Raw genomic sequence first — 57671 nt, forward strand, 5'->3', positions numbered from 1 at the left:
AGCACGCTGGGGCAGTCGGCGGTCAGAATCCATGTGTCTGGGGCGCGGCTCATAGTGCGGTGACTCCTTTGAAAACGGGAGATGCCTCCTGTAGGAGCGAGCTTGCTCGCGAAGGACTTCAGGACGACGCGTTAAATCAGGAAGCACGCGTTATCGTTGACGTTTTTCGCGAGCAAGCTCGCTCCTACAGTTGATCGGTAGTCAAGCCTGGACGCTGAGGCCGTATTCAGCCGCTGCATCCTGCAGCCACAGCCACCAGTAATCCGAGAAGCTGCGACGAATCAGCAGTTCCCAGGTGTCTTCGGCGGTGTGACGGATCATCAGTTGCGACTTGGCGAACACCGTGCCGACGGCTTTGCCCACCGGGAAGTTGTTCGGGTGCACGTCGTAGCTGGTGGATTTCATCAGCACCTGGCGCACGTTCGGGCCGCTCAGTTCGAGGACTTGCTGGCCACCGCTGACGTTGACGATTGCAATGTGCAAATCGCCCAGCGCTTCGCGCAGTTTTTGCTCGGCGGCCAGTTCTTCACCGGTCGGCACGATCAGCAGCCACTCATCCGGCCCCATCCATTGCAGGCTGGTTTCGCCTTTGACGATGACGCTCAGCGCGCCAGGCAATTCGATGCCCAGGGCCTTGTGCACGCCTGCGGCGAATGCCGCGTCGTGGCCATCGCCCCGGATGGTCAGGTGGCCGAGGAGTTTTTTCTCACGCACGATCACGCCGGCGTTCTTGCGACCCTTGCCCACCAGGCTGGCGAGGTCGGCGTGATGCAGCGACGACTCGGCCTTGGCCCCGGAGGTTGGGCGTTGTTGGTAAACATTGGCTGCGGTCATAAAGCACCTTTCCTGAATTCTGTTGGTTCCGGCCCTTGTGGTGGCTGTACCGCCGCCTTCGCGAGCAAGGCGAATCGTCGCACCGCCGCTCCCACATTCGACCGCATTCCCCTGTGGGAGCGGGCTTGCTCGCGAATGGGCCGACTCGGTGTCATTGCCCATCCACAAGCCTTGAAGCCATCAAACGTTCTGGCGTTCGCCCTTCGGATCGAAGAACACCGAAGAAACAATCTCCGCCTCGATCACGCTGCCATCCGCCAGCGGTGCAAACACACGCTCGCCCATGCGGTTCAGGCCGCCCTTGACCACGCCCATGGCAAACGAATAGCCCAGGGAGTTGTGCAGGTAACTGGAAGTCACGTGACCAACCATGGTCATCGGGATGGCTTGCTTGGTGTTGAACACCAGTTGCGCACCTTCCGGCAGCCATTTGTTCGGATCGATCGGCTTCAGGCCAACCAGTTGCTTGCGCTGATCACGCACACAGTCTTCACGGTTCATGCCACGCCAGCCGATCCACGAGAATGGTTTGGTGCGACCGACACACCAGCCCATATTCAGGTCGTCCGGGGTCATCGAGCTGTCAGTGTCCTGACCGACGATGATGAAGCCCTTCTCGGCCCGCAGCACGTGCATGGTTTCAGTGCCGTACGGGGTCAGGTTGTACTTCTTGCCAGCATCGACGATTTTTTCCAGCACGCCCATGGCGTAGTCGGCTTGCACGTTGACTTCGTACGACAGTTCACCGGTAAACGAAATCCGGAATACCCGCGCCGGCACACCACCCACCAGACCTTCTTTCCAGGTCATGAACGGGAAGGCTTCGTTGCTCAGGTCGATGTCGGTGACTTCAGCGAGCAGCTTGCGGCTGTTCGGCCCGGACAAGGTCATGGTCGCCCAGTGGTCGGTGACGGAGGTGAAGTACACCTTCATGTCCGGCCATTCAGTCTGGTGGTACAGCTCCAGCCACTGAAGTACGCGAGCGGCGCCGCCAGTGGTGGTGGTCATGACGAAATGGTTGTCGGCCAGGCAAGCCGTCACACCGTCGTCGAAGACCATACCGTCTTCTTTGCACATCAGGCCGTAACGGGCCTTGCCCACATCGAGCTTGGTCCAGGCGTTGGTGTAGACGCGGTTGAGGAACTCACGCGCATCCGGGCCCTGGATGTCGACCTTGCCCAGGGTCGAAGCGTCCAGCAGGCCGACGCTGTCGCGCACAGCTTTGCATTCGCGCTTCACCGCGGCATGCAGGTCTTCACCGGACTTCGGGAAGTACCAAGGACGTTTCCACTGGCCGACGTCTTCGAACTCGGCGCCGTTTTTCAGGTGCCATTGATGCAGCGCGGTGTAACGCACCGGCTCGAAGATGTGCCCACAGTGACGACCGGCCACGGCGCCGAAAGTCACCGGCGTGTAGTTCGGACGGAACATGGTGGTGCCCATCTGCGGGATGGTCACGTTCAGCGAGCGGGCAGCGATGGCCAGGCCGTTGACGTTGCCAAGCTTGCCCTGATCGGTGCCGAAGCCCAGGGCGGTGTAGCGCTTGACGTGCTCGACCGACTCGAAGCCCTCGCGGGTCGCCAGTTCGATAGCGGCGGCGGTGACGTCGTTCTGCAGGTCGACGAATTGCTTCGGCGCCCGTGCGGTGTTCTTTTCGTGGGGCACCTGGAACAGCGCCAGGGTCGGCTCTTCGAGACGGCTCAGGGCTTTGGGCAGCACGCCTTCGACCGATTGGAAGCCGGCTTCGGCAGCAGCGCGAACGCCGCCTTCAAAACCGTCGGCCAGGGAATCGCCGAGACCGTAGACGCCGTTGATGCCACCGACGCACACGCGTTTCTGCGGTGCTTCACCCGGTACGAAACCGAGGATGTCTTCGCGCCAGATCGGCTTGCCACCCAGGTGCGAAGCCAGGTGAACCACCGGGCTGTAGCCACCGGAGCTGGCGACCACGTCGCAGTCGAGCCATTCGCCCGGGCTGGTCACGGTGTGGGCTTTGACATCGATGGCGGCCACACGGGCAGCGGTCACGTGCTTGCTGCCACGGGCCTCGATCACGGCGCTGCCGGTAAGGATGCGGATGCCTTTGGCGCGGGCTTCTTCCACCAGCGCACCACGCGGGTTGCTGCGAGCGTCGGCGATGGCCACCACTTGCAGGCTGGCATCGAGCCAATCCAGGGCAACGCGGTAGGCGTGGTCGTTGTTGGTCGACAGCACCAGCTTCTTGCCCGGAGCCACGCCGTAACGACGCACGTAGGTCGAGATGGCGCCGGCGAGCATGTTGCCCGGCACGTCGTTGTTGCCGTAGACCAGTGGACGCTCGTGAGCGCCGGTTGCCAGTACCACGCGAGTGGCGCGGACCCGGTGAATGCGCTGACGCACCTGGCCAATCGGTGCGCGGTCGCCGAGGTGATCGGTGAGGCGCTCGTGAATGGTCAGGAAGTTGTGGTCGTGGTAGCCGTTGACGGTTGCGCGCGGCAACAGCAGCACGTCCGGGGTGTTCTTCAGTTCGTCGATGACGCTGGCCACCCACTCCATCGCAGGCTTGCCGTCGAGGCTTTCGCGGGAGTCGAGCAGGCTGCCGCCGAACTCTTCCTGTTCGTCAGCCAGGATCACACGGGCACCGCTGCGCGCAGCGGCCAGTGCAGCGGCCAGACCTGCAGGGCCGGCACCGACGATCAGCACATCGCAGTGCTGGTTCATGTAGTCGTAGGTGTCCGGATCGTTCTCGGTCGGCGAGCGGCCCAGGCCGGCAGCCTTGCGGATGTACTTCTCGTAGGTCATCCAGAACGATTGCGGGTACATGAAGGTTTTGTAGTAGAAGCCCGGTGGCATCAGCTTGCCGCCGACCTTGCCGAGAATCCCCATCATGTCGTTGTTCACGCTCGGCCAGCCGTTGGTGCTGGTGGCGACCAGGCCTTGATACAGCGCCTGTTGCGTGGCACGCACGTTCGGGATCTGCGTGGCTTCGGTGGCGCCGATCTGCAGCACTGCGTTCGGCTCTTCAGCGCCCGCAGCGAAGATGCCGCGCGGACGGGAATACTTGAAGCTGCGACCGATGATGTCGACGCCGTTGGCCAGCAGTGCAGCGGCCAGGGAATCGCCTTCGAAGCCTTTGTAGTTCTGGCCGTTGAAGGTGAAGGTCAAGACTTTGTTGCGGTCGATCCGTCCGCCGTTGGACAGGCGATTGATCTGGCTCATACCTTCTCTCCCAGAGCCGTGCTGGCCGCTTTCGGGCTATCGGTCTTGTCGGTGAATTGTGGCTTGGTGCCGATCTTGTAGGTTTCGAGAATCTCGTAGGTCACGGTGTCGCGGGTGACGTTGAAGTACTGACGGCAACCGGCGACGTGATCCCACAGCTCGTGGTGCAGACCGCGCGGGTTATCGCGGAAGAACATGTAGTCGCCCCACTCCTCGTCGGTGCAGGTGTTCGGATCCAGTGGACGCGGGATGTGCGCCTGGCCGGATGCATGGAATTCCTCTTCGGAGCGCAGTTCGCCGCAGTGAGGACAGAAGATATGCAACATGGGGATTTCTCCTATCAAGCGCCGTGAAAACGTAGCGAGCGAAGGCAAGACAAGGCAAAAACAGGGGAGAAAGCGGAGCTTAGTTTACTAAGTGAGCATTTCGAGCCTGTTTTTAACGCCGTATTGCCGAGCGCAGTAGTTTTCATGGGGCCTTTGTTAGTGGGCGACCGCAGCAGCGCCATGTTCATCGATCAACGCACCGTTGTGGAAACGGTCGATGGAGAAAGGTGCGGCCAATGGGTGCATTTCACCCTTGGCCAGGCTCGCGGCAAACACGTTGCCCGAGCCAGGTGTGGCCTTGAAGCCGCCGGTGCCCCAACCGCAGTTGAAGAACATGTTCGGTACCGGGGTTTTCGAAATGATCGGGCAGGCATCCGGCGTGGTGTCGACGATGCCGCCCCACTGACGGTTCATGCGTACCCGCGACAGCACCGGGAACATCTCGACGATGGCCTGGATGGTGTGCTCGATCACCGGGTAAGAACCACGCTGGCCGTAGCCGTTGTAGCCGTCGATACCGGCGCCGATCACCAGGTCGCCCTTGTCGGACTGGCTGATGTAACCGTGTACGGCGTTGGACATGATCACGCTGTCGATAATCGGCTTGATCGGCTCGGACACCAGCGCTTGCAGCGGGTGGGATTCGATCGGCAGGCGGAAACCGGCGAGCTTGGCCATGTGCCCGGAGTTACCGGCGGTCACTACGCCGACGCGCTTGGCGCCGATGAAGCCCTTGTTGGTTTCAACGCCGATGCACACGCCGTTTTCCTTGCGGAAACCGATCACTTCGGTCTGCTGGATCAGGTCCACGCCGAGGGCGTCGGCGGCCCGGGCAAAGCCCCAGGCCACGGCATCGTGACGGGCCACGCCGCCGCGACGCTGGACGGTAGCGCCCATCACCGGGTAGCGAGTGTTCTTGGAGCAGTCGAGGTACGGAATCTCGTCGGCAACCTGTTTGGCATCGAGCAGCTCACCGTCGACGCCGTTGAGGCGGTTGGCGCTGACCCGACGCTCGGAATCACGGATGTCCTGCAGGGTGTGGCACAGGTTGTAGACGCCGCGCTGGGAGAACATCACGTTGTAGTTCAGGTCCTGGGACAGGCCTTCCCACAGTTTCATCGCGTGTTCGTACAGGTGCGCCGACTCGTCCCACAGGTAGTTGGAGCGAACGATGGTGGTGTTGCGCGCGGTGTTACCGCCGCCCAGCCAGCCTTTCTCGACCACGGCCACGTTGGTGATGCCGTGTTCCTTGGCCAGGTAGTAGGCCGTGGCGAGACCATGCCCGCCACCACCGACGATGACCACGTCGTAGACCTTTTTAGGAGTCGGCGTGCGCCACATTTTCTGCCAGTTTTCATGATGGCTGAGAGAGTGTTTGAAGAGGCCGAAGCCCGAGTAGCGTTGCATAGTCATTTACTCCAAAACCGCACTCAGCGATAAACCGGGAAGTCCGCGCACAGGGCTGCCACTTGCTCGGCGACATTGGCCTCGACATCGGCGTCGCCGAGGTTGTCGAGGATGTCGCAGATCCAGCCGGCCAGCGTGACGCACTGGGTCACCTTGAAGCCGCGAGTGGTGACCGCCGGGGTGCCGATGCGCAGGCCGGAGGTCACGAACGGCGACTGTGGATCGTTCGGGACAGCGTTCTTGTTCACAGTGATGTGGGCGCGACCGAGTGCTGCATCCGCCTCTTTGCCGGTCAGGCCCTGACGGATCAGGCTGACCAGGAACAGGTGGTTGTCGGTACCGCCGGACACTACATCGTAGCCGCGTTTGATAAACACGCCGGCCATGGCCTGGGCGTTGTCGATCACTTGCTGCTGGTAAACCTTGAAGCCAGGCTCCAGCGCTTCCTTGAAGCACACTGCCTTACCGGCGATCACGTGCATCAGCGGGCCGCCCTGGGCACCCGGGAAAACTGCCGCGTTGAGCTTCTTCTCGATTTCTTCGTTGGACTTGGCCAGGATCAGGCCGCCACGCGGACCGCGCAGGGTCTTGTGGGTAGTGGTGGTGACCACATCGGCGTAAGGCAGCGGGTTCGGATACAGGCCGGCAGCGACCAGACCGGCCACGTGGGCCATGTCGACGAACAGCAGCGCACCGACCTTGTCGGCGATCTGGCGGAAGCGCGGGAAGTCGAGGGTCTTGGAGTAGGCCGAGAAGCCGGCAACGATCATCTTCGGCTTGCACTCGACGGCCAGGCGCTCGACTTCGTCGTAATCGATCAGACCGGTCTTGGTGTCGATGCCGTACTGCACGGCGTTGTACAGCTTGCCCGAGGACGACACTTTGGCGCCGTGGGTCAGGTGACCGCCGTGGGCCAGGCTCATGCCGAGGATAGTGTCGCCGGCTTGCAACAGGGCCAGGTATACGGCGCTGTTGGCCGAAGAACCGGAGTGTGGCTGCACGTTGGCGTAATCGGCGCCGAACAGTTGCTTGGCGCGCTCGATGGCCAGGGCTTCGACCTTGTCGACGTGCTCGCAGCCACCGTAGTAGCGCTTGCCCGGATAGCCTTCGGCATATTTGTTGGTCAGGCCGCTGCCTTGCGCTTCCATCACGCGCTTGCTGGTGTAGTTCTCCGACGCGATCAGCTCGATGTGATCTTCCTGACGTTGCTCCTCGGCATTCATCGCCGCCAGCAGTGCATCGTCGTAACCCTGGATCTGGTCTTGCTTGCTGAACATCGCGTCTCTCCCAGCGGCGGTGGTGCGCCATTCGTCTCGGTGAGGCACTGGCGTTTCGGCAGTGCCCTTTGGTAGCGATGGTATGACTGGCTTGGAGTCGTCAAATGCCTACGGGCGCCACGCAAAGGTGCGTTTACGACATGGCGGGAAATGGCATGCCGAACACAAACCTCAAATCAGCATGGATCCCTTGTGGGAGCGGGCTTGCTCGCGAAGAACGATTACGCGGTCTGTCTGAAATACCGCAGTGCCTTCTTCGCGAGCAAGCCCGCTCCCACAGGGTCAGGCGATGACCTGTCGCACTGCGAGCAACACCAGGAAATGCAAGGGATACAGCGCATACGCCCAGCGCCGCATCGGTGGTGGTTTTACGCCCTTTGCATGTCGCAACAAGAACAGCCCGAGCCATGGCGCAATCAGGCACATGACGATGGCCGGAATCGCCGCGACATTGCCCAGGCGAGTGGCGTGATACAGCACCTGCCACTGATTGGCCGCCAGGCATACCAACCCCGCCAACAGTGCGAAGTACCAGGGGCGTTGCAGTACCAGCAGCATCGCCAGCGGCAACAGCACGCCAAAGAACCCGAACATCAATCGCTGGGAGAAATACCCTGCCAGCAACACCGCGCCAACGGCCAGCAGACGCGACGCCAGCACCGGCTGCTGCCAGCCACGAATCACCAACAAGCCCAGGGCAAGGGTGGGCAGCACGTTCAAGGTGTCGGGATTGGGAATGTACATCCGGTAAGGAATTTCACTCACCGCGCTAAACAGCAACAACCACCCCAGATAGCGCCATTGCCCAGCGCTCACCACAACAGGCTTGCGCGCCAGATTGGCCGCCATCGCCAGACAGAACCACGGAAACGCCAAACGCCCCGGCACATACAACAGATCGGCGGAATAACCGACATATCGCAGGTGATCGAGCACCATACTCAACAGCGCCAGCCACTTGAGTAGATCCAGTGCTCCGTCGCGCTGCTTTAAGTGCATCGTCACGTGCATAATTGCCCTTCGACCGTGTATTTTCCCGACAGCGACATCCTGTGCGCTCCACCTGACGATCTTGGGTACAGTGCGCACCCTCATTGACCACGGGACGCTTCACCATAGGCATCTCGACCACGGAAGCAGGCCATGACCGACAAGAGCCAACAATTCGCCAGCGACAACTATTCCGGCATCTGCCCTGAAGCCTGGGCTGCCATGGAACAGGCCAACCACGGCCACCAGCGCGCATACGGCGACGACGAGTGGACCGCCCGCGCCTCCGACGGATTCCGCAAACTGTTCGAAACCGACTGCGAAGTGTTTTTTGCCTTCAACGGCACCGCCGCCAACTCGCTGGCGCTGTCGTCGCTGTGCCAGAGTTACCACAGCGTGATCTGCTCGGAAACCGCCCACGTCGAAACCGACGAATGCGGCGCCCCGGAATTCTTCTCCAACGGCTCCAAACTGCTGATCGCCCGCACTGAAAACGGCAAGCTGACCCCGGAATCGATCCGCGAGGTCGCGCTCAAGCGCCAGGACATCCACTACCCGAAACCCCGCGTCGTGACCCTGACCCAGGCCACTGAAGTCGGCAGCGTCTACACCCCGGACGAAATCCGCGCCATCAGCGCCACCTGCAAAGAGCTGGGCCTGAACCTGCACATGGACGGCGCACGCTTCTCCAACGCCTGCGCATTCCTCGGCTGCACTCCGGCCGACCTGACCTGGAAGGCCGGCGTCGACGTGTTGTGCTTTGGCGGCACGAAAAACGGCATGGCGGTGGGCGAGGCGATTCTGTTCTTCAACCACAAACTGGCCGAAGACTTCGATTACCGCTGCAAACAGGCCGGGCAGCTGGCGTCGAAAATGCGCTTCCTGTCGGCGCCGTGGGTCGGGATCCTGGAAAACGACGCCTGGCTTAAATACGCCAACCACGCCAACCACTGTGCGCAATTGCTCGCAGAGCTGGTCAGCGACATTCCCGGCGTGGAGCTGATGTTCCCGGTACAGGCCAACGGCGTGTTCCTGCAATTGTCGGAGCCGGCCATCGCCGCACTGACCGCCAAGGGCTGGCGCTTCTACACCTTCATTGGCAACGGCGGCGCACGCTTCATGTGCTCGTGGGACACCGAGGAAGAGCGGGTGCGGGAACTGGCGCGGGATATCCGTGAAGTGATGTCCCACTAAAACTCTGGTTTACACCGCCCCCCCCTGTGGGAGCGAGCTTGCTCGCGATGAGGCCAGCACATCCAACATTGATGTCAACTGACACTCCGCTATCGCGAGCAAGCTCGCTCCCACAAAAGCCAACACCATATCCCCCAGTTGCTTGCCCCTCGTCTACATTGTTTGTCGAGCCTGTGCTCACATAACAACAATCAGGAGCGTCAGCATGTCATTGCAAGGCAAAACCCTGTTCATCACCGGCGCCAGCCGCGGCATCGGCCGCGAAATTGCGCTGCGGGCCGCACGCGATGGGGCCAACATCGTGATCGCCGCCAAAAGCGCCGAACCTCACGCCAAACTGCCGGGCACGATTTTCAGCGTGGCCCAGGAAGTGGAAGCCGCTGGCGGCAAGGCGCTGGCCTTGCAGGTGGATGTGCGTGAAGAGGATGCCGTACGTGCGGCGCTGGCCCAGGCCAACGAACATTTCGGTGGCATCGATGCACTGATCAACAACGCCGGGGCGATCAAGCTGACCGGGGTCCAGCACCTCGAACTCAAGCGCTTCGACCTGATGCACCAGATCAACACCCGCGCCGTTCTGCTGTGCAGCCAGGCTGCGTTGCCGTACCTGAAGAAGTCCGGCGGCCACATCCTCAACCTGTCCCCGCCGCTGAACCTGGCCACCAAGTGGTTCGCCCAATACAGCCCCTACACCGTGACCAAGTACGGCATGAGCATGCTGACTTTGGGCATGAGTGAGGAATTCAAGAACTACGGGATCAGCGTCAACTCGCTATGGCCACAGACGATGATTGCCACAGCGGCCATCGAGTTTCAGCTAGGGTCGAGGGAATCGTTCAAGCATGCGCGCTTGCCTGCGATCATGGCCGATGCCGCTCATGTGATTCTGAGCAGCAGCGGGCGCAGCCTGACCGGGCGTTTGCTGATTGATGAGGAGATACTGCGGGAAAGTGGTGTGACGGAGTTCGAACACTATCGGTTCGCGCCGGACAGCAACGACAAGCTGATGACGGATCTGTTTATTGACTGAAACACCATTCAATGTGGGAGCGGGCTTGCTCGCGAAAGCGTCGGATCAGTCAACATTGATGTTGAATGACACACCGCCTTCGCGAGCAAGCCCGCTCCCACAGGGTTCCGTGGTGTTTATCAAAATTCGATCCGCACATCCCCCTTCGGCACACTGCAGCACGACAGGATGAACCCTTCCGCTTCGTCTTCCTCGGTGATCCCGCCGTTGTGCTCCATCTCAACTTCGCCGCCCAGCTTCAACACCTTGCAAGTCCCGCAAATCCCCATGCCGCAGGCTTTCGGAATCATCAGGCCGACCTTGGCCGCCGCGGCATGCACGGTCTCGCCCGGAGCCACGCGGATGCTCTTGCCGGAGGCGGTGAATTCCACTTGATGCAAGTCCGCGGCGTCGACTTCCGGTGCCTCGGCCGCTTGTTCGGCGTGTTCCACTGCGTCAGCGCGCGCCTCTGGCGGGGTCGCACCGAAGGATTCTTCGTGATAACGCGACATGTCGAAGCCAGCGGCTTCCAGCAAGCGTTTGACCGCATTCATATACGGTGTCGGGCCGCAGCAGAATACCTCGCGCTCAAGGAAGTCAGGCGCCATCAATTCAAGCATTCTGTGGTTCAGGTAACCGCGATAACCGGCCCAGGGCTCACCCATACCGTGCTTCTCGCAGATCAGGTGCAGGCTGAAGTTGTCGATCCGCGACGCCATGTGTTCCAGCTCACGGTGGTAAATGATGTCTTTAGGCGAACGGGCGCTGTGGATAAACACCATGTCGACATTGCCGTTGGTGTCGTAGAACCAGCGCGCCATGGACATGACCGGCGTGATACCAACGCCGCCGCTGAGGTAGAGCACCTTCGGCGCGGTGAAGTCCATGGCATTGAACAGCCCGACCGGCCCGTGCACCGCCAGCTCCTGGCCTTCGTGCAGGGTGTCGTGCAACCAGTTGGACACCTTGCCGCCCGGCACGCGCTTGATGGTCACCGAAAAGCTGTACGGCACCGATGGCGAGCTGGAAATGGTGTACGAACGCATGATCGGCTGGCCTTCAATCTCCAGCTCCAGGGTGACAAACTGCCCCGGCTTGAAGAAGAACAGGATCGGCTGGTCGGCCATGAAGCAAAAGGTGCGCACATCCCAGGTTTCCTGGATGACTTTGACGCAACGGACGATGTGTCGACCATTGGCCCAGGTCTGGGTGGTTACCGGGTTCAGGAAGCTGTTGGACATGCTGATCTCCACGGCCGACTGCCGGCCTTCATGTTGGCGATTCTGCGTATAGCGCGAACCATCCATTTACCTATCTGCGACATTGACATGCTTATCGCGACCAGCCCCCAGCTACCGGGGCTTGCGCGTCGGGAACAGATTGCACCATGTCGCCCATGGATAAGGTTCTGGCCAGCGCCGGCCCCACACTCGCTTCAACAGATAACTGCTGTTTTTTGTCTTGCGTCGCACAACCGTAGCCACATTTCGCCGGCCACACAGAATGGCCTTGAGGATTAAACGATGGACGTCACTACTACCCTGAGCCTGGGCGATCCGCTGGAACCCGCACGCAAGGCCACCGCACAGATGCTGCAAGAGCGCGAGCGCACGTTCTCGCTGCCGCAGCCGTTTTACTCCGACGAACGCCTGTTTGATATCGACATGCAGGAAATCTTTCAGAAAGAGTGGTTGATCGCCGGCATGACCTGCGAGATCCCGACCAAGGGCAACTACCTGACCCTGCAGATCGGCAAGAACCCGATCATCGTGATCCGCGGCGCCGAAGGCGTGGTGCATGCGTTCCATAACGTCTGCCGCCACCGTGGCTCGCGCCTGTGCACCAGCGACAAGGGCAAGGTCGCCAAGCTGGTCTGCCACTACCACCAGTGGACCTACGAACTCGACGGTCGCCTGCTGTTCGCCGGCACCGAAATGGGCGCCGACTTCGACATGAACCAGTACGGCCTCAAGCCGGTTAACGTGAAGACCGCCGGCGGCTACATCTTCATCAGCCTGGCGGAAAACCCGCCGGCCATCGATGACTTCCTGTCGACACTGAACCATTACATGGAACCGTACGACATGGAAAACACCAAGGTGGCGATCCAGACCACCTTGTTCGAAAAAGCCAACTGGAAACTGGTGCTGGAAAACAACCGCGAGTGCTACCACTGCAACGCGTCGCACCCGGAACTGTTGAAAACCCTGCTGGAATGGGACGACGTCACCGACCCGCGCGCCGACCAGGCGTTCAAGGACCACGTAGCCGCCTCCGCCGCTGCGTGGGAAGCCGAGAAGATCCCTTACGCCCACGCCAGCTTCGGCCTGCGTAACCGCATCGTGCGCATGCCGCTGCTCAAGGGCACCGTGTCGATGACCATGGACGGCAAGCAGGGCTGCGCCAAGCTGATGGGCCGCATCCAGAACCCGGACCTGGGCTCGATGCGCATCCTGCACCTGCCGCACTCGTGGAACCACTGCATGGGCGACCACATCATCGTGTTCACCGTGTGGCCGATCAGCGCCCAGGAAACCATGGTCACCACCAAGTGGATCGTGCACAAGGACGCGGTCGAAGGCGTGGACTACGACGTGGAGCGCATGCGCCAGGTCTGGGACGCCACCAACGATCAGGACCGTCGCCTGGCCGAAGAGAACCAGCGCGGCATCAACTCCACCGCGTACCAGCCTGGGCCGTACTCCAAGACTTATGAGTTTGGTGTGGTGAACTTTGTGGACTGGTACAGCGAGCGCCTGCTGAGCAATCTTGGGGCCGAGCCTGCGCCGTACCTCAAAGGGGTTCCGGTTCAGGGTTAAATCAAAAGCAAAAGCTTCGCGAGCAAGCCCGCTCCCACAATGGATCGGTGGCGTATACAACTTTTGTAAACGACACGGACAAATGTGGGAGCGAGCTTGCTCGCGAAAGCGGCCTCACTTTCCCCGATCATTTAGAACTGTACGAAATATGATCTATCTCGTTCAGGCCTATGCCCGCCGCACCTCCCAGCCTTCCGCGAACAAGTTATCCACATCTCCACCCACAGCTATTGGGGACAACTGTGGAAAGGCTGCAAAATTTCTCCACAAAACCCAAAGAAAAACCGTGACTTATCCAGAAGCATGCTTCCATGATCGGACTGATCGTTTTTTGATCTATAGCCTGAAAGGCACGGAATGCAAGGCTTCCAGAGGATGGCAAACACCTTATCCACAGAAGCGCCAACAGACTTTGGGGTTAACTTCGAAGGCTCTGTGGAAAACCGCTACAACCCGTAAGAAACCGGTGTTTGCGTGGAATTCCATGGCTCAAATACACCAATTGATCACTTTTTGATCAAAGCCATGAAAGCCGCTGTTTATAAGGCCCACAGCCGATAGCAAACATCTTATCCACAGAAGCGCCAACAGAGATTGGGGGCAAGTCTGCATCGACGGCAGCACTTATCCCCTTGAAAAAGCTTGGGAAAACCACGAACCAGACTGGTTGTTTTTTGAACGACGCCTCGCAAGGCTTGATTTGTATGGGGTGTAGCGAGGGGCGAACATGTTATCCACAGAACCACCAACAGGGATTGTGGGTAAACACCGAAGTTGTTCAGATTTTATTGAGGCATGAGTGACCCGAATCCAGGTCCAGGTTCATTTCAAAGTCTTTGAAAGCGCGCCATCCGAGCAATATCGACGGGACGTATTGCCCTGCTATCAGCGACGGCGGGATGGTAAAGCCCGGGTAGTATTTGTAGGTGACCGCCATGGTATTGCCTTGCAGGGCCAATACGCCGTCGAAGCGTTGGAAACGCTTGTTGTCGTTGGTGGAAACGCTCGAGCTTCCGGGCGTCAGCGCCTGCACAACGCTGAGCTGCCTGCCGGGCGACGAGGCCGTCAGGTAGTCGACATTTCCGGTATCGATGATGGCCTGCGTTGCCCGACGATCCAGCTGTGCGGCCACCACCAACCGTTGATTGAGATCCAGGCGGCTAATGACAATCGACGCATCACAGCGTGTGGCAGGCGGCGGATTCAGCTCCAGTGTTCTGCTGGTTATCTTCAAGCGCCCCAGCTTGCTGATCAGATCCAGCCCCAACAGATTGTCCCGGTCGCTGACAAAGACCAGGACGTTCCTGAACTCGCGGGTGCCGACTTTCAGCGACCGGAGAATTCCCAGCCTCGCGGCCAGGCCCTTTTCGCCATAAAACGTGCTGTAGCGATAAAAAGCATCGGGCAACAACTTGATGCCCATCTGTTTCGCAGTATCGATGTTGACCCGGGTTTGCGGTGCGCCGGTGTCCAGTACAAAACGCGCCGAGACACCATTGGCCGCGCCGACCTCGATAAATGGCAGCACTTGTTCAGCGATGTAGACGTCGTCGGCATACGGATGGAGCGGCAGCACCTCATGCCGCACCGAACCGCTGACCGAGAAATCGCCGGTCGCCGCCAGGACAGCCAGCGATTTGCTGCCAAAGGTGGAGAACAGAGGCTTCAGATAGGCGTTGGCGGCAATCGCCTGGGCATGCTTGGCCTTGATCGCCAGATAGTATTCGGGGAGTTGGTTGGCGGCCTTGGCTTCGAGCAATCTGGCGAAGACCGTCACCGAACAGCTGAGGTGTCTATCGGCATCCAGCACCTTGTCGCACTGTTGCCGCAGTTGCTCCAGGGACGCGCTACGGCCCTGTTCGGAGTCTATCCAGCGATAAAAATCCTGATCATCCACGGACGCTTTTGTCTGAACGGCAGACATCAAGCCTGTGGATACCCAAAGGCTTGATGTAAAGAGCGCCAGAAGAGCAAAAGTCTTCATATTCAGGCCAGTCATAAAAACAGGGTTTTATGAGTCAGCGCTGAATGTCTGAAAGCTCCCGAAAGCGTGCCGTACCCTTGATCAGCGCATAGAAAACTGTAGCTCACCAGGCTGAATGGTGTGATGCAACACCCTGTGGGAGCGGGCTTGCTCGCGAAAGCGTCGTATCAGGCGGCATTGATGTCGACTGACACACCGTCTTCGCGAGCAAGCCCGCTCCCACATTGATTGTTAGCGGACCACACCTTCTTCAATCAGCAATTTGAGGATGGCCTCGGCCCCGGCTTGCGCCGACACGCCCTTGAGCACCTGCCCGCCTCCACCACTGGCCTTGGCCGTCGCAGCTTTCATGCGGTCGGCGCCGCTCTTGGCCTTGATCATCTTCAGGCGCTTGGGCCGTGGCTTGGCCGGTTGCAGGGTGGCGACCGCGAGCAGTTCATCGTCGATGACCTCGACGTCCTGCGCTTGCAGCACGCCGCGTCGGGCTGGGCCGTAAGCGCTCTGCCGAGGCTTGGGGGCGGCGTTATCCACCGTCGCCAGAAACGGCAGGCGTACCTTCAGCCGACGGCGTTGACCACGGGGCAAGGCTTGCAGCACCAGCGCCGAACCGCCATCGATGGACTCGACCTGCGCCAGCCCCACCACCAGCGGCCAGCCCAGGCTTTCGGCCAGCAGGAAGGGCAACATGCCCGAGCCTTCACCGGTTTCCGCCTGGCTGCCGGTCAACACCACCTGAGCACCTGCATCGCGCAGATACTCAGTCAGCGCCGGTAGCGCGTCGGCACCTTGCGGTTGCTCCAGCACATGCAGTTGCTCAAGCCCCATGCCCAGGTAGGCGCGCAAGGCAGGCTCGGCGATGTCGCCGGCATGCAGCACCTGCAAGTTATCCCCAGCCAATTGCAGGCCCAGTTCCACCGCCCGCGCATCCTGTTCCGCGCGACGTGGCCGACCGGAGGTCGGGTGGGCGCCGATGGACACCAGGCTGATGATTTTCGTGCTCATAACCCTTTCCTTCCCTTAAGCCGCATCGCGCTTGGCGTCGTTGCGGTAAGCCTCTACCGCCTCGATCAAGGCTTGAAGAATCTCCGCGCTCTCACCGATCACCGAGAGGTCCGCACGCTTGATCATGTCGCAGCCAGGGTCGAGGTTGATCGCCACCACCTTGTCGCAGGCACCGATGCCTTGCAGATGCTGGATCGCCCCGGAAATCCCCACCGCCACATACACCCGTGCTGTGACCCAGGTACCGGATGCGCCGACCTGGCGGTCGCGAGCCATGAAGCCATCGTCCACCGCCACCCGCGATGCGCCTTCGGTCGCGCCGAGGGCTTCGGCGCTCCTGTGGAAAAGTCCCCAGTCCTTGACCCCATTACCGCCGGAGAAAATGAACTCGGCTTCGGCCATGGGAATTGCCGCCGGATCCACCGCCACCGCGCCCAGATCTTCGATCCGCGACAGGCTGCGCGCCACGGTTGTGGATAACTCCACGGGCAGCGCTTCGTGACGGGTTTCGCTGACCGGTTCGGCGCACTCGGCAGCCGCCAGAATCAATCGCGCCAGCGGACGGGCAAGGTCTTGCAGACCCGCGCCAGCACGGCCGATGCACTCCTGATCCTTGACCTGCCAGACCCGCGTGGCCGGGCGCTCGCCCAGTGCCGCGGCAAAACGTCGACCGAGTTCGCCACCGCCACTGCGGCTGTCCGGCAGCAACCAGTGACGCGGGCTGAACTGGTTATCCACAGCCCGCAGGCCCTGGACCCGTTGTTCCGGTGCATAACCGTTGAATTCTTCGCCTTCCAGCACCAGCAGGCGGTCGACGCCCGCCGTGGCGAAAGCGTTTTCCTTGTGTTCGCCGAACACCACGGCCAGCACTGCGCCGTCCTTGCCGGCGAGTTGATGGGCCAGGCCCAGCAGGTCGCGGTCGTGACTGCTCAAGCGACCACCGACCATGTCCGGCACCACACTGATGTAGAACGCGGGTGCAGGCACTTGATGCAGCGGCAATTGCACTTCAACCGCGGCTGAACGTTTGGTCGCCCCGCCCTGCTGAGCGCCGCTGCGGTCGATTCGTTTGATGCCGCTGGGACCGATAAAACCGATCCCGTGAGGATTCTTGCGGATGAGACCGTTAGGCCCCATCCAGCTGTGTTGCGCCGGTTGCATGGCCGCGTGCAGCGGGTGCAAGCGGTTGCGGGCGATCCATTCGGCGCGTGGGTCGCGGCGGATAATGTCGCTCATTAATGCACCTCCGCAGGTTCACGTTTGGCCGGTGCCGAAGGCTTTCCCGGCGTTGCGTCTTCGAGCAACGCGTCGGCCACCAGTTCGGCAATGTCCTTGATCATCGGCCGGGGTTCGACCACGCCTTCGAGCATCGCGGTGCATTGTGGACAACCCACGGCCACCAGTTCGGCGCCGGTTTCGCGGATGTCTTCCATGCGCATGTCGGGAATGCGTTGCTTGCCGGGAATGTCGGTGATCGGCGCGCCGCCGCCACCGCCGCAGCAGCGCGAGCGGAAACCGGAACGTTGCATCTCTTTCACTTCAATCCCGAGCGCGCGCAGGACCTGACGCGGTGCCTCGTATTCGCCGTTGTAGCGGCCGAGGTAGCACGGGTCGTGATAGGTCACGCTGTCGCCTTTGTGCTGACCGAGGTTCAGCGCGCCGGCCTGGATGATTTCCGCCATATAGGTGCTGTGGTGCTGCACCAGGTAGTTGCCATCGAAGGCGCCGTACTCGTTTTTCAGCACGTGGAAACTGTGCGGATCGCAGGTGACGATGCGGTTGAAACTGTACTTGGCCAGGGTCTGGATGTTGCGCTTGGCCAACAGCTGGAAGGTCGCTTCGTCGCCCAGGCGCCGGGCCACGTCACCGCTGTCGCGCTCTTCGAGGCCGAGCACGGCGAAGTCGATTTTCGCCGCCTTGAGCACTTTGACGAAGGCGCGCAGGGTGCGCTGGTTGCGCATGTCGAAGGCACCGTCGCCGACCCAGAACAGCACATCGGTGGATTTCTTTTCGCTGAGCAGGTTGAGGTTCAGGTCAGCCGCCCAGTTCATCCGCCCGCCCGGCGCGAAGCCGCCCGGGTTGTCGGTGGCGATCAGGTTTTCCAGGACTTCGGCACCCTTGTTCGGGGTCGCGCCTTTTTCCAGGGTCAGATGACGGCGCATGTCGACGATGGCATCGACGTGCTCGATCATCATCGGGCATTCCTCGACACAGGCACGGCAGGTGGTGCACGACCACAGGGTCTCGGCATCCACCAGACCATTGACGATCGGTTGATGCGGATTGCCGGCGTGTTCGCCTATCGCCTTGCCCGGATACGGACTGCCGGCGAACTTGGCGTCGGTACCACCGGCCAGGCCGACGACCATGTCCTGAATCAGTTTTTTCGGGTTCAGCGGCTGGCCGGCAGCGAACGCCGGGCACGCTGCTTCGCATTTACCGCACTGCACGCAGGCGTCGAAGCCGAGCAACTGGTTCCAGGTGAAATCCTTGGGTTTTTCCACGCCCAGTGGCGCGGTCGGGTCGCTCAAGTCCAGAGGCTTGAGGCCCGTGGACCGACCACCGCCAAAGCGTTCGGCGCGACGGTGCCAGGCCAGGTGCAGTGCACCGGCGAAGGCGTGTTTCATTGGCCCGCCCCAGGTCATGCCGAAGAACAGTTCCGACACGCCCCACAACACGCCAACCCCGAGAATCGCCGCCAACAACCAGCCACCGAAGTCTTCCGGGAGGATCCCGGCCACCGGCAGGGTCAACAGGAAGAACGAGACCGAGAACGCCAGCAGGCTTTTCGGCAGGCGCATCCACGGGCCTTTCGACAGACGGGACGGTGGGTTGCGCCGACGCAGGTAAACAAAGATCGCGCCGACGAACATCACTGCCGTCATCAGCAGCAACGCATAGCCGAGGAAGCGGTTATGCAGGCCGAAACCATGCACCAGAATCGCCAGCACGATGGACGCTACCGCACCGCCGGCCGTGGCGACGTGGGTGTTGGCAATGTATTTGTCCCGCGCGACCACATGGTGCAAGTCGACCATGTAGCGCTTGGGCATGGCGAACAGGCCGCCGATCAGGTCGACTTTCGAAGCCCGGCCCCGGCGCCACATGGCCACCCGCCGCAACGCGCCCAGGACACCAAGGCCCAGGGCTGCGAACAACAGGATTGGAAGAAGGGTGTTCAACATAGGTGAAGCTCCCAAAGACCGCAGGGTCTTGCAGGCCAAACTACCTGGATGCCTTGCCCGATTCCTTGTAGGAGCGAGCTTGCTCGCGAAAAACCTGAGAACGCCGCGCTAAGTCAGACTCCCCGCGTCATCGTTCACGTCCATCGCGAGCAAGCTCGCTCCTACAAGGGTTATCCACAAGCTCTTAGAAATCCTTGCACAACCGCAGCGCGTCATAGATCGCGGCGTGTGTATTGCGCTGAGCCACGCAGTCGCCGATACGGAACAGCAAGTAACCGTCGCCCGTGGTGCTCAGCGAAGGTTGCGGCTTGATCGCGAACAAGGCTTCGATGTCCATCTGGCCTTTGTTGCGCGAGCCTTCCTTCAACGAGTAGTAGATTTCTTCGTCCGGACGCACGCCGTTTTCCACCACCACCTGGTCGACCACCCGCTCCTCTTTGGCGCCGGTGTATTCGTTTTCCAGCACCGCCACCAGCTTGTCGCCTTCGCGGTAGACCTTCTCCAGCATCATGTCGCCGGTCATGATCACTTCTTTGGGGTACATGCTGCGGTAGTAAGTCGGGAACGACGTACCGCCAATAGCCACACCCGGCTTGATGTCGTCGGTGACGATCTCGACCTGGCTGCCCTTGTCGGCCAGGTAGTCGGCAACCGACATCCCGGTGAACTCGCAAATGGTGTCGTAGACCAGCACGTTCTTGCCCGGCGCAACCTTGCCGTCGAGCACGTCCCAGCTGCTGACCACCAGGCCTTCAGCCGCGCCCCAGTGTTCGTTCTGCTCCAGGAACGGATGACCGCCCACCGCCAGCACCACCACATCCGGACGCAGGTCCAGGATGGTCGCCGCATCCGCCGCGGTACCCAGGCGCAGGTCGACTTTCAGCCGCGCCAGCTCCAGCTGGAACCAGCGGGTGATACCGGCGATCTGGTCCCGTTGCGGGGCTTTCGAGGCCGTGGTGATCTGCCCGCCGATGAATTCCTTCTTCTCGAACAGGGTCACGTCGTGGCCGCGTTCGGCCGATACACGAGCGGCTTCCATCCCGGCCGGGCCGGCACCGACCACCACTACCTTGCGTTTGACGCCGGTGGTTTTCTCGATGATGTGCGGCACGCCCATGTATTCACGGGAGGTCGCGGCGTTCTGGATGCACAGCACGTCCAGGCCCTGGTACTGACGGTCGATGCAGTAGTTGGCGCCGACGCACTGCTTGATCTGGTCGACCTGGCCCATCTTGATCTTGGCAATCAGGTGCGGGTCGGCGATGTGAGCGCGGGTCATGCCGACCATGTCGACGTAGCCGCCCTCCAGAATACGGGTCGCCTGGTTCGGGTCCTTGATGTTCTGCGCGTGCAGTACAGGGGCCTTGACCACTTCCTTGATACCGGCCGCCAGATGCAGGAACGGCTCCGGTGGATAACTCATGTTGGGGATAACGTTGGCCAGGGTGTTGTGGGTGTCGCAACCCGAACCCACGACACCGATGAAGTCGATCATGCCGGTGTCGTCGTAGTACTTGGCGATCTGCTTCATGTCCTCATGGGACAAACCGTCCGGGTGGAATTCATCACCGCACAGACGGATGCCGACGCAGAAATCCGGACCGACTTCCTTGCGCACAGCCTTGATCACTTCCAGACCGAAACGCATGCGGTTCTCGAAGCTGCCGCCCCATTCGTCGGTACGCTTGTTGACCCGCGGGCTCCAGAACTGGTCGATCATGTGCTGGTGCACGGCCGACAGTTCGACGCCGTCCAGGCCACCGGCCTTGGCCCGCGCCGCAGCAGTGGCGTAGTTGCCGATCACCCGCCAGATTTCTTCCGGCTCGATGGTCTTGCAGGTCGCACGGTGCACCGGCTCACGGATGCCCGACGGCGACAGCAGGGTTGGCCAGTGCTCGCCGTCCCAACGCGAGCGTCGGCCCATGTGGGTAATCTGGATCATGATCTTGGCGCCATGCTTGTGCATGGCATCGGCCAGATTCTGGAAGTGCGGAATGATCCGGTCGTCCGCCAGGTTCACCGACTTCCACCAGCCTTGCGGGCTGTCGATGGCCACACTGGAGGAGCCGCCGCAAATCGCCAGGCCGATCCCGCCCTTGGCTTTCTCTTCGTAATACTTGACGTACCGGTCGGTGGTCATGCCGCCGTCGGTGGCATAGACCTCGGCGTGCGCGGTGCTGAGTACGCGGTTGCGGATGGTCAGTTTGCCGATCTGGATCGGCTGGAACATTGCTTCGAAAGCCATGGCGGGTTCCTCGACTTACAACGGCTTGACGGTGAACAAGCCGTCTTCGTGGCCCTCTTCGGAGCCACCGTAGACTTGTTCGGCCACGGTGCGGATCTTGCTGCCGCGAGCGGCGAGGATCTGGTCCATGGCCCCTGCAAACCAGCCAGTGAACATGTAGTCGACCTTGCGCCCGACCTTGCCGTACACGTAGACGAATGCCGAGTGTTCGAGCTTGACGCTGGCGGTGCCTTTGTCGAGGTCGATGTCCTGGATCTTGAACAGGCCCCAGCCGCGCTGCGAAAGGCGCTTCATGTAGTGCTCGAACACTGCGACGCCTTCCAGGCCGTGGCATTCGGCTTCTTTTTCACACCAGTGCCAGGCGGACTTGTAGCCGGCCTTGTAGAGGATTTCGGCATAGGCTTCAGCGCCCAGCACTTCCTCGATGCCCATGTGGTTGTTGACGAAGAAATGGCGCGGCACGTACAGCATCGGCAGGGCGTCGGAGGTCCAGATACCGGTTTCGCTGTCGACTTCGATTGGCAATTGCGGGGCGATCTTGGCCATGGAAACTTAACTCCAGAAAATTCGTTGTGTTGCCCGCTGCACGGACGGCAGCGGGAAAGGATTCAGAGATGCGGCGGCTTATTCGCCCCAAACGTCCTTGAGGACGTTGACCCAGTTCTCACCCATGATCTTGCGCACCACGCGCTCGGAGTGGCCGCGCTTGAGCAGGGTCTCGGTCAGGTTCGGGAACTCGCCCACGGTGCGGATGCCCAGCGGGTTGATGATCTTGCCGAAGCTGGTCAGGCGGCGGGCGTAGCCCTTGTCGTGGGTCAGGTATTCGAAGAAGTCCTGGCCGTGGCCCTGGGTGAAGTCAGTGCCGATGCCGATGGCGTCTTCGCCGACGATGTTCATCACGTACTCGATGGCTTCGGCGTAGTCGTCGATGGTCGAATCGATGCCCTTGGCCAGGAACGGCGCGAACATGGTCACGCCGACAAAGCCGCCGTGGTTGGCAATGAACTTGAGTTCTTCATCGGACTTGTTGCGCGGGTGCTCCTTGAGCCCCGACGGCAGGCAGTGGGAGTAGCAGACCGGCTTCTTCGACTCGAGGATGACTTCTTCGGAAGTCTTGGAGCCGACGTGGGACAGGTCGCACATCACGCCAGCCCGGTTCATCTCGGCAACGATTTCGCGACCGAAGCCCGACAGGCCGCCGTCACGCTCGTAGCAGCCGGTGCCCACCAGGTTCTGGGTGTTGTAGCACATCTGCACGATACCGACACCCAGCTGCTTGAAGACTTCGACATAGCCGATCTGGTCTTCAAAGGCGTGGGCATTCTGGAAGCCGAAAAGGATGCCGGTCTTGCCCTGCTCCTTGGCTTTACGGATGTCGGCGGTGGTGCGGACCGGAATCACCAGGTCGCTGTTCTCGCGGATCAGCTTCTGGCTCGCGGCAATGTTGTTGACGGTGGCCTGAAAGCCCTCCCACACCGACACGGTGCAGTTGGCTGCGGTCAAACCGCCCTTGCGCATGTCTTCGAACAGTTCACGGTTCCACTTGGCGATAATCAGCCCGTCGATAACGATGCTGTCGGCGTGCAATTCGGCTGGGCTCATCAGGCTGTCCCCTATTAGCGATTCATGCGCCGAATCGTCTGCCGGCGCTTTGGGGCCAGCATATGCCTGAGGGCCGGGGCAGCCGGGTGCAAAAACGACAGGGGGTTTGCCGAAAGCGTCAATCCGCGACAAAGGGTCGTCAACAGGCACAATCTCCGACCTGTTCAAGGCCCTCGGCTTGGGCCAGAATTCGCCGCATCACTGGATGCTTCACTGGACAAGAGCGGCGACGATAATGAAATCGATCATTCTGGCAATGGCACTGATTGCGACCGGCGTACACGCAGCGGAAGTGGCCGACGACAACCCGTGCGACAAAGTCGAAAACGACGTCCAGACCCTGGAATGCTCTGCCTTCAGCAAAACCTCCGCCGAAGACCTGCTCAAGGAAAACCTCCAGGGCCTGACCGAGCGCATGCAGTCGCAGTACGGCAAAACCCCGTCGCAACTGGCCGACATCACCGCCAAGATCAAAGCCGCCCAACAGCAATGGCTGAAGACCCGCGACGCAGACTGCGCCGTCGAAGCCTTCCCGACCACCGCTGGCAGCAAAGCGTTCACCATTGCCCAGAACGATTGTGTGGCACGGATGAGCGACGAGCGGTCGGAGTTTTTGGAGTCGATTGGGCAGGAATAGTCCTGAATGTCCCGCTGAAAGCTGGCACTACCACCAGCTTTCAATCGCCAAAAAACCCTTTTCCCACAAAGCACTCTGATCTGACCTATAGCCTCTTTCCAAAGCCGCTGCTCTGCGGATTTTTCACGCAACATGCCGACAAATGTTGTTGATGGCCAAGCATAAAAATATAAGTAAAGATTCGCAAATCTTATAAAAGACTTATATTCTTCCATGAACAGCATTCACTGGACTCGAAAGGCCGTTAAGCAACTCTTGCGATTGCATTCCGTTCACCAGATTCAGGTTCGTGATGCCATCACGGCGCTCGCTGACATGCCTGAGGCAGGCAATGTCAAAGCACTGGTCGGTCATGACTACGCTTATCGGCTGCGTGTCGGTAATTACCGGGTCATGTTTGATTGGGATGGCGCGATCAAAGTGGTCAGTATTCAAGAGGTCAAAAAACGCGATGAACGCACCTACTGACATTCAAATCATCAACGACGCCGAAGGCAATCCAGCCTTCGTGGTCATTCCCTATGCACAATACGTGGCGCAGAAAATCGAGCCCGACTTGATCCCCCATGAGGTGGTGAGCCGTATCGTCGATGGCGCTACCCCTATCCGCGCCTGGCGCGAACATTTGAACCTTACCCAGGATGAAGTGGCCAAACGCATGGGCATAACCCAGCCTGCCTTTGCCCAACAGGAAACAGTCGCCAAGCCCCGTAAAGCCACTCGCGAAAAAATCGCTTTGGCGTTTGGCATCACTGCCAGCCAGCTTGAGCTGTAAGCTGCACACCCTCTGTCACTAATTGGATTGAACATGAAAGTCTGCGGCATCGAAATCAAAGGCAGCGAAGCGATCATCGCCGTGGCCACGCTGGACGATCAGGCGCTGAGCCATGTCGCGCTCGCCACCAAGAAAATTGCCCTGGACGATGACGACGAAGCCGCCAACGTCAAAGTGTTCGCCGCTCAGGTCGCTTCGTTTGTCCGCGAGAATTCCATCGACCGCATCGCAATCAAGAAGCGTAGCAAGAAAGGCGAGTTCGCTGGCGGGCCGACCACGTTCAAGATCGAAGGGGTTTTCCAGTTGCTGGAGAATTGCGAGGTGACCTTGCTGTCACCGCAGACCATCAATGCCCAAGCTAAAAAGCACAATTTCGAACTGCCAGGGACGCTGAACAAGTATCAGCATGAGGCGTACAAGGCGGCTTGTTCGGCTTTGATGAAGAAGTAAGCAGATTCAAAAAGATCCATCCGGCGCCAGATCCACGCTGGCGCCCTCTTGTACCGTCCCCCACCGCTGCTCTTAAACAGACGCAACCCTGTCATTTATGAGAGTTGGCAGGCTAAAAACCAAGCGCATACATTGGAACTTTCCATGAGCGCTCGACAATCACATGACCGACCTCCTGCAGACCAACATTCACCACGCCACCCCAACCCTGATGGCACAGGACCCACGCCGCCAGTCGATTCGTAGCGTGGCCTACTACCGTGCCCACCTGGAACAAACGCCTGAACCGCGAATCAATCGCCAGGCTTACAACCCGAACGGGCACCTGAGCGCCGGCTGGGACCCACGACTATGGCCAATGCAAGGCCAGCCCAATCTGACCATGGTGTACGGCCTCTCCGGCGAGCCATTACTGAACAACAGCGTTGATGCCGGCTGGAGAGCAAGATTGCCGGGAGCCAGAGGCGAGCTTCGATTCGAGTGGGATGGTCGACAGAATCAACGTCAGATCGAGTACGACAACCTGTTACGCCCGATCGCCATCTCAGAGCAAGCTGTCAACGCTGCCTCTGCCACGACTGAGCGGATGGTCTATGCCGACAGCCACGCCGAGTACAGCTCACATAATCAGTGCGGACGCCTGATTCGCCATTACGACACGGCTGGCTGCCTGCATCTCAATGAATACAGCCTTGCGGGCACCCGGCTAAGCGAATCCCGGCAATTCATGAACGACCTGTCAGTTGCCAGTTGGCCAGAGCGCTTGACTGACTGCGACAACAAACTCGAAGCCGAAAGTGAAACCACCCAATGGCGCTTCAACACCCTGGGCGACCTGTTGACCCAGACCGATGCACGGGAGAACCAAAGACGATTGGGCTATGACGTCGCAGGCCAACTCACACAGGTAATCCTCAAACGCAGGCATCTGCCGGCCAAAACGCTACTCAGGAACAGGCGCTACAGCGTCAGTGGTCAGATCGAACACGAAACTGCGGGTAATGGTGTGACGACAACCCGCCGTTATGACGCTCAAAGCGATCGCCTGCTGCAACTCACCTCAAGTCGTCCAGGCCATGCGCTCCAGGACCTTGCCTACGCCTACGACCCTGTCGGCAATATCACCCGGATCCGGGACTCGGCCACAGCTATACGCTACTTCAGGAACCAGCGTACTGACCCAGCCAGCCACTATCGATATGACACGCTTTCTCAATTGATAGCGGCAAGCGGTCGAGAATCCGTTGCCGCAAGCCAGGGTCCCTTAACGCGCCCGTCGCAATCGACAGTGACAAGTAGCTACAAACAGACATTCTCATATGATCCCGCAGGAAACCTACAAACCCTCATCCATGAAGGTCTTCGAAGTTACACCCGTGAGATGGTGACCGAACTTTCAAGTAACCGCAGCTTGCCCAAACCGCAGGCAGGTGAGCCGGACTTCATCAAGAGCTTCGACAGCAACGGCAACTTGCTGGTCCTGTCACCCGGCTCACAGGCCATGCAGTGGGATAGCCGCAATCAATTGAGCAAGGTCATCCAAGTCATCAGAGATGGGGTACCGAATGACGATGAATGCTATCGCTACGATGCCCACGGCCAGCGGCTACGCAAGGTGCTCCATCGCAAAGCAAAATCTGTGACCTTGGCCAGCGAAGTACGTTATCTGCCCGGGTTGGAGATCCATTACAACGGTCGCGAAGAAGTACGGTATGTCATGAATGCTGACGCCGGAGATTGCAACGCGCGGGTTTTGCATTGGCACGAAGATCCGCCCGAAGGCATTGCCAATGGCCAGATCCGTTACAGTTTGGGCGATCACCTCGGCTCCTGCACGCTGGAACTGGACGAGGATGCCGCGCTGATAAGCCAGGAGGGTTACTACGCTTTTGGTGGCACTGCCTGGTGGCTTGCTCGAAGTGACGCCGAGGCCAGTTACAAGACCATTCGGTACTCAGGAAAGGAACGGGACGCTACCGGCCTTTATTACTATGGACTTCGTTATTACGCACCCTGGCTGCAGCGCTGGATCAACCCGGATCCGGCGGGTGACATCGATGGGTTTAACCGCTACCGGATGGTTCGAAACAATCCATTGCGTTTCAAGGACAGCCAGGGGCTTTCGCCGGTTGAGCCTATCAATGAATCGGAACAGGTAATGATCGCCTCTGGGCAGGCAATACTCTATCGACGTGCCGATGAATTGCCGAAAAAACAGAAGCGGGAATTCGAGCAAGATTTCTCGGCTGCTATAGACCTCACGAATAATGCGATTTCGTCTCTCAGCGAACCCAACCTATCCGTAGAGACAATACTCAAGCTAAGAAATGTTTATGGTCAAAGGGGCAGCAGACAATATCTAGAGCTGGCGGCAAACGCTGCTAAAGAGAAACTCGAGAAAATTCTATCTGGTGCATTGGAGGATTATGTCAGCGGTACCCGCTTTGTCTTCACTGCGAACAACCCACACGCCCCTGATGAGCGGGCATTTTCATTCCCGTCGGAATCTAAAGCGAACAAGTTAATTTACTTGAATGCCAAGGCCCGCGAACAGTCAGCTATATACCGGTCAGGGACGATATTTCACGAACTCAGTCACGTATATGCAGATACGTGTGATTATTGGGATTTGTTTGCCAGTACCTCGCGTAACGACACAGAGGCGGTCAATGAAGCCAACTTCAATGAGGACATCGAGGCCTCCTTCCAGATTGCCAAGGATGGCCCGAATCTTTCAGGGATACCCGATAGGCACAAACTCGCCGTACAGGAACATATTCGCCAGGCAATACGTACGCATCAAACAACAGAACATCAACAGTGGGCTGCGCAAATAACTATAACCACTGACAACGCTGACAGCCTGACAGCACTGGTGCTCCAATTCAGATCCCGATAGGTGCACTAAATAACGGGTGCCTCTGTAGAAGGGGGTTGCAGCACACCGGCACCTTGCCGACCGCCAACACTGCGCCGATCCTCCCGCGGACAGCGCTCGTACTTCGCCCGATAACTGCGGGTGAAGTACGACGGCGATTCAAATCCGCAGGCAATGCTCACTTCCAGCACGCTCATGTCGGTCTGGCGCAGCAACTGCCGGGCTTTCTCCAGCCTTAATCGCAAGTAGAAATTGCTCGGCGTGTCGTTCAGATGCAGGCGAAACAGGCGCTCCAGCTGTCGCCGCGTCACCTTGATCGATTCCGCCAGTTCCAAAGTGCTCAGCGGCGGTTCGCTGTGCTGCTCCATTTCGCCAATCACATGCACCAGTTTCTTGTTGCTGATGCCATAACGCGTGGCGACTTCCATGCGCTGGTGGTCTTTGCGCGGGCGGATGCGGCCAAGCACGAATTGTTCACTGACCTGGATAGCCAGATCGGGGCCGTGGGCCTGGGCGATCAGATCCAGCATCAGGTCAATGGAAGCGGTGCCGCCGGCGGAAGTGATGCGTCGGCGGTCAATCTCGAACAGCTCCTGGGTGACGCTGAGCTGTGGATAAGACTCCTTGAAGGCGTCGATGGCTTCCCAGTGCAGGGTCAGGCGATGGCCGTCGAGCAAACCCGCCTCGGCGAGGATGAAGCTGCCGGTATCGATGGCGCCGAGGGTCACGCCTTCGTTGTCCAGCCGGCGCAGCCAGTGTTCCAGCGCCGGGGTGGTGAACTTCAGGGGTTCGAAACCGGCGACCACCAGCAGCGTCGCGCCTTTTTTCAACGGTTCCAGCGCCGCATCGGCGTTGACCGACATGCCGTTACTGGCCAGCACCGCCCCGCCATCCGCGCTCAGCACATGCCAGCGATACAGCTCGCCGCGAAAACGATTGGCGACCCGCAACGGCTCGATGGCCGAGATAAACCCGATGGCCGAGAAACCCGGCATCAACAAGAAGTAGAAATCCTGGGACATGGAGCGCACTCGCTTAGCAGGTAACAGGAGGCCAGGTAACGAGAGGGCGGGCAGCGTAGGGATGTTGATACGCCAGTTGCGAGCGGCATTCAAGAGCACAGGTCGCTGCAGTGCAAGAGCTGGTCGCCGCAGTGCGCTTTCATCGGTGCTTTGCTGCGTAACTTGGCATCACCGGCGCACCAGACACCGGAACTCACAATAAACGAACTGCCGAGGAACCTGAGATGAAACGACTGATCAGCAGCTGTGTTCTTGCACTCAGTGGTACCGCTTTGCTGAGCGCCAGTGTCATGGCCGCCGAACCCGCCGCGTGCCAGAACGTGCGCATGGGTGTAGTGAATTGGACCGACGTGATCGCCACCAGTGCCATGACCCAGGTATTGCTCGATGGCCTCGGCTACAACACCAAACAAACCAGCGCCTCCCAGCAAATCATCTTCGCCGGGATCCGCGACCAGCGTCTGGATCTGTTCCTCGGCTACTGGAACCCGCTGATGACCCAGACCATCACCCCGTTCGTCGATGCCAAACAGGTCAAGGTGCTTGAAGCGCCAAGCCTGCAGGACGCCCGCGCGACCCTCGCCGTGCCGACCTACCTCGCCGACAAGGGCCTGAAAACCTTCGCTGACATCGCCAAATTCGAAAAAGAACTGGGCGGCAAGATCTACGGCATCGAGCCTGGCTCGGGCGCCAACACCCAGATCAAGGCGATGATCTCCAAGAACCAGTTCGGCCTCGGCAAGTTCCAGCTGGTCGAATCCAGCGAAGCCGGCATGCTCGCCGCCGTGGATCGCGCCGTACGTCGCAACGAAGCCGTGGTGTTCTTCGGCTGGGCGCCGCACCCGATGAACGTCAACGTGAAAATGACCTACCTCACCGGTAGTGAAAACGCCCTTGGCCCGGATGAAGGCAAGGCCACGGTATGGACCGTCACATCGCCGACATACGCCGAACAATGCCCGAACATCGGCCGCCTGCTGGCCAACCTGACCTTCACCGCCGAAGACGAGAGCCGGATGATGCAGCCGCTGCTGGATCACAAGGACGCTTTCGAGTCGGCCAAGCAATGGATCAAGGATCACCCGCAGGACAAAAAACGCTGGCTTGAAGGGGTCACCACCTTCGATGGCAAACCGGCCGCTGAAAACCTGAAACTGACCAGTAAATAAACCCGAACGAACCACCGAGTCGCAGCCCCGACGGGCTGCGAACGGGATCACTACGCCTGGCCAAAACCAAAAACCCGCCTGTAAGGAACCGCCTCATGAACCACGACGTCATCATCACCTGCGCACTCACCGGTGCTGGCGACACGACCAGCAAGAGCCCACACGTGCCGGTCACCCCGAAGCAAATCGCCGCTGCCGCCGTGGAAGCCGCCAAGGCCGGTGCCACCGTGGTTCATTGCCATGTGCGCGACCCGCAAACCGGCAAGTTCAGCCGTGACGTGGCGCTGTACCGCGAAGTGATGGAGCGCATCCGCGAGGCGGACGTGGACATCATCGTCAACCTCACCGCCGGCATGGGCGGCGACCTGGAGATCGGTGCCGGCGAGAACCCGATGGAGTTCGGCCCGAATACCGACCTGGTCGGCCCGTTGACCCGCCTGGCCCACGTCGAAGAACTGCTGCCGGAAATCTGCACCCTCGACTGCGGCACCCTGAACTTCGGCGACGGCGACACCATTTACGTCTCTACCCCGGCCCAGCTGCGCGCTGGCGCCAAACGCATCCAGGAACTGGGCGTGAAAGCCGAGCTGGAAATCTTCGACACCGGCCACCTGTGGTTCGCCAAGCAGATGATCAAGGAAGGCCTGCTCGATAATCCGCTATTCCAGCTGTGCCTGGGCATCCCTTGGGGCGCGCCGGCGGACACCACCACCATGAAAGCCATGGTCGACAATCTGCCGGCCGACGCGGTTTGGGCCGGCTTCGGTATCGGTCGCATGCAGATGCCGATGGCGGCGCAAGCGGTGTTGCTCGGCGGCAACGTGCGGGTCGGGCTGGAAGACAACCTGTGGCTGGACAAGGGCGTGCTGGCAACCAACGGCCAACTGGTCGAGCGCGCCGGCGAAATCCTCAGCCGCCTCGGTGCCCGCGTCCTGACCCCGGCTGAAGGTCGGGCAAAAATGGGCCTGACCAAGCGCGGCTAATCAAACCTACGCATACCCCTGTGGGAGCGGGCTTGCTCGCGAAGAGGCCGGTACATCCGGCACATCTTCAGCGGTAGAACCACCGCTTTCGCGAGCAAGCCCGCTCCCACAAGGGATCACCGAACTCTTCAGGAAATTGCCATGAGCTTTATCACCGAAATCAAAACCTTCGCAGCGTTGGGCAGCGGTGTCATCGGCAGCGGTTGGGTGTCCCGCGCCCTCGCCCATGGCCTGGATGTAGTGGCCTGGGACCCGGCACCCGGCGCTGAAGCCGCCCTGCGCAAACGCGTTGCCAATGCCTGGGGCGCGTTGGAGAAACAAGGCCTGGCGCCCGGTGCATCGCAGGATCGCCTACGCTTTGTCGCGACCATCGAAGAGTGCGTGCGCGATGCCGATTTCATCCAGGAGAGCGCCCCGGAACGGCTGGAGCTGAAACTGGACCTGCACAGCAAAATCAGCGCGGCGGCCAAGCCCAATGCATTGATCGGTTCCAGCACCTCTGGCCTGCTGCCGAGCGAGTTCTACGAGAGTGCCACGCACCCGGAACGTTGCGTGGTCGGTCACCCGTTCAACCCGGTTTACCTGCTGCCGTTGGTGGAAGTGGTCGGCGGCAAAAACACTGCCCCTGAAGCGGTGCAAGCGGCGATGAAGGTCTATGAATCCCTGGGTATGCGCCCGCTGCACGTGCGCAAGGAAGTACCGGGTTTCATCGCCGACCGTCTGCTCGAAGCGCTTTGGCGTGAGGCGCTGCACCTGGTCAACGACGGTGTGGCTACCACCGGCGAAATCGACGATGCAATCCGCTTCGGCGCAGGCTTGCGCTGGTCGTTCATGGGCACGTTCCTGACCTACACCCTGGCCGGAGGCGATGCCGGCATGCGCCACTTCATGGCCCAGTTCGGCCCGGCGTTGCAATTGCCGTGGACCTACCTGCCGGCGCCGGAGCTGACCGATAAACTGATCGACGACGTGGTCGATGGCACCAGCGATCAACTGGGCAAACACAGCATTTCGGCGCTGGAGCGCTATCGTGATGACTGCCTGCTGGCGGTGCTGGAGGCGGTGAAGACCACCAAAGAGAAGCATGGGATGGCTTTCAGCGAGTAACCCCCAGGCTTGGGGCCAGCAGCACTGGCCTCTTCGCGAGCAAGCCCGCTCCCACATTGGAATGCATTCCCCCTGTGGGAGCGGGCTTGCTCGCGAAAGCGGCAGTCCAGTCACCTAACTTCTTGGATCAGTCATCATGCCCACCCTCACCACCTACCAAACCACCATCATCCCCGACTGGGTCGACTACAACGGCCACCTGCGCGACGCCTTCTACCTGCTGATTTTCAGCTACGCCACCGATGCCCTGATGGATCGCTTGGACCTGGACAGCAACAGCCGCGAGGCCAGCGGTAACTCGCTGTTCACCCTCGAACTGCACCTGAACTACCTGCACGAAGTGAAGCTCGACGCCCAGGTCGAAGTGCACACCCAAATCATCGCCCACGACAGCAAGCGCGTGCACCTCTATCACAGCCTGCACCTGGTCGGTGATGCCCGGGAACTTGCTGGCAACGAACAGATGCTGCTGCACGTGGATCTCGCCGGGCCGCGTTCGGCGCCGTTCAGCGAACTGTCCTTGAGCCGGCTGCAAGCCATCGTCGCCGAACAGGCGGACCTGCCAGCGCCCGAGTACATTGGCCGAGTGATCGCATTACCCCCAAAAAAATAACAAGGAGATCGCCATGAACACCGCCGCTGCATTTGCCGACTTTCGTACCTATCCGTTGATCAGCGCGCTGACTGGCGTGCAGACCCTGGCGGACAGTGTTCTGGTGAAGTGGGCCGACGATCGCGTCAGCCCTTTCCACCATCAATGGCTACGGGATAACTGCCCGTGCCCGCAGTGCGTCTACACCGTGACCCGCGAGCAATTGTTGGAAATCGTCGATGTGGCTCAAGACCTGATACCCGATAACGCCCGTATAGACAGCGATGGCTGCCTGGTGGTGAATTGGCAGGACGGCCACAGCAGCCGCTTCGACCCCGGCTGGCTGCGCGCCCACGCCTATGACGACGAATCCCGCGCCGAACGCCAGGCGCGCAAGCCGAAAGCCAGGCTCTGGCACAGTGATTTGCATTTGCCGGTGTTCGAGTATCAAGCGCTGATGAACGACTCCGGCGCCTTGTTGCATTGGCTGTTGGCGGTACGGGATGTCGGACTGACCCAGGTCCGTGGCGTGCCCACCGAACCTGGTTCTCTGAAGCTGATCGCCCAACGCATTTCCTTCATCCGCGAGAGCAATTTCGGCGTGCTGTTCAACGTGCAATCCAAGGCCGACGCCGACAGCAACGCCTACACCGCCTTCAACCTGCCGCTGCACAGCGATTTGCCGACCCGGGAGTTGCAACCGGGGCTGCAATTTTTGCATTGCCTGGTCAATGACGCCGAGGGTGGCGAGAGCGTTTTTGTCGACGGTTTTGCCATTGCCGACGCCTTGCGCCGGGAAGATCCGGAAGCTTTCAAAAGCCTCTGCGAAATCCCCGTGGAGTTTCGCAACAAGGACCGTCACAGCGACTACCGCTGCCTTGCACCGATCATCGCCCTGGATGCCTTGGGGCAGGTGTCGGAAATCCGCATGGCGAACTTTCTGCGCGGGCCGTTCGATGCCTCGGCGGAGCAAATGCCCAAGCTATATCAGGCCTACCGGCGCTTTATCGCGATGACCCGCGAGCCTCGATTCAGGTTGATGCAGCGGCTCAATCCCGGGGAGCTGTGGTGCTTCGACAACCGCCGCACCCTGCATGCCCGCAACGCCTTCGACCCCGCCACCGGGGCGCGGCACTTCCAGGGCTGCTATGTGGACCGGGATGAGCTGTTGTCGCGCATCCTCGTACTACAACGTTAAACCGTGCCATCGTTCTTCGTCGGAACGCCGCCCGGAGCAAGCCCGCTCCCACATTCGATCGCACTCCTCTGGGAGAACTCGGTCAACTGTGGGAGCGGGCTTGCTCGCGAAGGCGGTATATCGATCAACACAAAACCCACTGAATCACAGACAAAAAAAACCCCGATCAAGCCGTGACAGGATCGAGGCAGAGGGTACTGTTGAGGAGCTGCCGTGCGAGGGTGACCAAACCTTCGTGAAGCGAGCTGAGGCCAGTGTGCCCACTCCCCCGCGAACCAGGTTAGCCGAAAACGACATGTTCATAACCAATTGAGCCATTGCGACAATTCGCCCTTGCCGACACCCGCCCCCCCTACCAGAATCGAACCACGACACCGTTCCCTGAAGAAGGATTGCGTCATGATGCACGCCGATTTGATAGACCAGGAAGACCTGTTGGGCCAGCTCAAGTCGTTGGGGTTCAACGTGCCCAGTGGAGCCACCGCCGAGCAGGCTTGCGAGTGCGTGGTAAGGGGCTTGGACGATGCCCGGGCGTATGAACTTCGCAAGATGGTCAAGGAGATGTACACCAGCAGCGCGACGATCCTGCCGGCAGTGCGCCAGGCCATCGACAAACAATTGCTGCCGGCGTTGTCGGAGTACCAGCAAAACCACACCGCCCGATAAAACCCCTTCGCGAGCAGGCTCGCTCCCACATTGGTTCTGTGAACAACACAGATCCAATGTGGGAGCGAGCCTGCTCGCGAATGAAGTCGACCCGGTTTAGAGCCTTACACTGGCAAACGTCGACTCATTGCGCGCCTGGCTCAGCGCCGACAACGGCCCGGACAACGGCGACAGCACCAACGCTTGCGGCAAAGGCATCATCGCCACTTGCTGGGTGGTGTTTGACCCTACGCGCTCGTCACGCGGCGGAATGCCGAAGTATTCGCGGTAGCACTTGGAGAAGTGCGGCGTGGACACGAAGCCACAGACCGACGCCACTTCGATGATCGACATCGGCGTTTGCTTGAGCAGCTGGCGCGCGCGGATCAGGCGCAGCTTGAGGTAATAACGCGACGGCGAGCAGTGCAGGTATTTCTGGAACAACCGCTCGAGCTGACGACGGGACACCGCGACATACACCGCCAGTTCGTCCAGGTCGATCGGCTCTTCGAGATTGGCTTCCATCAACGCGACGATTTCCTGCAACTTCGGCTGGTTGGTGCCGAGCATGTGCTTGAGCGGCACACGCTGGTGATCCTGCTCGTTGCGGATGCGCTCGTAGACGAACATTTCCGAAATGGCTGCCGACAGCTCACGGCCGTGATCGCGGCTGATCAAGTGCAGCATCATGTCCAGCGGCGCGGTGCCGCCGGAGCTGGTGAAACGGTTACGGTCGAGGGTGAACAAGCGGGTGCTCATCGCTACACGGGGGAAAGCTTCCTGCATGGCCGCCAGGCATTCCCAGTGCACGCTGCAATCAAAACCGTCGAGCAGGCCGGCGCAGGCCAGGGCCCAGCTGCCGGTGCACACCGCGCCGAGGCGGCGGGACTGGCGGGCCTGGCTTTGCAGCCATGACACGTGTTCGCGGGTAACAGTGCGCTGGATGCCGATGCCGCCACAGACGATGACGGTGTCCATTGGCGGGGCTTTGTGCATGGAGGCGTCGGGGGTGATCTGCAGGCCGTCACTGGCCCAGACCTGGCCGCCATCGACGGTGAGGGTGGTCCAGCGATACAGCTCGCGACCGGACAACTGGTTGGCCATGCGCAGGGGTTCCACTGCGGAGGCCAGAGAAATCAGCGTGAAATTGTCCAGCAGCAGAAAGCCGATGGATTGAGGCGCACGGTTCTGGGGTTGGGCCCCGGAGTTGAACGTCGTCATCGCGGTATCTCCTCACACAAAGCGGGTGATGGCCTCAGGCGGAGGCTCTTTTTATTGCCATCGTTCTCGCGTGGGAGACGGGCTTTGTAATGACAGAGCAATTGCCATGCCTAAATTTGAATGCGCGTTCAATAACTCCTAAAAACGACGTCGGAATGTGTCTATATATGTCTTGCAAGGCAGGGGGATTTAAATGGCCATCAGGACTGGCAAGCGCCCCGATCCACAAGCTGTGAGCAATTCGGTAGCACTTGTGGGAACGGCGTTGCGCCGCGATGGAAAGGAGTGTCACCGCAGGCACGGGTGACAGGCGGTCGAAGGCCGGTTGGCCCTCGATCAGTGGCAAGCCGATTTATCTGTGAGCGACGCGCTAAAAGGTGGCGCGTTTTCGAGCGGGTGTTCACTTAGCGCGCAGTTTTGACTGATCTGGCCCCTTCGACTTGCTCGCGAAGAATGCGACTCGGTACTACTGACTCAACACTCCACCGCACTCACCGCCAACCCACCCCGCGATGTCTCCTTGTATTTGTCATGCATGTCGGCACCGGTATCGCGCATGGTGCGGATCACCCGATCCAGCGAAATGAAGTGCTGGCCATCACCGCGCAATGCCATTTGTGCGGCGTTGATCGCCTTCACCGCAGCAATCGCGTTGCGCTCGATGCACGGCACCTGGACCAGCCCACCCACCGGGTCGCAGGTCAGGCCGAGGTTGTGCTCCAGACCGATCTCCGCCGCGTTGCACAGTTGCTCTGGCGTGGCGCCAAGAATTTCCGCCAGCCCCGCCGCCGCCATGGCGCAGGCCGAACCGACTTCGCCCTGGCAGCCGACTTCGGCACCGGAGATCGAGGCGTTCTTCTTGCACAGGATTCCCACCGCCGCCGCGCTGAGGAAATAGTCGACGACATTGGCGTCGGTCACGGCCTCGCTGAATTTCATGAAGTAGTGCAGTACCGCCGGAATGATCCCCGCCGCGCCGTTGGTCGGTGCCGTGACCATGCGCCCACCGGCGGCGTTTTCTTCGTTGACCGCCAGGGCGAACAGGTTGACCCATTCCATGGCGCTCAAGGTCGAGCCGATCACGTTGGGTTTGTTCAGTTCCTGCAGGCTGCGATGCAGCTTGGCCGCACGGCGGCGCACGTTCAGCCCGCCGGGCAGGATGCCTTCGTGTTTAAGGCCTTGTTCGACGCAATCCTGCATGGCGCGCCAGAGCTTCATCAGGCCGCTGCGGATTTCGTCCTCGCTACGCCACACCCTCTCGTTAGCCATCATTAATTCAGCTACGCGCAGATTGTGCTTTTTACACAGCTCCAGCAGCTCGGCCGCACTGGAAAAGTCATAAGGCAACACAGTGCGGTCGAGGTCGACGACACCGCTGGAGGCCTGCGCCTCATCGACGACAAAACCGCCGCCGATCGAATAGTAGGTGTCGCGATGCAACTCGCCGTCATCACCCTCGACAATCAAGGTCATGGCGTTGGGATGGAATGGCAGGTTCTCGTCGATCAGGCGCATGTCCTGGGCCCAGATGAAGGGCACCGGCAAGCGACTGTCGAGCAGCAACGTATCGGTCTCGCGCAGGGTGGCGATACGAATGCCGATTTGCGACGGATCGATCGCATCCGGCCACTCGCCCATCAGGCCCATGATCACGGCATTGTCGCTGCCGTGGCCGATACCGGTGGCCGACAACGAGCCGAACAGCTGGACTTCGACACGCCGCACCTGCTCAAGCAGCCCGCGCTCACGCAGGCCCTGCACAAACAACGCCGCCGCCCGCATGGGCCCCACGGTGTGTGAACTGGAAGGGCCGATGCCGATTTTGAACAGGTCGAAAACACTGATAGCCATTACTGCCGAACTCCTGGATGGGCCCACTGCGCACGCAAAAGCGCACGGTGACGGAGCTGCTACGCTCAAGCTGCAATCCGCCGAGATGACCGCATCATCAAGCTTTTATCCAGTTGTTCGACGTCTCTAACCGACGCACTCATGCCCACCAGCGCCGCGTGTCTTTTACGCCGTGTTTTCGCCGTTTTTTTGCGGTTCAGAGGGAGAAATCGGGCTGAAAAAATCTGTAAACGACGTCACCGACACTGGATGCGACCATCCCTGTACTGGATACGACGCACCCTGTAGGCGTCAGATTTTCACTGGTACATGATCATATCGACTCGATTGCAAGGCGCCGCGGTAGAGCTGTCTCCAGAACGCCATCCAACCGCAACCTATAAGTGCGGTGGTCCAGTCGGAACACTGCCAAAAAAAACACCAAGGAGTCCATCCATGAAAGGTTCCCCGTCGTTGTTGTTGGCCGCCATGCTTAGTCTGCCGGTTCTGGCGCAAGCCGCAGAACCGGCGCAGTGCAATACCGTAAACTTCTCCGATGTCGGCTGGACCGACATCACCGCGACTACCGCGACCACCAGCGTCGTGCTCAACGCCCTCGGCTACAAGACCAAGACCACCATGATTTCCGTGCCCGTGACCTACAAGTCCCTGGCCGACGGCAAGAACATGGACGTGTTCCTGGGCAACTGGATGCCGACCATGGAAAACGACATCAAGGCCTACCGCGATGCCGGCACCGTGGAGACCGTGCGCACCAACCTCAAGGGCGCCAAGTACACCCTCGCCGTCCCTCAGGCGCTGTACGACAAGGGCCTGCATGACTTCGCCGATATCGCCAAATTCAAGAAAGAGCTCGACGGCAAGATCTACGGCATCGAGCCGGGCAACGACGGCAATCGCCTGATCCAGAGCATGATCGACAAGGATGCCTTCGGCCTGAAGACTGCCGGTTTCAAAGTCGTCGAATCCTCCGAGGCCGGCATGCTGTCGCAGGTCGACCGTGCACAGAAACGCGACACCGCCGTGGTATTCCTCGGCTGGGCGCCGCACCCGATGAACAAGCGCTTCAAGATTCAATACCTGACCGGTGGTGATGACTTCTTCGGCCCGGACTTCGGTGCCGCCACCGTGGCGACCAACACCCGCAAGGGTTATGCACAGGAGTGCAGCAACGTTGGCCAGTTGCTGAAGAACCTGGAGTTCACCGTCGACATGGAAAGCGAACTGATGGGCAACATCCTGGACGACAAGATGAAGCCTGACGCGGCCGCCAAGGCCTGGCTGAAAAAGAATCCACAGGTGCTCGATACCTGGCTCGCTGGCGTGACCACCATTGACGGTAAACCTGGCCTGGAGGCCGTGAAAGCCAAACTGCAGTAATCGTTTATGCCGGGCAGGTTCGCCTGCCCGGGCTGTTTATTTCCTTGCATGCGGACGTTCACTACCATGCTGATTGATCAGAAAATACCCTTAGGCCAGTACATCGCAGGCTTCGTTGAATGGTTGACGCAACACGGCGCCAACACCTTCGACGCCATCGCCGTGACACTGGAAACGATGATCCACGGCGTGACGTTTGCGCTGACCTGGTTCAACCCGCTGGCATTGATCGGCCTGATCGCACTACTGGCACACTTCATTCAACGCAAATGGGGCCTGACCGCATTTGTCGTTGCCTCCTTTCTGCTGATCCTCAATCTGGGGTACTGGCAGGAAACCATGGAAACCCTCGCCCAGGTGCTGTTCGCCACCCTGGTCTGCGTGCTCATCGGTGTGCCATTGGGCATCGTCGCCGCGCACAAGCCGATGTTCTATACTGTAATGCGTCCGGTACTCGATCTGATGCAGACCGTACCGACCTTCGTGTACCTCATTCCTACCCTCACCCTCTTCGGGCTGGGTGTGGTCCCGGGCCTGATCTCCACGGTGGTGTTCGCGATTGCCGCGCCTATCCGCCTGACTTACCTGGGTATCCGCGATGTTCCGGAAGAATTGATGGACGCCGGCAAGGCCTTTGGCTGCTCGCGACGTCAGCTGCTCTCGCGAATCGAACTGCCCCACGCCATGCCAAGCATCGCGGCCGGTATCACCCAGTGCATCATGCTGTCCCTTTCGATGGTGGTGATTGCGGCACTGGTGGGCGCCGATGGCCTGGGCAAACCGGTGGTCAACGCACTGAACACTGCTGATATCGCCTTGGGCTTCGAAGCAGGCCTGGCGATCGTACTGCTGGCGATCATGCTCGACCGTATCTGCAAACAACCCGACGCCAAAGTAGGGGGTGACGCATGAGCATTATTCGCTTCGAGAACGTTGACGTTATCTTCTCCAAGGATCCACGCGAGGCGCTCAAGCTGCTGGATCAAGGCATGACCCGTAACGAGATCCTGAAAAAGACCGGGCAGATCGTGGGGGTCGAAAAGGCCAGCCTGGATGTCGAAAAAGGTGAAATCTGCGTACTGATGGGCCTGTCCGGCTCCGGCAAGTCCAGCCTGCTGCGCTGCATCAACGGCCTCAACACCGTCAGCCGCGGCAAGCTGTTCGTCGAGCACGAAGGCAAGCAGATCGACATTGCCTCGTGCACGCCGGCAGAACTGAAAATGATGCGCACCAAGCGCATCGCGATGGTGTTCCAGAAGTTCGCCCTGATGCCCTGGTTGACCGTTCGCGAAAACATCAGCTTCGGCCTGGAGATGCAGGGTCGCCCCGAGAAAGAACGGCGCAAACTGGTGGACGACAAGCTTGAGCTGGTGGGCCTGACCCAGTGGCGCAACAAGAAACCCAACGAGCTGTCCGGTGGTATGCAACAGCGCGTGGGCCTGGCTCGCGCACTGGCGATGGACGCCGACATTCTGCTGATGGACGAACCGTTCTCGGCACTCGACCCGCTGATCCGCCAGGGTCTGCAAGACGAACTGCTGGAACTGCAACGCAAGTTGCACAAGACCATCGTCTTCGTCAGCCACGACCTTGATGAAGCGCTGAAACTCGGCAGCCGTATCGCGATCATGAAAGACGGCCGGATCATTCAGTACAGCAAACCGGAAGAAATCGTCCTCAACCCGGCGGACGACTACGTGCGGACCTTCGTAGCCCACACCAACCCGCTGAACGTGCTGTGCGGCCGCAGCCTGATGCGCACCCTGGACAACTGCAAACGCATCAACGGTTCGGTATGCCTCGATCCGGGCGGCGATTCGTGGCTGGACCTGGCTGAAGGCAACACCATCAAAGGCGCACGCAAGAACGGTTCGAACATGGACCTGCAGAACTGGATGCCGGGGCAAGCCGTCGAAGGCCTGGAACGCAAGCCGACTCTGGTGGACTCCAGCATCGGCATGCGCGACGCGTTGCAGATTCGTTATCAGACCGGCAACAAGCTGGTGCTGCACGACAACAACAAGGTGGTGGGGATCCTTGGCGACAGCGAGCTGTATCACGCACTGCTCGGCAAGAACCTGGGGTAAGGCAACAGATGCAAAAACGCCGCGAGAGATCGCGGCGTTTTTGTTTATGGGATATCGGGTAATGCAGCTTTGATGCTGATGACCCCTTCGCGAGCAAGCCCGCTCCCACAGGGGAATGCATTCCAAATGTGGGAGCGGCGGTGCGACGATTCGACTTGCTCGCGAAGAATGCGACGCGGTGCTTCAGACAGAAACACCGCGCCACTCACAACTCAGCTATAAACCCGGCCAAGGAGCTGCCGATGGCTTTCAAACTGATCGAGCACGTCACGGGTTATCTGATCCTGGGTGAAGCCCATCAAGTCGTAGTCCTGGCTGCCGTTGTGCAGGTACACCTCGGCACGATAGAAACGCTGACGCGCTTCATCGACCTGCGCCGACTCGGTCGGCGTGGCCAGATAGCCGTCCAGGCTCACTTCGTAGACGAAAGGGTTGCCCTCTTCCATCTCCACCCGTACGCCCATGCAGCGCTTGGACTTACCCAACAGTGTCTGCACTTGCAGACCTTGAGCACGCATTTGCGCCGTCGCATCCTCCAGCGCCGGACTCACGTGCTTGTCCATGAAGCGCTGCACCACCGACTGGCTCGGTTGCAGGTCCAGTTGGGTCAAGCGCTCGCTGAAACCACGGCGACCGCGTGCCGCCAGTTCCGCTTGCTCCTGTTCGATCTGCACGTCCTGGCGCATGGCCTTGTGCAAGCCGAACATGAAGAACACCAGCACCACCGAGAACGGCAGACCGGCCAGCACCACCATGGTTTGCATGGCTTCGAAGTTGCCGGCGAACAGCAGACCGATGGTCACCAGGGTGATCACCGCCGACCAGAAAATCCGCAGCCAGTGCGGCGCGTCTTCGTCGACGTTGCCGCCCTTGCACGAAAGGTTGGCCATCATCACCGCGCCGGAGTCCGCCGGGGTCAGGAACAGCACGAAACCGACAAAGATCGACACGCCGATCACAACCTTCGACGCCGGGTAATGCTCAAGCAACTGGTAGATCGCCATGGACGGCTGTTCCAGCGCCGTCTTCCCGAGTTCCACCGCCCCATGGTTCATCACCAGGTCCAAAGCCGAGTTACCGAAGATCGACAGCCACGCCAGGGTGAAACCCAGCGGAATCAGCAGCACGCCGGCTACCAGTTCGCGCACGCTGCGACCACGGGAAATACGCGCGATGAACATGCCCACGAATGGCGCCCAGGAAATCCACCAGGCCCAGTAGAACAGGGTCCACAGGCCCAACCAGCGGTCAGACTTCTCACTGTCGCCTTCGTATACATACAGATCGAAAGTCTTCAGCACCACGCCGTTCAGGTAGTCACCGACGTTCTGTACGAAGCCGTTGAGCAGGTGCAAGGTCGGGCCGAACAACAGGACGAAAATCAGCAGGCCGCTGAACAGCACGATGTTGAGGTTGGACAGGCGACGGATGCCGTTTTCCACGCCCGACACAGCGGCGATGGTCGCCACGGTGCTCATCACGATGATCACGATCAGCAGGTTGGTGTTGCTGTGTTCCATGCCGAACAGGTTTTCCAGCCCCGACGACACTTGCAGCGAACCGATTCCCAGGTTAGTCACCAGCCCCAGCAGGGTCACGAACATGCCGAAGCCGTCTACCGCATGCCCGGCCGCGCCCTTGACCCAACGCTCGCCCACCAGCGGATACAACGCCGAACGCAACGCCAGCGGTTGGTTATGACGGTAAGCAAAGTAGGCAACGGCCAGACCGACCAGCGCGTAAATCGCCCAGCCGTGCAGTCCCCAGTGCAGGAACGTCAGCTGAACCGCCTGACGGGCGGCAAGGTTGCTACCGGCCACGCCTTCCGGCGGATTGAAGTAGTGGTCCAGCGGCTCGGACGCGCCGAAGTACAGCAGCGAGATGCCGATACCCGACGAGAACAGCATCCCCGCCCAGGCGCCGTAGCTGAAGTCCGGGGTGTCGTCCTTGCTGCCCAGTTTCAATTTGCCATAGGACGAAAACGCCAGGCCGACGACGAAAATCAGGTAGGCGGCAATCACCACCATGTAGTACCAGCCGAAGCTGCGGGACAACCAGGCTTGCGCCATACCCAGCATTCTGCCGGCCTCTTGCGGGGCAATGATCAGAATGGCGGTCAACAACAGAATCAACGCGGTAGAGGTGTAGAACACCCAACCGTTGACCGTCACCTTCTCGGGTGGGGTCTTTATTAGCGAGGCAGAACTCATGGCACAGATGCTCCGGGCAGTGCGAGAGAAGAACGCAAGACAAACGGGTTACCCGGCCAATCGGTTAGTGGGCAGCCGACCGGCGGGTGATATAAAGACAGCCCGAAAAAAGCCCGAAACCCCTGGAGCGCCGCAGCGCGTAGGTTTCGAGCAGTTTCGGAAGTCGTTTTTTCCGCCGCTACATGTAGGAAAAATCTGTAGGCAGCGACGATTTGTCGCAGATCTTATTCTTTGTTGATTGAACGTTCAATCAAAACAAAATAGACTGGCCTTCAACCCGGTAGCCGTCCTACGTCCACCGGAAGGCCTAAGGAGATGTGCAAGATGCCCAAGGTCGGTATGCAACCCATCCGCCGCCAGCAATTGATCGAAGCCACTTTGCAGGCGGTCGATCAAGTCGGAATGGGGGACGCCAGCATTGCGCTGATCGCCCGTTTGGCCGGTGTCTCGAATGGCATCATCAGTCACTACTTTCAGGACAAGAACGGCCTGATTGCCGCCACCATGGGGTACCTGATGACCGTCCTGAGCGAGAACGTCACCCTGCGCCGACAGGCGCTGAAAGATGACAGCCCGCGGGCGCATCTGCAGGTGATCATCGAAGGCAACTTCGACGCCAGCCAGGTCAATGGCCCGGCAATGAAAACCTGGCTGGCCTTCTGGGCCACCAGCATGCACCAGCCGTCTTTGCACAGGTTGCAGCGGATCAACGATCACCGTCTGTATTCCAACCTGTGCTGCCAGTTCCGCCGCGTGCTGCCGCTCAATGATGCGCGCAGTGCCGCCCGAGGCCTGGCTGCGTTGATCGACGGCTTGTGGTTGCGCGGCGCGCTGTCGGGAGATGCTTTCGACACCGGGCAGGCGCAACAGATTGCTTACGAATACATGGATACCCAACTGGCCAAGCGGGTGAGTTAGAGCACACATAAACGCTCAACCACCGAACCGCGCCAGCCACTTAATGCTCTTGCGAGGACTTTATGGCCCGTTTCGAACTGCAAAAACTCTACATCGATGGCGCGTACAGCGACGCCAGCAGCGACGCCACTTTCGAAGCCATCAACCCGGCTAACGGTGAAGTCCTCGCAAAAGTGCAACGTGCGACCCAGTCAGACGTCGAGCGCGCTGTGGTGAGCGCCGAAAAGGGCCAGAAAATCTGGGCCGCCATGACCGCCATGGAGCGTTCGCGCATCCTGCGTCGCGCCGTGGAAATCCTGCGCGAGCGCAACGACGAACTGGCCGCTCTGGAAACCCTGGACACCGGCAAGGCCTACTCCGAAACCCGCTACGTCGACATCGTCACCGGCGCTGACGTGCTGGAATACTACGCAGGCCTGGTACCGGCCATCGAAGGCGAGCAGATTCCGCTGCGCACCACTTCGTTCGTCTACACCCGTCGCGAGCCGCTGGGCGTCGTGGCCGGTATCGGCGCGTGGAACTACCCGATCCAGATCGCCCTGTGGAAATCCGCACCAGCCCTGGCGGCCGGTAACGCGATGATCTTCAAACCAAGCGAAGTCACCTCGCTGACCACCCTGAAATTGGCCGAGATCTACACCGAAGCCGGTGTGCCGAACGGTGTGTTCAACGTCCTGACCGGCAGCGGCCGTGAAGTCGGCACCTGGTTGACCGAACACCCGCGCATCGAGAAAGTCTCGTTCACCGGCGGCACCGACACCGGCAAGAAAGTCATGGCCAGCGCTTCGAGCTCTTCGCTCAAGGACGTGACCATGGAACTGGGCGGCAAGTCGCCGCTGATCATCTGCGACGACGCCGACCTCGATCGCGCTGCCGACACCGCGATGATGGCCAACTTCTACAGCTCCGGTCAGGTTTGCACCAACGGCACTCGCGTGTTCGTACCGGCTCACCTGAAGGCCGCTTTCGAAGCCAAGATCGCTGAGCGCGTTGCGCGCATCCGCATCGGCAACCCGCAAGACGAAAACACCAACTTCGGTCCGCTGGTCAGCTTTGCGCACATGGAAAGCGTGCTGGGCTACATCGCCAAGGGCAAGGAAGAAGGTGCCCGCCTGCTGTGCGGCGGTGAGCGCCTGACCGACGGCGAATTCGCCAAGGGTGCGTTCGTGGCGCCGACCGTGTTCACCGACTGCACCGACGACATGACCATCGTCCGTGAGGAAATCTTTGGCCCGGTGATGGCGATCCTCTCCTACGAAACCGAGGAAGAAGTGATCCGCCGCGCCAACGACACCGACTTCGGCTTGGCCGCCGGTATCGTCACCAAGGACCTGAACCGCGCCCACCGCGTGATTCATCAGTTGGAAGCCGGTATCTGCTGGATCAACGCCTGGGGCGAGTCCGACGCGAAGATGCCGGTTGGCGGCTACAAGCAGTCGGGTGTCGGCCGTGAGAACGGCATCAGCTCGCTGAACAACTTCACCCGCATCAAATCGGTACAGGTCGAGCTGGGCGATTACGTCTCGGTGTTCTAAGACCCGAGTCCTGTATTGCTCGCGAGGGCCTCTTCGCGAGCAAGCCCGCTCCCACAAGAGGCCAGTGGCGGACACAGATCCTGTGTACACCAGAGATCAAATGTGGAAGCGGGCTTGCTCGCGAATCGAGTGCGCAGCACTCGCCATGGCCTGACCTGACCAACATCAAAGAGGGTGCATTCAATGTCCCAAGAATTCGACTACATCATCATCGGTGCCGGCTCGGCCGGTAACACCCTGGCGACCCGTCTGACCGAAGACGCCGGCGTCACCGTCCTGCTGCTCGAAGCGGGCGGCCCGGACTACCGTTTCGACTTCCGCACGCAAATGCCGGCCGCCCTGGCGTTCCCGCTGCAAGGCCGTCGCTACAACTGGGCCTACGAAACCGATGCCGAGCCACACATGGACGGTCGTCGCATGGAATGCGGTCGCGGCAAGGGCCTGGGCGGTTCCTCGCTGATCAACGGCATGTGTTACATCCGCGGCAACGCCATGGACTACGACGGCTGGGCGAAACTGCCAGGTCTGGAAGACTGGTCGTACCTGGACTGCCTGCCGTATTTCCGTAAAGCGGAAACCCGCGACATCGGCCCGAACGACTACCACGGCGGCGACGGCCCGGTCAGCGTGACCACGCCGAAAGCCGGCAACAACCCGCTGTTCCACGCCATGGTTGAAGCCGGCGTGCAGGCCGGTTACCCGCGTACAGAAGACTTGAACGGCTACCAGCAGGAAGGCTTCGGCCCGATGGACCGCACCGTGACCCCGAAAGGTCGTCGTGCCTCCACCGCCCGTGGTTACCTGGACGTGGCCAAGAAACGTTCGACCCTGACCATCGTCACCCATGCCCTGACCGACAAGATCCTGTTCGAAGGCAAGCGTGCGGTCGGCGTGCGTTACCTGGTCGGCACCGCTGAAGAGCGTGTTGAGGTCAAGGCGCGCAAGGAAGTGCTGCTGTGCTCCGGTGCCATTGCTTCGCCGCAGATCCTGCAACGCTCCGGCGTCGGCCCGGCCGAACTGCTGAACAAGCTCGACATCCCGGTGGTCCACGACCTGCCGGGCGTCGGTGAAAACCTGCAGGATCACCTTGAGCTGTACCTGCAATACGCTTGCACCCAACCGGTCTCGCTGTACCCGTCGCTGCTCTGGTACAACCAGCCGGCCATCGGTGCCGAGTGGCTGTTCAACGGCACCGGCATCGGCGCCAGCAACCAGTTCGAAGCCGGCGGTTTCATCCGTACCCGTCCGGAATTCGAATGGCCGAACATCCAGTACCACTTCCTGCCGGTGGCGATTAACTACAACGGCAGCAACGGTGTGAAAGAGCACGGTTTCCAGGCGCACATGGGCTCCATGCGTTCGCCAAGCCGCGGGCGCATCCAGGCCAAGTCCAAGGACCCGCGCCAGCACCCGAGCATCCTTTTCAACTACATGGCCACCGAGCAGGACTGGCAGGAATTCCGCGACGGCATCCGCCTGACCCGTGAAATCATGCAGCAACCTGCACTGGACGCCTTCCGTGGTCGCGAGATCAGCCCGGGCATCGACGTGCAGAGCGATGAGCAACTGGACAAGTTCATCCGCGAGCATGCCGAAACCGCGTTCCACCCGTCCTGCTCGTGCAAGATGGGCACCGACGAAATGGCTGTGGTCGATGGCGAAGGTCGCGTGCATGGCATGCAAGGCCTGCGTGTGGTCGATGCATCGATCATGCCGATCATCACCACCGGCAACCTCAACGCACCAACGATCATGATGGCCGAGAAAATCGCCGACAAGATCCGTGGCCGCAAGCCGTTGCCGCGCAGCACTGCCACTTACTATGTGGCGGGTGAAGCGCCGGTGAAGGGCAAGCCGGTGCGGGAATTGAGCCAGATCGCTTAAGGCGTCACACCGCGTTACGGCTATTCGCGAGCAAGCCCGCTCCCACACTTGATCTCCAGTGGACACAGATTTTGTGAACACCCGGGATTGAATGTGGGAGCGGGCTTGCTCGCGAAGAGGCCCGACCAGACACCACACATCTCCCGGCAAGCCTTCTCGACACCGTCTTACCCTTGATCCTCCCCCCTCGCAAGCCTAATCTAGCGCCACGCAATCGTTTCACCCCTCCCCTCGCAGCACCGCTCCATCGCCACTCCATACCCAGGAGGTTCACGAATGTTCGATTTCCATCCCCAGCTCAAGCAGCGCTTCGCTGCCTTGCGCACGGGTGCCGAATTCTTTTCCCTGCGTTATGTGCGCGAATCCGGGCAGTACCTGTCGGTACGCAAGAACGTCGCCGAACCGCCGAACCTGAGCCGTGACGAAGGGGCGATGCTGACCGTGCGGGTCAATGGCGTCGAGGCCTATGCGGCCACCAACGACCTGTCGCAACAGGGCCTGCAAGCCGCCCTCGAACGCGCCGAACTCCAGGCCCGTCGACTCAAGCCCCACGCCTTGCTGGACCTGCGCGAGCAGGCTGTTTCCAGCGACCGCGCCGATTACTTTTCGCCCAACCTCGACCAGGTCTTCCCGTCCCTGAGCGACTGCTTCCAACTGCTTGGCGCCGAGTCGGCCGCCGTGCCCAAGGACGAGCGCCTGGTGAACTGGCAAGTCAGCCTCGGCATCACCCACGTCGAGCAGATCTACCTCAACAGCGCCGGTGCCGAACTGCGCCAGGCCCAACGTTTTGTGTACCCCGGTCTGGACGTCACGGCCTACGACGGCAACGACAGCCAGACCCGCAGCCTTGGCCGCGAGAACTTCGGCCAGCAAGGCGCGGCGGACGTCATCAGCCGCTGCGGCCTGATCGGTGCCGGTGCCCAGGTGGCCGATCAGGCCCTGCAATTGCTCCTGGCGCCGAACACTGCGCAAGGCAAGCGCGACCTGCTGCTGATGCCCGACCAGATGATGCTGCAAATCCACGAGTCCATCGGCCATCCGCTGGAGCTGGACCGCATCCTCGGCGACGAGCGCAATTACGCCGGCACCAGTTTCGTCAAAGCCGAAGATTTCGGCCGCCTGCAATACGGTTCCGGCCTGCTCAACGTGACCTTCGACCCGGACATCCCCGAGGAGCTCGCCAGCTACGGCCATGACGACGACGGCACGCCCGCCAGCAAACAGTTCCTGATCCGTGAAGGCCTGTTGCTGCGCCCGCTTGGCGGTGCGTTGTCGCAATTCCGTGCAGGCATGGACGGCGTCGCCAACAGCCGCGCCTGCGGCTGGAACCGTCCACCGATCGACCGCATGGCCAACCTCAACATCGAGCCGGGCGATCAGTCCATCGAGCAGTTGATCGGCAGCATCGAACACGGCGTGCTGATGTCGACCAACCGCTCATGGTCGATCGACGATGCGCGCAACAAATTCCAGTTCGGCTGCGAATGGGGCCAATTGATCGAAAACGGCGAACTCAAGGGCGTGGTAAAGAATCCCAATTACAGGGGCATCTCCGCGCAGTTCTGGAAGAGCCTCAGCGCCGTCGGCGATGCCAGTACCTTCAAGGTCCTCGGTACACCGAACTGCGGCAAGGGCGAACCGAACCAGGTGATCCGCGTCGGCCACGCGTCACCGGCCTGCGTGTTCAGCAACGTTGATGTATTCGGAGGAGACGCCTGATGAATCCTTCAAACAGCCAGTCCGCATCGTTCAAGGCGCTGGTCAACAGCTTGCGTGAAGCGCTTCACGAGCCCGAGCAGTTCACCCTCAGCTACGCCGCCGAATCGTCGGCTTTCGTGCGTTTCAACCACGCCAAGGTGCGTCAGGCCGGTCAGGTGCAGCAGGCGAGCATCGGCCTGAAACTGATCAACGAAGGCCGCCATGCCGACCTGAACATCACCCTGGCCGGCGATCCCCAGGTTGATCTGCGACGTTTGACCGAAGGCCTGCAACAGCTGCGGGAAACCTTGCCGCTGCTGCCTCAGGATCCTTATTTGCTGCTCAACCACAATGGCTGGCAGAGCAACAACGTGCAGTCGCATCCGCTGCCGGACACTGAAGAGGTGGTCGCGCAAATCACCCTGGCCGCCGAAGGCCTGGATCTTGTCGGTTTCTACGCTGCCGGCCCGATCAGTCGTGGCTTTGCCAGCTCTTCGGGCGCCTTCGGCTGGCATCAGGCCAACAGCTTCAACTTCGACTTCAGTCTGTTCCACGAGAACGGCCAGGCCGTGAAAGCCAGCTACGCCGGGCACGACTGGAACAGCGAAGGCTTTGCCAGACGCTTCCAGCAAGCCCGCGAGCAGCTTGAGTTTCTGGGCCGGCCGCTGCGTACTTTGCCGCCCGGCCAGTACCGCGCCTACCTGGCCCCGGCGGCGCTGGAAGAAATCATGGGCATGCTGTGCTGGGGTGGTTTCTCGGCACAGTCGATTGCCAGCAAAAGCAGCCCCCTGCAAAAGCTCTACGGTGGCGACAGCGCGTTCAGCCCGCTGGTCTCGCTGGATGAAAAAGTCAGCGGCTCGCTGAGCCCGGCATTTTCCGATGAGGGTTATCCGCGCAGCGATCTGGGTCTGATCGTCGATGGCAAGGCCGGGGCACAGCTGGTCAGCTCGCGCAGCGCCGCCGAATACGGTTTGACCGCCAATGGCGCCAGTGGCGGTGAATCGCCGAGCGCACTGAACATGAAAGCCGGAGCATTGCCTGATGCGGACATCCTCAAGCAACTGGGCACGGGGTTGTACATCAGCAATCTGTGGTACCTGAACTTCTCGGATCAACCGGCCGCACGCCTGACCGGCATGACCCGCTTTGCCACGTTCTGGGTCGAGAACGGCGAGATTCAGGCGCCGGTCAGCACCATGCGTTTTGATGACAGCGCTTTCAGCCTGCTCGGTTCGCAACTGGAAGCCTTGACCGCAGAGCGGGAGTTGCTGTTGTCGGCGAGCACCTATAGCCAGCGGGCGACGGCTTCGGCGTTGTTGCCGGGGGCGTTGGTCAGCCGTTTGACTCTGACCCTGTAAACACAAGTCTCAAGTGCACAGCAAACCTGTGGGAGCGGGCTTGCTCGCGAATGCAATCTTTCAGCTGATCTATTTGGTGACTGATACACCGCTTTCGCGAGCAAGCCCGCTCCCACATGAATCTCGACCCACCATGACCTTGCATTAACTTCATCAATCCAGAGGTCCCATGCCCAACCGCCCACCTCTCGACGCTATCACCGCCCGCTGGATACCCTGGGTCGTCGCCATTGCCTTCTTCATGCAGTCCCTCGACGGGACTATCCTCAACACCGCCCTGCCGGCCATGGCCCGGGACCTCGCCGAAGATCCACTGCGCATGCAGGGCGTGATCATCGCCTACATGCTCACGGTCGCCTTGCTGATCCCCGCATCCGGCTGGATCGCCGACCGCTTCGGCACCCGAAAAATCTTTTTCAGTGCGATTTTGCTGTTCAGCCTCGGCTCGCTGCTCTGCGCATTGTCGAGCAGCCTGAGCATGCTGATCGGCGCCCGGGTGATCCAGGGCCTGGGCGGCGCGTTGATGCTGCCGGTCGGGCGACTGGTGGTGTTGCGCGCCTACCCGCGCTCGGAACTGGTGCGGATCATGGGCTTCATCACCATTCCCGGGCTGCTCGGCCCGTTGATCGGCCCGACCATGGGTGGCTGGATGGTGCAATACCTGACCTGGCACTGGATCTTCCTGATCAACCTGCCGGTGGGGCTGGTCGGTTGCTACGCCGTGTGGAAATTCATCCCGGACCTGCGCGGTTCCGAGCGCACCCGTTTCGATAGCCTGGGCTTCGTGCTGTTTGGCGCGGCGATGATTCTGATCACCATCGCCATGGAAGGCCTGGGCGAACTGCACCTGCCGCACCTGCGGGTGATGTTGTTGCTGTTCGGTGGCATGGCGTGCCTGGCGGCGTACTGGCTGCGCGCCGGGCATATCGAGAACCCGTTGTTCGCGCCGTCGCTGTTCAAGACCCGGACCTTTGCCGTGGGCATTCTCGGCAACCTGTTCGCCCGCCTCGGCAGTGGCGCCCTGCCCTTTCTGGTGCCGTTGCTGCTGCAAGTGGCGCTGGGCTATTCGCCGTCCCAGGCCGGGATGAGCATGCTGCCGCTGGCGGCGGCGGCGATGATCGCCAAGTGGGTGGCGCGACCGCTGATCGAGCGCCTGGGTTATCGCATCGTGCTCACCGGCAACACTCTGGCGCTGGGGATCATGCTGGCGAGCATGGGCCTGGTCAGCGAGCAGACGCCGTACTGGCTACTGCTGTGTCTGCTAGCGATCCTTGGCGCGATCAACTCCTTGCAGTTCACCGCGATGAACACCGTGACCCTGATCGACCTCGACGATGCCAGCGCCAGCAGCGGCAACAGCCTGCTGTCGGTGGTCGCGCAATTGTCCCTGAGCCTGGGCGTGGCCTGCGCCGGTGCGTTGCTCGGTGGCTTTACCGCGGAAATTGGTAATGATGGCGTGGACACGGTCCTGGGGGCATTCCAATTGACCTTCGTGACCGTAGGAATCATGGCGATGCTGGCCGCTACGATCTTCTCGCAACTGTCAAAAAATGACGGACGGCGAGTTAAGCGTCCGGAAGAACACATAGAGCCTTAGGGCGAATGGCCACTGGACTGGTACACTGCGCGACATTTTGTTTTGCAGGCCAGTCCCGTGACCACCATCGCCACCGAATTTAATACTTTGCCGCTGTCCGCCGCCATGCTGGCTAACCTCGACTCCCTCGGTTATGCCCAGATGACGCCGATCCAGGCGCAAAGCTTGCCGGTGATCCTCAAGGGGATGGACCTGATCGCCCAGGCCAAGACCGGCAGCGGCAAGACCGCCGCCTTCGGCATCGGCCTGCTGAACCCGATCAATCCGCGTTACTTCGGTTGCCAGGCGCTGATCCTGTGCCCGACCCGCGAGCTGGCCGACCAGGTCGCCAAGGAAATCCGCCGCCTGGCCCGTGCCGAAGACAACATCAAGGTCCTGACCCTGTGTGGCGGCGTGTCCCTCGGCCCGCAGATCGCTTCGCTGGAACACGGCGCGCACATCATCGTCGGCACCCCGGGACGCATCCAACAGCACCTGCGCAAGGGTTCGCTGGTGCTCCACGGTCTGAACACCCTGATCCTCGACGAAGCCGACCGCATGCTCGACATGGGTTTCTACGACTCCATCGAAGAAATCATCATGCAGGCCCCGGAGCGTCGCCAGACCCTGCTGTTCTCCGCCACCTATCCGGTAGGCATCAAGCAGTTGGCCTCCAAATTCATGCGCAACCCGCAGCAAGTGAAGGCCGAAGCGTTCCACGACGACACGCAGATCGAGCAGCGCTTCTACGAGATTTCCCCGGATGACCGCATGAGTGCGGTGACCAAGGTCCTTGGCCACTTCCGCCCGGCCTCCTGCGTGGCCTTCTGCTACACCAAGCAGCAGGTTCAGGAAACCGTCGACCACCTGACCACCAAAGGCATTTCCGCCGTCGGCCTGCACGGCGATCTGGAGCAGCGTGACCGCGACCAGGTGCTGGCGATGTTCGCCAACCGCAGTACTTCGGTGCTGGTGGCGACCGACGTCGCCGCCCGCGGCCTCGATATCGACTCGCTGGACATGGTGATCAACGTCGAGTTGGCCCGTGATTCGGAAATCCACATTCACCGCGTCGGCCGTACCGGTCGTGCCGGTGAGAAAGGCCTCGCCATCAGCCTGGTGGCGCCGTCCGAAGCGCAGCGCGCCCAGGCCATCGAGCAATTGCAGAAGACCCCATTGACCTGGGACCAGGTGGACAACCTCACCTCCAAGGGTGGTGGCCCGCTGTTGCCGCAGATGAGCACCCTGTGCATCGCTGCCGGCCGTAAGGACAAGGTTCGTCCGGGCGACATTCTTGGCGCACTGACCGGTGACGCCGGCATCCCCGGTGCCCAGGTCGGCAAGATCGCGATTTTCGACTTCCAGGCCTATGTGGCCGTGGAGCGCGGCGTCGCCAAGCAGGCCTTGCAGCGTTTGAACGACGGCAAGATCAAGGGCCGTTCGTTGCGCGTTCGTATTTTGTAAGCGATCTTCGACCCAACGAAGATCCCCCTGTGGGAGCGGGCTTGCTCGCGAAAGCGGCTTATCAGTCGACATTGATGTTGAATGTGATGGCCCTTTCGCGAGCAAGCCCGCTCCCACATTGGTTTTGTGGTGATACATCAAGAGGACACCGTTTTGCGCTCTACCGAAGTCGTGATCATTGGCGCTGGCGCCGCAGGGTTGATGTGTGCACTGACCGCCGCCGGGCGAGGGCGCAAGGTGTTGCTGCTTGACCACGCTAACAAGGCCGGCAAGAAAATCCTGATGTCGGGCGGTGGCCGCTGCAATTTCACCAACATGTACACAGAACCGAGCAATTTCCTCTCGCAGAACGCGCACTTCTGCAAATCCGCCCTGGCCCGTTATACCCAGTGGGATTTCATCGGCATGGTGGCCAAGCACAGCGTGCCATACCACGAGAAAAAACTCGGCCAGCTGTTCTGCGATAACAAATCCAGCGACATCCTTGAGATGCTGCTCAACGAGTGCGATCAGGTCGGCGTCAGCCTGCACCTGGATACCTCGATCCAGACCATCGAGAAGCTCGAAAGCGGCTACCTGCTGGACACGACACTCGACCAAATCACCTGCGAATCCCTGGTGATCGCCACCGGCGGCCTGTCGATCCCGACCCTGGGCGCCACCGGTTTCGGTTACCAGGTGGCCAAACAGTTCGGCCACGAGCTGCTGCCGACCCGCGCCGGCCTGGTGCCATTCACCATCACCGATCAGCTCAAAGCCTTGTGCACTGAGCTGTCCGGTACATCGGTGGATTGCCTGGTGAGCTGCAACGACCAGAGCTTTCGCGAGAACATCCTGTTCACCCACCGCGGCCTCAGCGGCCCGGCGATTTTGCAGATCTCGTCGTTCTGGGAATCCGGCGATACCGTCGAGATCAACCTGCTGCCGGATCACGACGTGCCGAGCTGGCTGCAACAGCAGCAGGCCGAACGTCCCAACAGCGAGCTGAAAACCCTGCTCGGTGAAATCTTCACCAAGAAGATGGCCAACCTGCTGGCGGACGACTGGTTCGTCTCCAAACCGATGAAGCAGTACACCCACGCCGAACTGGCCGATATCGCGGAAAAACTGGCGAGCTGGAAAGTCGTTCCCGCCGGCACCGAAGGCTATCGCACCGCCGAGGTCACCCTGGGCGGCGTCAACACCAATGAAGTGTCCTCCAAGACCATGGAATCGCTGAAAAGCCCGGGGCTGTACTTCATTGGTGAAGTGCTGGACGTGACCGGGCATCTAGGCGGGTTCAATTTCCAGTGGGCGTGGGCTTCGGGCTACGCGGCTGCGCAGTACGCCTGACGAACACAAATCAAAATGTGGGAGCGGGCTTGCTCGCGAAAGCGGTGTGTCAGTCAACCTATAGGCTAACTGACAGACTGCATTCGCGAGCAAGCCCGCTCCCACATTGGTTATGTGTTGAGCTCGATAAGGAACAGATTTTGCTGTCTGATGTGATCGACGCCATTGCGTCGGCGTCATTAGTGGCTCAATTTAGCGTCATTGCCTCGGAAGGCCTTCGCATTTCATGTCATCGACTTCGTTCCGCCAGTCTCTGCGTCGCCTTTGGGCGCTGGATAAATTCAGCTACAGCGTGCGGGTATTCATTGCCCTGACCGGCACCATGGCGCTGTGTTGGTATCAGGATGAAATGGGCCTGCTGATCCCGTTGTTCCTGGGGATTATCGCCAGTGCCCTGGCCGAGACCGACGACAGCTGGCAGGGCCGTATCAACGCGCTCGCCGTGACGCTGGTGTGTTTCGCGGTTGCCGCCCTCTCCGTCGAACTGCTCTTCCCCTACCCCTACCTCTTCATCATTGCCTTCGCCCTGGCCGCGTTCTGCCTGACCATGCTCGGCGCCCTCGGCGAACGCTATGGCGCGATTGCCTCGGCGACGCTGATCCTTTCGGTCTACACCATGATCGGCGTGGACCAGCGTGGTGGTGCGGTCACCGACGTCTGGCACGAGCCGTTGCTGCTGGTGGCCGGTGCGGCCTGGTACGGCTTGCTGTCGGTGCTGTGGCAGGCGCTGTTTTCCAATCAGCCGGTGCAGCAGAGCCTGGCGCGGTTGTTCCGTGAGCTGGGCTTTTACCTGAAGCTGAAATCCTCGCTGTTCGAGCCGATCCGGCAGATGGACGTGGAAGCGCGGCGCCTCGAATTGGCCCAGCAGAACGGCCGAGTGGTGGCGGCATTGAACGCCGCCAAGGAGATCATCCTGCACCGGGTCGGCAACGGTCGCCCGGGGTCGAAAGTCAGCCGCTACCTCAAGCTGTACTTCCTCGCCCAGGACATCCACGAACGTGCCAGTTCTTCGCACTACCCTTATAACGCCCTGGCCGACGCCTTCTTCCACAGCGACGTGCTGTTCCGCTGCCAACGCCTGTTGCGTCAGCAAGGCAAGGCCTGCCGGGCCCTGGCCGAATCGATCCAGATGCGCCAGCCGTTCACCTATGACGCCAGTTTCGCCGAGGCCCTGAGCGACCTGGATGCCTCTCTCGAACACCTGCGCATCCAGAGCAACCCGGCCTGGCGCGGCTTGCTGCGTTCACTGCGGGCACTGGCGGCCAACCTCGGCACCCTCGACCGCTTGCTCAGCGATGCCAGCAACCCCGACGCCCTGGCCGACGCCACCGACAGCAGCCTGCTCGACCGTTCGCCACGCAGCCTCAAGGACGTCTGGCTGCGCTTGCGCACGCAGCTGACGCCGACCTCGCTGCTGTTCCGCCATGCCCTGCGATTGCCCCTGGCCTTGAGCATCGGCTACGCCATGGTGCATTTGATTCACCCGTCCCAAGGCTACTGGATCATCCTCACTACGCTGTTCGTCTGCCAACCAAACTACGGCGCTACCCGCCGCAAACTCGGTCAACGGATCATCGGCACCGCCATCGGCCTGACCCTGGCCTGGGCGCTGTTCGACCTGTTCCCGAACCCGCTGATCCAGTCGTGTTTCGCCATTGCCGCCGGGGTGGTGTTCTTTACCAACCGCACCACCCGCTACACCCTGGCGACGGCCGCGATCACCCTGATGGTGCTGTTCTGCTTCAACCAGGTGGGCGACGGTTACGGGCTGTTCCTGCCCCGGTTGTTCGATACCTTGCTCGGCAGCCTGATCGCCGGCCTCGCGGTGTTCCTGTTCCTGCCGGACTGGCAGGGCCGACGCCTGAACAAAGTGCTGGCCAACACCCTGGCCTGCAACAGCATTTACTTGCGCCAGATCATGCAGCAATACGCGGCGGGCAAAAGCGACGACCTGGCTTACCGTCTGGCCCGCCGCAACGCGCACAACGCCGATGCGGCGCTGTCGACCACACTGGCCAACATGCTGATGGAGCCGGGGCATTTCCGAAAGGAAGCGGATGTGGGCTTCCGCTTCCTGGTGCTGTCACACACGCTGCTCAGTTACCTGTCGGGCCTGGGCGCGCACCGGGAAACCCAACTGCCGGCGGACGTGCGCGAGCATTTGATCGATGGGGCCGGGGTGAAACTGGCCGCCAGCATCGACGAGATCGCCCAAGGGCTGGCGAGCAAGTCTTCGATCGAGATTCAGAGCGATGAAGAAGAAGCACTGGCCAATGGACTGGAACAGATGCCTGATGAAATCGATGAGGGGCAGCGGTTGGTGCAGACGCAACTGGCACTGATCTGTCGTCAGCTCGGGCCGCTGAGGACGTTGGCGGCACATCTGATCAAGGATACGAGCGAGGATTGATATTTGTGGTGTCTGGGCGGGCCTCATCGCGAGCAAGCTCGCTCCCACAGGGGGCTCTGGTGTTCACAAAACTTGTGTCGACTGAAGATCTACTGTGGGAGCGGGCTTGCTCGCGAAGAGGCCATCAGCAACAACACAGAAACTGGCTCCATCCACTCACATCCCGTGCTGTTTGATCAACTTGTCATAACTCCCGTCCGCCTTCATCGCCGCGATCTC

Annotated in this window: 46 protein-coding genes (2 of these 46 running past the window's edge); 26 read left to right on the plus strand and 20 right to left on the minus strand. The window is 60.5% G+C overall.

The window, feature by feature from the left end; all coding sequences use genetic code 11:
- The 7 genes from purU to AC3IT6_RS26915 all read right to left on the minus strand — a co-directional run.
- Positions 1 to 53, minus strand: the beginning of a protein-coding gene (gene purU, locus AC3IT6_RS26885; protein ID WP_007981374.1) for a formyltetrahydrofolate deformylase. The gene continues 805 nt to the left of window position 1, outside the view; only the first 53 of its 858 coding nucleotides appear in the window; it begins with the start codon at positions 51 to 53; its stop codon lies beyond the left edge, outside the window.
- A 148-nt stretch (positions 54 to 201) separates the two neighbouring features.
- Positions 202 to 834 (minus strand): sarcosine oxidase subunit gamma, encoded by a 633-nt coding sequence (locus AC3IT6_RS26890; protein ID WP_489353644.1) that lies wholly within the window; start codon positions 832 to 834, stop codon positions 202 to 204.
- A gap of 180 nt (positions 835 to 1014) precedes the next feature.
- The gene (locus tag AC3IT6_RS26895; RefSeq protein ID WP_489353645.1) at positions 1015 to 4032 is read right to left on the minus strand and encodes a sarcosine oxidase subunit alpha; all 3018 of its coding nucleotides are present in this window, start codon (positions 4030 to 4032) and stop codon (positions 1015 to 1017) included.
- On the minus strand, positions 4029 to 4358 hold the full coding sequence (locus AC3IT6_RS26900) for a sarcosine oxidase subunit delta (protein ID WP_046039383.1): 330 nt from the start codon (positions 4356 to 4358) through the stop codon (positions 4029 to 4031). The genes AC3IT6_RS26895 and AC3IT6_RS26900 overlap by 4 nt, the downstream gene beginning before the upstream one ends.
- Positions 4359 to 4514: 156 nt before the next feature.
- A complete protein-coding gene (locus AC3IT6_RS26905; RefSeq protein ID WP_007947735.1) occupies positions 4515 to 5765 on the minus strand; it encodes a sarcosine oxidase subunit beta in 1251 nt (416 codons plus the stop codon).
- A gap of 23 nt (positions 5766 to 5788) precedes the next feature.
- Positions 5789 to 7042: a serine hydroxymethyltransferase gene (gene glyA / locus AC3IT6_RS26910; protein WP_046039380.1), complete on the minus strand. Its 1254-nt coding sequence runs from the start codon at positions 7040 to 7042 to the stop codon at positions 5789 to 5791.
- A 282-nt stretch (positions 7043 to 7324) separates the two neighbouring features.
- Positions 7325 to 8041: a TraX family protein gene (locus tag AC3IT6_RS26915; protein WP_489356684.1), complete on the minus strand. Its 717-nt coding sequence runs from the start codon at positions 8039 to 8041 to the stop codon at positions 7325 to 7327.
- A 144-nt stretch (positions 8042 to 8185) separates the two neighbouring features.
- Between AC3IT6_RS26915 and AC3IT6_RS26920 the strand changes: the two genes are divergently transcribed.
- Positions 8186 to 9226: a threonine aldolase family protein gene (locus tag AC3IT6_RS26920; RefSeq protein WP_056726578.1), complete on the plus strand. Its 1041-nt coding sequence runs from the start codon at positions 8186 to 8188 to the stop codon at positions 9224 to 9226.
- Positions 9227 to 9431: 205 nt separating this feature from the next.
- Positions 9432 to 10256 (plus strand): SDR family oxidoreductase, encoded by an 825-nt coding sequence (locus AC3IT6_RS26925; protein WP_489353646.1) that lies wholly within the window; start codon positions 9432 to 9434, stop codon positions 10254 to 10256.
- 119 nt (positions 10257 to 10375) lie between these two features.
- On the opposite strand, the gene gbcB is transcribed toward AC3IT6_RS26925, so the two are convergent.
- Positions 10376 to 11476, minus strand: a complete 1101-nt coding sequence (gbcB, locus tag AC3IT6_RS26930; RefSeq protein ID WP_489353647.1) for a glycine-betaine demethylase subunit GbcB — start codon at positions 11474 to 11476, stop codon at positions 10376 to 10378.
- Positions 11477 to 11758: 282 nt separating this feature from the next.
- Here gbcB and gbcA point away from each other — a divergent pair, with 282 nt between their 5' ends.
- Positions 11759 to 13054, plus strand: coding sequence for a glycine-betaine demethylase subunit GbcA (gbcA, locus tag AC3IT6_RS26935; protein ID WP_489353648.1), 1296 nt, complete (start codon positions 11759 to 11761; stop codon positions 13052 to 13054).
- A 778-nt stretch (positions 13055 to 13832) separates the two neighbouring features.
- Here the strand turns inward: gbcA and AC3IT6_RS26940 are convergent.
- The 7 genes from AC3IT6_RS26940 to AC3IT6_RS26970 form a co-directional block, all read right to left on the minus strand.
- Positions 13833 to 15038: a retroviral-like aspartic protease family protein gene (locus tag AC3IT6_RS26940; RefSeq protein ID WP_489353649.1), complete on the minus strand. Its 1206-nt coding sequence runs from the start codon at positions 15036 to 15038 to the stop codon at positions 13833 to 13835.
- A gap of 231 nt (positions 15039 to 15269) precedes the next feature.
- Entirely contained in the window at positions 15270 to 16040 is a 771-nt protein-coding gene (gene etfB / locus AC3IT6_RS26945; protein ID WP_489353650.1) for an electron transfer flavoprotein subunit beta, read from the minus strand.
- 15 nt (positions 16041 to 16055) lie between these two features.
- Positions 16056 to 17276: an electron transfer flavoprotein subunit alpha gene (etfA, locus tag AC3IT6_RS26950; protein WP_489353651.1), complete on the minus strand. Its 1221-nt coding sequence runs from the start codon at positions 17274 to 17276 to the stop codon at positions 16056 to 16058.
- Positions 17276 to 19225 (minus strand): dimethylglycine demethylation protein DgcB, encoded by a 1950-nt coding sequence (gene dgcB / locus AC3IT6_RS26955; protein ID WP_489353652.1) that lies wholly within the window; start codon positions 19223 to 19225, stop codon positions 17276 to 17278. Before dgcB ends, etfA begins: the two co-directional genes overlap by 1 nt.
- A gap of 184 nt (positions 19226 to 19409) precedes the next feature.
- A complete protein-coding gene (dgcA, locus tag AC3IT6_RS26960) occupies positions 19410 to 21470 on the minus strand; it encodes a dimethylglycine demethylation protein DgcA (protein WP_489353653.1) in 2061 nt (686 codons plus the stop codon).
- 15 nt (positions 21471 to 21485) lie between these two features.
- On the minus strand, positions 21486 to 22016 hold the full coding sequence (locus tag AC3IT6_RS26965) for a DUF5943 domain-containing protein (protein ID WP_056726569.1): 531 nt from the start codon (positions 22014 to 22016) through the stop codon (positions 21486 to 21488).
- 78 nt (positions 22017 to 22094) lie between these two features.
- Positions 22095 to 23072 (minus strand): dipeptidase, encoded by a 978-nt coding sequence (locus tag AC3IT6_RS26970; protein ID WP_489353654.1) that lies wholly within the window; start codon positions 23070 to 23072, stop codon positions 22095 to 22097.
- Positions 23073 to 23307: 235 nt separating this feature from the next.
- Here AC3IT6_RS26970 and AC3IT6_RS26975 point away from each other — a divergent pair, with 235 nt between their 5' ends.
- The 5 genes from AC3IT6_RS26975 (at position 23308) to AC3IT6_RS26995 (ending at position 27833) form a co-directional block, all read left to right on the plus strand.
- Positions 23308 to 23709 (plus strand): lysozyme inhibitor LprI family protein, encoded by a 402-nt coding sequence (locus AC3IT6_RS26975; protein ID WP_489353655.1) that lies wholly within the window; start codon positions 23308 to 23310, stop codon positions 23707 to 23709.
- Positions 23710 to 23922: 213 nt separating this feature from the next.
- Positions 23923 to 24177, plus strand: coding sequence for a type II toxin-antitoxin system RelE family toxin (locus AC3IT6_RS26980; RefSeq protein ID WP_489353656.1), 255 nt, complete (start codon positions 23923 to 23925; stop codon positions 24175 to 24177).
- A complete protein-coding gene (locus AC3IT6_RS26985) occupies positions 24161 to 24484 on the plus strand; it encodes a helix-turn-helix domain-containing protein (RefSeq protein ID WP_056726566.1) in 324 nt (107 codons plus the stop codon). Before AC3IT6_RS26980 ends, AC3IT6_RS26985 begins: the two co-directional genes overlap by 17 nt.
- A 33-nt stretch (positions 24485 to 24517) precedes the next feature.
- The gene (locus AC3IT6_RS26990) at positions 24518 to 24934 is read left to right on the plus strand and encodes a DUF3010 family protein (protein WP_489353657.1); all 417 of its coding nucleotides are present in this window, start codon (positions 24518 to 24520) and stop codon (positions 24932 to 24934) included.
- A gap of 163 nt (positions 24935 to 25097) precedes the next feature.
- Positions 25098 to 27833 carry an RHS repeat domain-containing protein gene (locus AC3IT6_RS26995; RefSeq protein WP_489353658.1) on the plus strand — a complete coding sequence of 912 codons (2736 nt, stop codon included), beginning with the start codon at positions 25098 to 25100 and terminating at the stop codon, positions 27831 to 27833.
- A 5-nt stretch (positions 27834 to 27838) separates the two neighbouring features.
- Here AC3IT6_RS26995 and AC3IT6_RS27000 read toward each other — a convergent pair whose 3' ends face one another.
- Positions 27839 to 28834, minus strand: a complete 996-nt coding sequence (locus AC3IT6_RS27000; RefSeq protein WP_489353659.1) for a GlxA family transcriptional regulator — start codon at positions 28832 to 28834, stop codon at positions 27839 to 27841.
- 224 nt (positions 28835 to 29058) lie between these two features.
- Here AC3IT6_RS27000 and AC3IT6_RS27005 point away from each other — a divergent pair, with 224 nt between their 5' ends.
- The 6 genes from AC3IT6_RS27005 (at position 29059) to AC3IT6_RS27030 (ending at position 34549) form a co-directional block, all read left to right on the plus strand.
- Positions 29059 to 30003, plus strand: a complete 945-nt coding sequence (locus AC3IT6_RS27005) for a choline ABC transporter substrate-binding protein (protein ID WP_489353660.1) — start codon at positions 29059 to 29061, stop codon at positions 30001 to 30003.
- Positions 30004 to 30098: 95 nt separating this feature from the next.
- Entirely contained in the window at positions 30099 to 30986 is an 888-nt protein-coding gene (cdhC, locus tag AC3IT6_RS27010) for a 3-dehydrocarnitine:acetyl-CoA trimethylamine transferase CdhC (protein WP_150725122.1), read from the plus strand.
- Positions 30987 to 31127: 141 nt separating this feature from the next.
- Complete coding sequence (locus AC3IT6_RS27015; protein ID WP_095964145.1) at positions 31128 to 32093, plus strand: L-carnitine dehydrogenase; 966 nt, start codon at positions 31128 to 31130, stop codon at positions 32091 to 32093.
- 136 nt (positions 32094 to 32229) lie between these two features.
- Entirely contained in the window at positions 32230 to 32706 is a 477-nt protein-coding gene (locus AC3IT6_RS27020) for a thioesterase family protein (protein WP_489353661.1), read from the plus strand.
- A 13-nt stretch (positions 32707 to 32719) separates the two neighbouring features.
- Positions 32720 to 33883, plus strand: a complete 1164-nt coding sequence (locus AC3IT6_RS27025; protein ID WP_489353662.1) for a gamma-butyrobetaine dioxygenase — start codon at positions 32720 to 32722, stop codon at positions 33881 to 33883.
- Positions 33884 to 34282: 399 nt separating this feature from the next.
- The gene (locus AC3IT6_RS27030; protein WP_489353663.1) at positions 34283 to 34549 is read left to right on the plus strand and encodes a hypothetical protein; all 267 of its coding nucleotides are present in this window, start codon (positions 34283 to 34285) and stop codon (positions 34547 to 34549) included.
- A 96-nt stretch (positions 34550 to 34645) separates the two neighbouring features.
- Here AC3IT6_RS27030 and gbdR read toward each other — a convergent pair whose 3' ends face one another.
- Both gbdR and AC3IT6_RS27040 read right to left on the minus strand, forming a co-directional pair.
- On the minus strand, positions 34646 to 35749 hold the full coding sequence (gene gbdR, locus AC3IT6_RS27035; protein WP_007975492.1) for a choline metabolism transcriptional regulator GbdR: 1104 nt from the start codon (positions 35747 to 35749) through the stop codon (positions 34646 to 34648).
- A 474-nt stretch (positions 35750 to 36223) separates the two neighbouring features.
- Positions 36224 to 37600, minus strand: a complete 1377-nt coding sequence (locus AC3IT6_RS27040; RefSeq protein ID WP_489353664.1) for an L-serine ammonia-lyase — start codon at positions 37598 to 37600, stop codon at positions 36224 to 36226.
- A gap of 435 nt (positions 37601 to 38035) precedes the next feature.
- Between AC3IT6_RS27040 and AC3IT6_RS27045 the strand changes: the two genes are divergently transcribed.
- The 3 genes from AC3IT6_RS27045 (at position 38036) to choV (ending at position 41067) form a co-directional block, all read left to right on the plus strand.
- On the plus strand, positions 38036 to 38980 hold the full coding sequence (locus tag AC3IT6_RS27045) for a choline ABC transporter substrate-binding protein (RefSeq protein WP_489353665.1): 945 nt from the start codon (positions 38036 to 38038) through the stop codon (positions 38978 to 38980).
- A gap of 66 nt (positions 38981 to 39046) precedes the next feature.
- Positions 39047 to 39892: a choline ABC transporter permease subunit gene (choW, locus tag AC3IT6_RS27050; RefSeq protein ID WP_102700684.1), complete on the plus strand. Its 846-nt coding sequence runs from the start codon at positions 39047 to 39049 to the stop codon at positions 39890 to 39892.
- Positions 39889 to 41067: a choline ABC transporter ATP-binding protein gene (gene choV, locus AC3IT6_RS27055; RefSeq protein ID WP_489353666.1), complete on the plus strand. Its 1179-nt coding sequence runs from the start codon at positions 39889 to 39891 to the stop codon at positions 41065 to 41067. The genes choW and choV overlap by 4 nt, the downstream gene beginning before the upstream one ends.
- 212 nt (positions 41068 to 41279) lie before the next feature.
- Here the strand turns inward: choV and AC3IT6_RS27060 are convergent, their stop codons facing one another.
- Entirely contained in the window at positions 41280 to 43220 is a 1941-nt protein-coding gene (locus tag AC3IT6_RS27060; RefSeq protein WP_489356686.1) for a BCCT family transporter, read from the minus strand.
- Positions 43221 to 43601: 381 nt separating this feature from the next.
- On the opposite strand from AC3IT6_RS27060, the gene betI reads away from it, so the two are divergent.
- The 9 genes from betI (at position 43602) to yccS (ending at position 57452) form a co-directional block, all read left to right on the plus strand.
- Positions 43602 to 44195, plus strand: a complete 594-nt coding sequence (gene betI, locus AC3IT6_RS27065; protein ID WP_223445474.1) for a transcriptional regulator BetI — start codon at positions 43602 to 43604, stop codon at positions 44193 to 44195.
- 62 nt (positions 44196 to 44257) lie between these two features.
- Positions 44258 to 45730, plus strand: a complete 1473-nt coding sequence (gene betB / locus AC3IT6_RS27070; protein WP_150725111.1) for a betaine-aldehyde dehydrogenase — start codon at positions 44258 to 44260, stop codon at positions 45728 to 45730.
- A 183-nt stretch (positions 45731 to 45913) separates the two neighbouring features.
- On the plus strand, positions 45914 to 47614 hold the full coding sequence (gene betA / locus AC3IT6_RS27075; RefSeq protein ID WP_489353667.1) for a choline dehydrogenase: 1701 nt from the start codon (positions 45914 to 45916) through the stop codon (positions 47612 to 47614).
- Positions 47615 to 47890: 276 nt separating this feature from the next.
- Positions 47891 to 49333 (plus strand): TldD/PmbA family protein, encoded by a 1443-nt coding sequence (locus AC3IT6_RS27080; protein ID WP_489353668.1) that lies wholly within the window; start codon positions 47891 to 47893, stop codon positions 49331 to 49333.
- The gene (locus tag AC3IT6_RS27085; protein ID WP_489353669.1) at positions 49333 to 50670 is read left to right on the plus strand and encodes a TldD/PmbA family protein; all 1338 of its coding nucleotides are present in this window, start codon (positions 49333 to 49335) and stop codon (positions 50668 to 50670) included. Before AC3IT6_RS27080 ends, AC3IT6_RS27085 begins: the two co-directional genes overlap by 1 nt.
- 169 nt (positions 50671 to 50839) lie before the next feature.
- On the plus strand, positions 50840 to 52267 hold the full coding sequence (mdtD, locus tag AC3IT6_RS27090) for a multidrug transporter subunit MdtD (RefSeq protein WP_489353670.1): 1428 nt from the start codon (positions 50840 to 50842) through the stop codon (positions 52265 to 52267).
- A 105-nt stretch (positions 52268 to 52372) separates the two neighbouring features.
- Positions 52373 to 53710, plus strand: a complete 1338-nt coding sequence (dbpA, locus tag AC3IT6_RS27095) for an ATP-dependent RNA helicase DbpA (protein ID WP_263287191.1) — start codon at positions 52373 to 52375, stop codon at positions 53708 to 53710.
- A 153-nt stretch (positions 53711 to 53863) separates the two neighbouring features.
- Positions 53864 to 55042 carry a BaiN/RdsA family NAD(P)/FAD-dependent oxidoreductase gene (locus tag AC3IT6_RS27100; RefSeq protein WP_489353671.1) on the plus strand — a complete coding sequence of 393 codons (1179 nt, stop codon included), beginning with the start codon at positions 53864 to 53866 and terminating at the stop codon, positions 55040 to 55042.
- Positions 55043 to 55268: 226 nt separating this feature from the next.
- Positions 55269 to 57452 carry a YccS family putative transporter gene (yccS, locus tag AC3IT6_RS27105; RefSeq protein WP_489353672.1) on the plus strand — a complete coding sequence of 728 codons (2184 nt, stop codon included), beginning with the start codon at positions 55269 to 55271 and terminating at the stop codon, positions 57450 to 57452.
- A gap of 156 nt (positions 57453 to 57608) precedes the next feature.
- Here the strand turns inward: yccS and AC3IT6_RS27110 are convergent, their stop codons facing one another.
- Positions 57609 to 57671, minus strand: the 3' portion of a protein-coding gene (locus AC3IT6_RS27110) for a substrate-binding periplasmic protein (RefSeq protein ID WP_489353673.1). It continues 675 nt past the right edge of the window; only the last 63 of its 738 coding nucleotides appear in the window; its start codon lies off the right edge, out of view; its stop codon occupies positions 57609 to 57611.

The organism is Pseudomonas sp. KH_017, from assembly GCF_057840285.1.

Coding starts and splice junctions, on each gene's coding strand:
- AC3IT6_RS26890 (WP_489353644.1), bottom strand. CDS start 834: ATGACCGCAGCCAATGTTTACCAACAACGCCCAACCTCCGGGGCCAAG.
- AC3IT6_RS26895 (WP_489353645.1), bottom strand. CDS start 4,032: ATGAGCCAGATCAATCGCCTGTCCAACGGCGGACGGATCGACCGCAAC.
- AC3IT6_RS26900 (WP_046039383.1), bottom strand. CDS start 4,358: ATGTTGCATATCTTCTGTCCTCACTGCGGCGAACTGCGCTCCGAAGAG.
- AC3IT6_RS26905 (WP_007947735.1), bottom strand. CDS start 5,765: ATGCAACGCTACTCGGGCTTCGGCCTCTTCAAACACTCTCTCAGCCAT.
- glyA (WP_046039380.1), bottom strand. CDS start 7,042: ATGTTCAGCAAGCAAGACCAGATCCAGGGTTACGACGATGCACTGCTG.
- AC3IT6_RS26915 (WP_489356684.1), bottom strand. CDS start 8,041: ATGCACTTAAAGCAGCGCGACGGAGCACTGGATCTACTCAAGTGGCTG.
- AC3IT6_RS26920 (WP_056726578.1), top strand. CDS start 8,186: ATGACCGACAAGAGCCAACAATTCGCCAGCGACAACTATTCCGGCATC.
- AC3IT6_RS26925 (WP_489353646.1), top strand. CDS start 9,432: ATGTCATTGCAAGGCAAAACCCTGTTCATCACCGGCGCCAGCCGCGGC.
- gbcB (WP_489353647.1), bottom strand. CDS start 11,476: ATGTCCAACAGCTTCCTGAACCCGGTAACCACCCAGACCTGGGCCAAT.
- gbcA (WP_489353648.1), top strand. CDS start 11,759: ATGGACGTCACTACTACCCTGAGCCTGGGCGATCCGCTGGAACCCGCA.
- AC3IT6_RS26940 (WP_489353649.1), bottom strand. CDS start 15,038: ATGAAGACTTTTGCTCTTCTGGCGCTCTTTACATCAAGCCTTTGGGTA.
- etfB (WP_489353650.1), bottom strand. CDS start 16,040: ATGAGCACGAAAATCATCAGCCTGGTGTCCATCGGCGCCCACCCGACC.
- etfA (WP_489353651.1), bottom strand. CDS start 17,276: ATGAGCGACATTATCCGCCGCGACCCACGCGCCGAATGGATCGCCCGC.
- dgcB (WP_489353652.1), bottom strand. CDS start 19,225: ATGTTGAACACCCTTCTTCCAATCCTGTTGTTCGCAGCCCTGGGCCTT.
- dgcA (WP_489353653.1), bottom strand. CDS start 21,470: ATGGCTTTCGAAGCAATGTTCCAGCCGATCCAGATCGGCAAACTGACC.
- AC3IT6_RS26965 (WP_056726569.1), bottom strand. CDS start 22,016: ATGGCCAAGATCGCCCCGCAATTGCCAATCGAAGTCGACAGCGAAACC.
- AC3IT6_RS26970 (WP_489353654.1), bottom strand. CDS start 23,072: ATGAGCCCAGCCGAATTGCACGCCGACAGCATCGTTATCGACGGGCTG.
- AC3IT6_RS26975 (WP_489353655.1), top strand. CDS start 23,308: ATGAAATCGATCATTCTGGCAATGGCACTGATTGCGACCGGCGTACAC.
- AC3IT6_RS26980 (WP_489353656.1), top strand. CDS start 23,923: ATGAACAGCATTCACTGGACTCGAAAGGCCGTTAAGCAACTCTTGCGA.
- AC3IT6_RS26985 (WP_056726566.1), top strand. CDS start 24,161: ATGAACGCACCTACTGACATTCAAATCATCAACGACGCCGAAGGCAAT.
- AC3IT6_RS26990 (WP_489353657.1), top strand. CDS start 24,518: ATGAAAGTCTGCGGCATCGAAATCAAAGGCAGCGAAGCGATCATCGCC.
- AC3IT6_RS26995 (WP_489353658.1), top strand. CDS start 25,098: ATGACCGACCTCCTGCAGACCAACATTCACCACGCCACCCCAACCCTG.
- AC3IT6_RS27000 (WP_489353659.1), bottom strand. CDS start 28,834: ATGTCCCAGGATTTCTACTTCTTGTTGATGCCGGGTTTCTCGGCCATC.
- AC3IT6_RS27005 (WP_489353660.1), top strand. CDS start 29,059: ATGAAACGACTGATCAGCAGCTGTGTTCTTGCACTCAGTGGTACCGCT.
- cdhC (WP_150725122.1), top strand. CDS start 30,099: ATGAACCACGACGTCATCATCACCTGCGCACTCACCGGTGCTGGCGAC.
- AC3IT6_RS27015 (WP_095964145.1), top strand. CDS start 31,128: ATGAGCTTTATCACCGAAATCAAAACCTTCGCAGCGTTGGGCAGCGGT.
- AC3IT6_RS27020 (WP_489353661.1), top strand. CDS start 32,230: ATGCCCACCCTCACCACCTACCAAACCACCATCATCCCCGACTGGGTC.
- AC3IT6_RS27025 (WP_489353662.1), top strand. CDS start 32,720: ATGAACACCGCCGCTGCATTTGCCGACTTTCGTACCTATCCGTTGATC.
- AC3IT6_RS27030 (WP_489353663.1), top strand. CDS start 34,283: ATGATGCACGCCGATTTGATAGACCAGGAAGACCTGTTGGGCCAGCTC.
- gbdR (WP_007975492.1), bottom strand. CDS start 35,749: ATGACGACGTTCAACTCCGGGGCCCAACCCCAGAACCGTGCGCCTCAA.
- AC3IT6_RS27040 (WP_489353664.1), bottom strand. CDS start 37,600: ATGGCTATCAGTGTTTTCGACCTGTTCAAAATCGGCATCGGCCCTTCC.
- AC3IT6_RS27045 (WP_489353665.1), top strand. CDS start 38,036: ATGAAAGGTTCCCCGTCGTTGTTGTTGGCCGCCATGCTTAGTCTGCCG.
- choW (WP_102700684.1), top strand. CDS start 39,047: ATGCTGATTGATCAGAAAATACCCTTAGGCCAGTACATCGCAGGCTTC.
- choV (WP_489353666.1), top strand. CDS start 39,889: ATGAGCATTATTCGCTTCGAGAACGTTGACGTTATCTTCTCCAAGGAT.
- betI (WP_223445474.1), top strand. CDS start 43,602: ATGCCCAAGGTCGGTATGCAACCCATCCGCCGCCAGCAATTGATCGAA.
- betB (WP_150725111.1), top strand. CDS start 44,258: ATGGCCCGTTTCGAACTGCAAAAACTCTACATCGATGGCGCGTACAGC.
- betA (WP_489353667.1), top strand. CDS start 45,914: ATGTCCCAAGAATTCGACTACATCATCATCGGTGCCGGCTCGGCCGGT.
- AC3IT6_RS27080 (WP_489353668.1), top strand. CDS start 47,891: ATGTTCGATTTCCATCCCCAGCTCAAGCAGCGCTTCGCTGCCTTGCGC.
- AC3IT6_RS27085 (WP_489353669.1), top strand. CDS start 49,333: ATGAATCCTTCAAACAGCCAGTCCGCATCGTTCAAGGCGCTGGTCAAC.
- mdtD (WP_489353670.1), top strand. CDS start 50,840: ATGCCCAACCGCCCACCTCTCGACGCTATCACCGCCCGCTGGATACCC.
- dbpA (WP_263287191.1), top strand. CDS start 52,373: ATGCTGGCTAACCTCGACTCCCTCGGTTATGCCCAGATGACGCCGATC.
- yccS (WP_489353672.1), top strand. CDS start 55,269: ATGTCATCGACTTCGTTCCGCCAGTCTCTGCGTCGCCTTTGGGCGCTG.